Annotated in this window: 20 protein-coding genes; 4 read left to right on the top strand and 16 right to left on the bottom strand. The window is 71.4% G+C overall.

Annotation, left to right across the window (positions count from 1 at the left end; translation table 11 throughout):
- Together JAO81_RS31835 and JAO81_RS31830 are read right to left on the bottom strand one after the other, a co-directional pair.
- Nucleotides 1-182 (bottom strand): hypothetical protein (locus JAO81_RS31835; RefSeq protein WP_199551440.1); only part of this gene is annotated, 182 nt, incomplete at its 3' end.
- A gap of 20 nt (nucleotides 183-202) precedes the next feature.
- Complete coding sequence (locus JAO81_RS31830) at nucleotides 203-1,780, bottom strand: acyl-CoA carboxylase subunit beta (protein WP_199551436.1); 1,578 nt, start codon at nucleotides 1,778-1,780, stop codon at nucleotides 203-205.
- Nucleotides 1,781-2,094: 314 nt separating this feature from the next.
- Here JAO81_RS31830 and JAO81_RS31825 point away from each other — a divergent pair, with 314 nt between their 5' ends.
- The 3 genes from JAO81_RS31825 (at nucleotide 2,095) to JAO81_RS31815 (ending at nucleotide 5,111) form a co-directional block, all read left to right on the top strand.
- Complete coding sequence (locus JAO81_RS31825) at nucleotides 2,095-2,502, top strand: hypothetical protein (RefSeq protein WP_199551435.1); 408 nt, start codon at nucleotides 2,095-2,097, stop codon at nucleotides 2,500-2,502.
- Between the two features lie 157 nt (nucleotides 2,503-2,659).
- The gene (locus JAO81_RS31820; protein WP_307813929.1) at nucleotides 2,660-4,174 is read left to right on the top strand and encodes an FAD-dependent monooxygenase; all 1,515 of its coding nucleotides are present in this window, start codon (nucleotides 2,660-2,662) and stop codon (nucleotides 4,172-4,174) included.
- Between the two features lie 46 nt (nucleotides 4,175-4,220).
- Complete coding sequence (locus JAO81_RS31815; RefSeq protein WP_233416207.1) at nucleotides 4,221-5,111, top strand: thioesterase II family protein; 891 nt, start codon at nucleotides 4,221-4,223, stop codon at nucleotides 5,109-5,111.
- A gap of 261 nt (nucleotides 5,112-5,372) precedes the next feature.
- On the opposite strand, the gene JAO81_RS31810 is transcribed toward JAO81_RS31815, so the two are convergent.
- The 8 genes from JAO81_RS31810 to JAO81_RS31775 all read right to left on the bottom strand — a co-directional run bounded on the left by JAO81_RS31810 (nucleotide 5,373) and on the right by JAO81_RS31775 (nucleotide 29,543).
- Nucleotides 5,373-8,576: an AMP-binding protein gene (locus JAO81_RS31810; protein ID WP_307813926.1), complete on the bottom strand. Its 3,204-nt coding sequence runs from the start codon at nucleotides 8,574-8,576 to the stop codon at nucleotides 5,373-5,375.
- 190 nt (nucleotides 8,577-8,766) lie between these two features.
- Nucleotides 8,767-11,880: a type I polyketide synthase gene (locus JAO81_RS31805; RefSeq protein ID WP_199551437.1), complete on the bottom strand. Its 3,114-nt coding sequence runs from the start codon at nucleotides 11,878-11,880 to the stop codon at nucleotides 8,767-8,769.
- An 8-nt stretch (nucleotides 11,881-11,888) separates the two neighbouring features.
- The gene (locus tag JAO81_RS31800; protein WP_199551433.1) at nucleotides 11,889-18,482 is read right to left on the bottom strand and encodes a type I polyketide synthase; all 6,594 of its coding nucleotides are present in this window, start codon (nucleotides 18,480-18,482) and stop codon (nucleotides 11,889-11,891) included.
- 17 nt (nucleotides 18,483-18,499) lie between these two features.
- A complete protein-coding gene (locus tag JAO81_RS31795; protein ID WP_199551432.1) occupies nucleotides 18,500-24,052 on the bottom strand; it encodes a type I polyketide synthase in 5,553 nt (1,850 codons plus the stop codon).
- A gap of 39 nt (nucleotides 24,053-24,091) precedes the next feature.
- Nucleotides 24,092-27,238 carry a type I polyketide synthase gene (locus JAO81_RS31790; RefSeq protein ID WP_199551431.1) on the bottom strand — a complete coding sequence of 1,049 codons (3,147 nt, stop codon included), beginning with the start codon at nucleotides 27,236-27,238 and terminating at the stop codon, nucleotides 24,092-24,094.
- Between the two features lie 63 nt (nucleotides 27,239-27,301).
- Complete coding sequence (locus tag JAO81_RS31785) at nucleotides 27,302-28,036, bottom strand: thioesterase II family protein (protein ID WP_199551430.1); 735 nt, start codon at nucleotides 28,034-28,036, stop codon at nucleotides 27,302-27,304.
- Nucleotides 28,033-29,283 (bottom strand): cytochrome P450, encoded by a 1,251-nt coding sequence (locus tag JAO81_RS31780; protein ID WP_199551429.1) that lies wholly within the window; start codon nucleotides 29,281-29,283, stop codon nucleotides 28,033-28,035. The genes JAO81_RS31785 and JAO81_RS31780 overlap by 4 nt, the downstream gene beginning before the upstream one ends.
- The gene (locus JAO81_RS31775; RefSeq protein ID WP_199551428.1) at nucleotides 29,280-29,543 is read right to left on the bottom strand and encodes an acyl carrier protein; all 264 of its coding nucleotides are present in this window, start codon (nucleotides 29,541-29,543) and stop codon (nucleotides 29,280-29,282) included. The genes JAO81_RS31780 and JAO81_RS31775 overlap by 4 nt, the downstream gene beginning before the upstream one ends.
- Nucleotides 29,544-29,846: 303 nt before the next feature.
- Here JAO81_RS31775 and JAO81_RS31770 point away from each other — a divergent pair, with 303 nt between their 5' ends.
- Nucleotides 29,847-30,683, top strand: coding sequence for a putative nonproteinogenic amino acid hydroxylase (locus JAO81_RS31770; protein WP_199551427.1), 837 nt, complete (start codon nucleotides 29,847-29,849; stop codon nucleotides 30,681-30,683).
- A 36-nt stretch (nucleotides 30,684-30,719) separates the two neighbouring features.
- Here the strand turns inward: JAO81_RS31770 and JAO81_RS31765 are convergent, their stop codons facing one another.
- The 6 genes from JAO81_RS31765 to JAO81_RS31740 all read right to left on the bottom strand — a co-directional run bounded on the left by JAO81_RS31765 (nucleotide 30,720) and on the right by JAO81_RS31740 (nucleotide 45,418).
- The gene (locus JAO81_RS31765; RefSeq protein ID WP_199551426.1) at nucleotides 30,720-31,649 is read right to left on the bottom strand and encodes a phytanoyl-CoA dioxygenase family protein; all 930 of its coding nucleotides are present in this window, start codon (nucleotides 31,647-31,649) and stop codon (nucleotides 30,720-30,722) included.
- Nucleotides 31,650-31,979: 330 nt separating this feature from the next.
- Nucleotides 31,980-32,741, bottom strand: a complete 762-nt coding sequence (locus JAO81_RS31760; protein WP_199551425.1) for an ABC transporter permease — start codon at nucleotides 32,739-32,741, stop codon at nucleotides 31,980-31,982.
- Nucleotides 32,738-33,700 carry an ATP-binding cassette domain-containing protein gene (locus JAO81_RS31755; protein ID WP_199551424.1) on the bottom strand — a complete coding sequence of 321 codons (963 nt, stop codon included), beginning with the start codon at nucleotides 33,698-33,700 and terminating at the stop codon, nucleotides 32,738-32,740. The genes JAO81_RS31760 and JAO81_RS31755 overlap by 4 nt, the downstream gene beginning before the upstream one ends.
- A 198-nt stretch (nucleotides 33,701-33,898) precedes the next feature.
- Nucleotides 33,899-34,624 (bottom strand): thioesterase II family protein, encoded by a 726-nt coding sequence (locus JAO81_RS31750; RefSeq protein ID WP_199551423.1) that lies wholly within the window; start codon nucleotides 34,622-34,624, stop codon nucleotides 33,899-33,901.
- A 54-nt stretch (nucleotides 34,625-34,678) separates the two neighbouring features.
- Nucleotides 34,679-39,664, bottom strand: a complete 4,986-nt coding sequence (locus JAO81_RS43770; RefSeq protein ID WP_199551422.1) for a non-ribosomal peptide synthetase — start codon at nucleotides 39,662-39,664, stop codon at nucleotides 34,679-34,681.
- Between the two features lie 6 nt (nucleotides 39,665-39,670).
- Nucleotides 39,671-45,418, bottom strand: coding sequence for an amino acid adenylation domain-containing protein (locus JAO81_RS31740; RefSeq protein WP_374194378.1), 5,748 nt, complete (start codon nucleotides 45,416-45,418; stop codon nucleotides 39,671-39,673).
- Nucleotides 45,419-45,450 lie beyond the last annotated feature (32 nt).

Genomic DNA, 45,450 nt, shown 5'->3' with positions numbered 1-45,450 from the left:
TCACCCGTCAGCTGCATACCGTCACCCGAGTCACCCGCGAACCGGATGATCACCCGGTCCAGACGGCGGACTTCCTTGACGGACTGCTCGGTCTTGACGGACTGCTCGGTCTTGGCGGACTGCTCGGTCTTGGCGGACAGCTCTGTCGCTGTCGGTGCGGAGGCAAGGGTTTCCACGGACATACGCGTGTCGGCTCCTGTCGTCACTGGGGCTGGTTCCCGTGCTTGCGGGCAGGCTGCGTCACGTACTTGGTGCGCAGCACGGCGAGCGCGTCGATGAGCCGGACGCGGGTCTCCGCAGGGTCGATCACGTCATCCACCAGGCCGCGTTCGGCCGCGTAGTAGGGGTGCATGAGCCGGTCGCGGTACTCCTTGATGTGCTGTCGGCGAGCGGCATCGGGGTCGTCCGCGGCCGCGATCTCGCGCCGGAAGACCACACCCGCGGCGCCCTCGGCGCCCATCACCGCGATCTCGTTGCCGGGCCAGGCCAGCGAGATGTCCGAGCCGATGGAACGCGAGTCCATGACGATGTACGCACCGCCGTAGGCCTTGCGCAGGATCACCGAGACGCGGGGGACGGTGGCGTTGCAGTACGCGTAGAGCAGTTTCGCGCCGTGCCGGATGATCCCTCCGTGTTCCTGGTCGACGCCGGGCAGGAATCCCGGTACGTCCACCAGGGTCACCAGGGGAATGTTGAACGCATCGCAGAACTGCACGAACCGGGCTGCCTTCTCGCTGCCCTTGATGTCGAGGACACCGGCCAGGGCCACGGGCTGGTTGGCGACGATGCCGACGACATGACCGTCGAGGCGGGCCAGGGCGCACACCACGTTGGGGGCCCATGCCTCGTGCACCTCGAAGAACGAACCGAAGTCCACGCACTCCGCGATGACCGCGCGCATGTCGTACGCGCGCTTCTGCTCGGACGGCACCAGCTCGCGCAGCGCCGGGGTGAGACGGCCGGGCCGGTCGGCGCAAGGCTCCGCGGGAGGCTGCTCGCGATTGTTGGAAGGCAGGAAGGAGAGCAGATAACGCACGTCCGCGAGGCAGCTCGCCTCGTCGTCGTAGGCGAACGCGGCGACCCCGGACAGCGTGGTGTGGGCGTGGGCTCCGCCCAGTTCGTCATGGCTGATCTGCTCGCCGGTGACGGCTTCCACCACGTCGGGGCCGGTGATGAACATCTGGGCGGTGCCGCGCACCATGAAGACGAAGTCGGTGAGTGCGGGCGAGTAGGCGGCCCCGCCCGCGCAGGGACCCAGCATGACGCTGATCTGCGGAATGACCCCGGAGCTGCGGACGTTGCGCTGGAAAATCCCGCCGTAGCCGGCCAGGGCGGTCACGCCCTCCTGGATGCGGGCGCCTGCGCCGTCGCACAGCCCCACCAGCGGTGCGCCGGCCCGGGAGGCCATGTCCATGATCTTGTGGATCTTCTCGGCATGCGCCTCGCCGAGAGAGCCGCCGAAGATCCTGAAGTCATGGGCGTAGGCGAAGACGGGACGGCCGAACACCTCGCCCCAGCCGGTGACCACGCCATCGGTGTACGGGCGTCGGTCCTCCAGGCCGAAGCCGCTCGCCCGGTGTCTGCGCAGGCCCTCTACCTCGGTGAACTTTCCGTCGTCGAAGAGGAGTTGGAGTCGTTCGCGGGCGGTGAGCTTGCCTTTGGCGTGCTGCGTCCGGGTGGCCCGGTCACTCGGACCGCGCCGCATGGCGGCACGGACAGCCTCGAGTTCGTCGACCGTGCCACGCTGCTGCCCGACCGGAACGTCGTCCAGAGCGGTCATGGGAATGTCCCTTCCGGTCGTCGTGAAGACCGCATGGCGCATCGGCCTCGTGATGATCCGGCGGCCAGCTTCTGCCATGCGGCTAGAAGGCGGTTCGAGCTTTGGACGACAACGGCTCATGCCTCGACCGCCGCTCGAGCGGCGCACGAGTACGCGTCGAGACGCCCCTGGCAGGCTCGCCCGCGTGAGCTCCGGCGGGATCGGTGAAGAGCCTCACCGAGTCCTCGACCCGCCCGCCGGCCGCATGCCATCCCCCACGGGCACCCGGCGGGCCTCCCCGCCTGCCTGCGTGCCCGGCAAGACAAGGAGCCCTCATGTCCCCCACGCTCGACGACCAGGACAAGCTCGTGCTGCGCAACGCCGCGTACGGAGCGGTCACGCTGATGGCGGCCGCCGCCGGCGCCGACTCGCCCCACAAGGTGGCCACGCAGGGCAGCATCGCCCTGACGTCCGCGACCGGTCTGGTCGGTCATGTCCTGGCGGAGAAGAGCCAGGTCGGCGATCTGAGCGGCAAGTCGGCCGCCGAGATCGCGGACCGTGTCCTGCCCGCGCTGACACGGTCGATGGAACTGCTCAAGGAACAGGCCCCCGAGGAGGCCGAGAATTTCCGCGGCACCGTCCTGGTCGCTGTCGAGGCGTCCGCCCGTACCGGAAAGGGCGAACCGCAGCCCACGCTGACCGCGATGAGCCGGAAGATCACCCAAGCGCTGGACGCTGCCTGAGACCCGTCCCGCCGGGGGGACAGGACCCCCGTCGGCGGTTGCGGCCACCCCGGCGTGCGCCGGCCCGGCCGGGCACCTGAGTGCCTTGAACGACCGCTACCCGTGCGTGAACGTGAGCTGACGACGTGACAGGGCGAGTCGACTGAGAGGTAACGACGTGGGACGCACCGGCATGGACACGGATGTGATCGTCGCGGGCGCCGGGCCCACGGGCCTGATGCTCGCCTGCGAGCTGCGGCTCGCCGGCGTCGACGTGGTGGTGCTCGAGCGGCTGCCGCAGCGCTCGGGCGAGTCGCGGGCCGGCGGGATCCACTCCCGCACCCTGGAGATCCTCGACCAGCGCGGCATCGTGGACCGGTTCCTCGCGGAGGGTGATCTGCAGCCGGTCGGTCACTTCGCGGGCCTCTACCTCGACTTCGACGAGTCGGAGTCCCGCCACCCGTACCCGCTGATGATCCTGCAGTCCGACATCGAGCGGATCCTGGAGGAGTGGGCCGGCGAGCTCGGCGTACGCGTGCTGCGCTCGAGTGAGATATGCGCCCTCGCCCAGGACGAGGACAGCGTGAGCGTCGAGACGCGCAGCCCCGCGGCCACGGGTCCGACCCTCACGGCCCGCTATCTGGTGGGCTGCGACGGCGGCCGGAGCACCGTGCGCAAGCTGGCCGGGATCGGTTTCCCCGGCACCGATCCGACGATGACGGCGCTGATCGGCGACGTCGAGCTGCCCGAACTGCCCGAGGACTACGTGTGGGTGCGCCGCACCCACGCCGGCGACTACTCGGCGATCGCCTTCCAGCCCGGCTGGCACCGCGTGATCACCTCCGAGTTCGACCGGGTCGTGGACCGCGACGAACAGGTCACCTTCGAGCAGCTGCGCGAGTCGATGATCCGGGTCGCCGGCACCGACTTCGGGATGCGCAACCCCCGTTGGGTCTCCCGCTTCAACGACGCGGCGCGGCAGGCCGACCGTTACGTGGCCGGGCGGGTGCTCCTCGCGGGCGACGCGGCCCACATCCACTTCCCCGCCGGCGGGCAGGGCCTCAACATGGGCGTGCAGGACGCGGTCAACCTCGGCTGGAAACTGGCCGCGGTGGTGCGCGGACAGGCGCCGGCCACGCTCCTCGACAGCTACCACGCGGAGCGCCACCCCGTCGCGGAGCGCGTGCTCGCCAACACCCGGGCGCAGTCGGCGCTGGTGCGGCCGGGGCCGCAGACCGACGCGCTGCGCGAGGTGTTCGGCTCTCTGATCGTGTTCGACGACGTCAACCGGTACCTGCGCCATCTTCTGACGGCGCTCGACATCCGCTACCCGATCGACGGCGACCACCCGCTCGTGGGCCGCCGGGTCCCGGACGCCTGGCTCGACGACACCGAGGACGCGGAGCGCGTGTACGAGCTGCTGCACTCGGGGCGGCCCGTCCTGCTCGCTTTGCGGGACGACACCGAACTGGCCCTGGTCGCCAAGGGCTGGGCCGGCCGCGTCGACTTCGTCGAGGCACGCAGCGGACAGGACTTGTGGCACGTACCGGCTGTCGGCGACATCCCCCCGCCGACCGCGCTGCTCGTACGGCCGGACGGCCATGTCGCCTGGGCCGCCGAGGGCGCCGCGCCTGACCTGCCCGGGCTGCGCGACGCACTCACGACGTGGTGCGGGCCGGCCCTGCAGGGCTGAGCGGCATCGGGCGACGACGGGCGCGTACGGCGACAGCCGGCCCGCGATGACGGGCGCGTACGAGACGAGCCGGCTCGCGATAACGGGCGCGTACGAGACGAGCCGGCTCGCGATGACGGGCGCGTATGAGAAGAGCCGGCTCGCGATGACGGCCACCGACGAAGGGATACCGCACGTGAACAGCACGTGGTTTCGACGCTTCACCAAGTCAACGGGCGGCGGGCCACGGCTCGTGTGCTTCCCTCATGCCGGCGGCTCGGCCACGGCGTTCAAAGAACTGGCGCACCACCTGCCGTCCGCCTTCGATGTGCTGGCGGTGCAGTACCCGGGGCGCCAGGACCGCTTCCGCGAGGAGCCGTTCGCCGATCTCGGTCCGCTCGTGGCGGCACTGGCCGCGGAGTTGACCCGTGACCTGGCGGCCGATCCTGGCCGGCCCTACGCCTTCTTCGGTCACAGCATGGGCGCGCTCGTCGCCTTCGAGACCGCGCGGGTCCTCACGGCCGAACGCCGGCTGCCCGCCCCTGAGCACCTGTTCCTCTCGGGCCGGGGCGGGCCCGAGCACCACGACAGCGCGTACGAGCTGTTCGACGACCAGGACGTGCTGGACGATGTACGCCGCCTCGGCGGCACCGACCAGGCCATGCTCGAGGACCCCGATCTCCTCGAGCTGGTGCTGCCGGCCCTGCGGGCGGACTACCGCATGCTGGGTGCGTACGAGTGGGGCGGGGGCGAGCCGATCGGCGTGCCGGTGACTGCCCTGACCGGGGACTGCGACCCGATGACGACGGTCGAGGACGCCCGGACCTGGCAGCGGTACACGACCGGAGACTTCGCCCTCGAGGTCTTTCCCGGCGGCCACTTCTACCTCTTCGACCATCTGGAGAAGGTCGCCGCGGCGGTCACCGACGGGCTGCTCGCGGGGGCGCCCCCCGGCTGACGGCACCCGGCGCGCTTGGGGGATTTCGGGCGTACGAGAGCCCGGCGACCGCACTTTGTCGCCGGGCTCTGTGGTGTGTGCAGGGCGCCTCGGCCGCACTGCGTGAGGTGCGCCGACGTGCTCGACGGGGAAGCGCGGTGCCGACGGGGCACGCCGACGGTGCCGGTGCCGCCGTGCGTGGAGTCACATGCCGCCGTGCGTGGAGTCACGCGCCGCGAAGGCCGCGACCCCACGCCCCGATCCGGCAGGGGCCGGGCGCGGTCAGAGGACCGCGCCCTCCCTCGTGCGGCGGCGCAGGCTCGGCCTGCTGGACTGGCCGAGGTCCTTCCACATGTCCGACAGGCCGGTGATGGTACGCGCCGCGAACAGCCGCCGGATGGAGACCTCCTGGCCCAGTTCCGTCCGGATCAGGCCGACCAGCCGGATGGCCCGCAGCGAGTTGCCGCCGAGGTCGAAGAAGTCGTCGTCGATTCCGACCCGGTCCAACTCCAGTACGTCGGCGAAGGCTTCGGCCAGCTTGCGTTCCCGGTCGTTGCGCGGTGCACGGTAGGCGTCGTCGTCGAGCACGGGGGCGGGCAGCGCCGCCCGGTCGAGGCGTCCCGCCGCGGTGACCGGCAGCCGGTCCAAGAGCGTGAACACCGACGGCACCATGGACTCCGGCAGCCAGCCGGCGGCGAACCGGCGCAGTTCGTCGGCCGACTGCGGCGTGCCGGCCGCCGGGACGACATAGGCCACCAGGCGCTGCTGTCCCTGGCCGTCCTCCTTGACCACGACGGCGCACTGAGCGATGCCGCGGTGCTCGCTCAGCACTTCCTCGACCTCGGCGAGTTCGACACGTACGCCACGGACATCGGCGTGCGCGTCGGCGCGCGCCACGTACTCGAGGCGTCCGTCGCTGCCCCAGCGCACCCGGTCGCCTGTGCGGTACATGACCGAACCGGCCGGGCCGAACGGGCAGGCCACGAAGCGCTGCGCGGTCCTGACGGGTCGCCCCGGGTGGCCGCGCACCACGCCGGCACCGGCTACGTACAGTTCACCGGTCACACCGACGGGGCCCGGTCCCAGGCCGGGGCCGAGGACGTACAGGGCCGTGTTGACCATCGGGCGGCCGACCGTGCCGGCGTGGCGCACCGGCTCGTCCGCGGCGAGCCGGTGGCAGGCGGCGATCACGGTGGCCGCGGTCAGGCCGTGGCCGTGAACGATGGTCAGCTCGGGGCAGGCTTCCCTGACCTTGCGCAGCGCGGCCGCGGACACCCGGTCGCCGCCGGTCCACACCTCGCGCAGTCCGGCGAAGGACGCGGGTCGCTCGGCGGCGATCGTGGAGAACTGGGCGGCGGGCAGCCACAGTGCGGTGATGCCGTGTTCCTGGCGCGCTCGGTCGAGGCCGTCGCCGCCGAGTTCCCCGGCGGGCGCCAGGACGACGCGGCCGCCGCTGAGCAGCGGTGCCCAGAACTCGAAGGCGAGGGCGTCGGAGGTGTGCGGGGTATGCCACAGCACCGTGCCGCCGGCGGCCTCGCGCCAGTTGGCGTCCGCGACGAACCGCTCGAGATTGCGGTGGGTGACGCCGAAGGGTGCCGCCGTGGCAGCACTCGCGTCGCTCACCACGGCCACCAGAGTGTCCGGGTGCGGCGCGAGAAGAGCGCTGGGCCCGGCGTCCTGCGCGAGGAGGTCGGAGAGGACGAGCGCGGACGCCTCCAGACCGCCGCCCAGCCGAAGGGCCGTGTCCGCGTCGGTGAGCAGGGCGGACACCGGGGTCTCACCGAGCTGTTCGCTGATGCGCTCCGCGGGTGCCGACGCATCGACAGGAAGGTAGGACGCGCCCGACTTCACCACGCCAAGGAGCGCGACAGCAAGGTCCGCCGAGTGGGGCAGGGCCACCACCACGATGCGGTCGGGGCCGAGGCCCCGGCCGCTCAGCGCCTCGGCGACCCGGTCGGTCCGCTGGTCCAGTTCGCGATACGTCAGGGCCGCATCGCCATCGACCAGTGCGACGGCCTCGGGATGCTGCGCGACCTGCCGGGCGAACAGCTGTGGAACGGTCAGGCCCGCCGGCGGTGCCTCGGTGCCGCGCGAGACCGCGAGGACCTTCTCGCGCTCGGCGCCGCCCAGCAGGTCGAGCGCGCCGACCGGCCGGCCGGGGTCGGCGACCGCGGCGCGGATGCAGGCGATCAATTCCTCCCCGATGAAGCGCAGTTCGGCCCGGTGGTAGAGGCGGGAGGGCGCGTCGAGCCGGATGAACAGGTCGCTGTCGGGGCTGCCGTCGGTGTAGACGCCGATGGACAGTTCCTCGAAGGTGCCGGTCGTGGCGCCCGCGTAGCGCGCCGGGCTGTCGCCGAAGTGGAGCTGGTCCACGAACTCGACGACGTTGACGACGGCACCGTAACTGCCGCGGCCGCTCAGTGTGGTGCCGGCCGCCCGCTGGATGTCGGAGTAGTGGCAGGCTGTGTGGTCGAAGATCTCGTACGTCTCGTCCACGAGTGCCTCGGCCGTGCCGGCGAACGTGGCGTCCAGGCCGATACGGGCGCGCACCGGCACCACGTTCACCGCGAGCCCGGGGGTCCTGCTCGCCACGCCGACGCGGTTGCCGACGGCGAGCGACAGCAGGAACTCCGGGCGGTCGCAGCGGTGGCGCAGGTAAGCGGCGGTGGCCGCGGTCAGCAGCTGGGACATCCACAGGCCCAGGGACTGCGCGGTCTTCGTCCAGGCGTCGGCCTCGGCACGCGGCACGGTCAGTGTGCGGCTCACCATGCCGATGGTCTCGGCCACCTCCGACCACTGGTCGGCGGTGGAGAGCGGTTCGGACAGGTCGGCACGCTGGGCGTCGGACAGGGCGATGCGCGGGATCTGGGCGGGCGGCGGCGCGTCCTTGAGATAGTCGCGCCAGAACTCCGAGTCCTCTGCGAACTTCGCGGAGGCGAGGTACTGCGTGGCCTCGTTCGCGAACGACTCGGCGTCCCAGGGGTGTGCGAGCTCGGGTACGGCCTCGCCGCGGACGAGCGCCGTGTACACCTCGGCGAGACGCTTGGAGAGCAGACCGCCTGCGCCGAACCCGTCCGAGATCAGATGGTGGTAGGCGATGACGAGCAGTGAGCGGGTCCGGCCCAGCCTGACCACGCCGAGGCGGAACAGCAGGTCCTTCGTCAGGTCGAAGGGTTCCCGGACCAGGTCTGCCATGGCGTCGCGGGCCGCCTGCTCGGGGTCGGCCTCGGCGCTGATGTCGAGGAAGAAGGGCTGCCAGTCGCCGAGTTCGCGGGGAACAAGGCGCAAAGAGCCGTCCCTCTCGACGAAGTTGACGCGCAGCACCTCCGCCTCGCCCATCACGTGCAGGAGCGCGGACCGGATGAGCTCGGCGTTCAGCTCACCGTCCACGTCCCACATGGTCAGCGCGTGGTTCGGGGTGTCAGGAGCCATTTCCTGCGCCCGCCACATGCCTTTATGCGCAGACGACGCGCCGAACGAACGCACACGAATCAACCCCTCGACAGATAAGCCTGGTTGCGGGCGAATGAGCAGGGCCCCACTGCCATGGTCATGGGCGGTGAGGGGTCGTTCAACACACCTCGAGTTCCGGCGGGACACTGCGCCGGCGGGCTTGCGTTGTCCCGCCGGCGAGACATGGGGATGTCCCGCCGGCGAGACGACGAGCGGCGTGGAGCTAGGTGGCCGAGCAGGACACGATGTGCTCGGCGATCAGCCGCGGTGACGGATGGCGCAGCACCACGTTCGGCTTCAGTTTGATGCCGGTCGACGCGGCCAGGCGCTTGCTGAGCTCCACGGAGAGCATCGAGTCGAAGCCGAGCTCCTTGAACTCCTGGTCGGCGCCGACCAATTCGCTGCTGGAGTGGCCGAGGACGACGGCGACCTTCGTCAGGACGTGGTCGAGCGCCAGGGCCCGCGCGTCCTGGCCGGTCAGCGTGGCGATCCGCCGCGACAGGGGTACGACCTCCTGCACGGGTGGTTCCGGAGCGGATGCTTCCGCCTCCGGCAGGGGCGCCTGCGAGGAGCTGAGCCAGTAGCGGCGCCGCTGAAACGCGTAGGTGGGAAGGTCCACACGCCGTCGTTCTCCGAGCAGGGCCGTGAAGTCCACGGACGCGCCCGCGACATGGAGGGCCGACAGCGACGCGAGGAGGGACTCCGACGCGGCGTGGCCGCGCCGCGTCGAGGCCAGCACCAGCGCGCCCTGTGCGTTCTCCAGTGCGTTCTCGACGGTGTCCTGCACCGGCATGGTGAGCACGGGATGCGGGCTCATCTCGATGAACACCCGGTAGCCGTCCTCGGCCATCTGCCGTACGGAGGACTCGAACCGGACCCTCTCGCGCAGGTTGGTGTACCAGTACGCGCCGTCCAGCCCCGCGGTGTCGAAGAGCTCACCATGCAGGGTCGAGTAGAACGGCAGGCGCGAGGAGACCGGGGCCAGGTCGCCCACCGCGGCGAGCACGTCGTCGCGTACGCGGTCGACGTGCTGCGAGTGCGAGGCGTACTCGACCTTGATCCGCGAGGCCTGGGAGCCTTCGGCCTTCAGCGCGGCCACGAACTCGTCCAGGGCGTCGGGTTCCCCGGAGACCACCACGGAGCGTGGGCCGTTGACGACGGCGACGCTGATGCGGCCGCCGAACGGGGCCACCTTCGCCTCGACCACGTCGAGAGGCTCCGCGACCGATGCCATCGAGCCGTGGCCGATGAGTCCCGCCAGGGCTTGGCTGCGCCGCGCCACGACCTTGGCGGCCTCCCGCAGGGACAGTGCGCCGCAGACGTGGGCGGCCGCGATCTCACCCTGGCTGTGACCCACCACCGCGGACGGTTCGACACCGAAGGAGCGCCACAGGGCGGCCGTGGCCACCATCACCGAGAACAGCGTGGGCTGTACGACGTCGACCCGGTCCAGGCCCGGTGCGCCCGGCTCACCGCGGATCACGTCCAGCAAGGACCAGTCCACCCACTCGGCCAGGGCGGCCGCGCACTCGTCCAGGCTCTGCGCGAACACCGGGAAGGCGTCGTACAGTTCACGCCCCATTCCGGCCCACTGCGAGCCCTGGCCCGGGAACACGAAGGCCACCGGGCCGAGCTTGCCGGCCGCACCACGCACCACCGCGGCGGACTCCGCGCCCCGGCCGAGCGCTTGAAGACCGGCCGTCAGCTCGTCGCGCCCGCGGCCGAGAACCACCGCGCGGTGCTCGAACGTGGAGCGGCTCGTCACCAGCGAGTGGCCCACGTCGGCAACGTCGAGGCCGGGGTCGGCGGCGACGAGATCCGCCAGTTTCGCGGCCTGTTCCTGGACGGCCTTGGCACTTCTGCCGGACAGCACCCACGGCACCACGCCGCCGACGACGGCCGCCGGTTCGGTGTCGGGCTGCTCCTGGTGCGGGGCTTCCTCCAGGACGACGTGCGCGTTGGTACCGCTGACGCCGAACGAGGACACCGCGGCCCGGCGCGGGCCCTGTCCGCGGGGCCACTCACGGCCCTCGGTGAGGACCTCGACGGCGCCGCAGGACCAGTCGACGTGCCGCGAGACCTCGCCCACGTGCAGGGTCCTCGGCAGATAGCCGTGGCGCATGGCCATGACGGTCTTGATGACGCCGCCGACACCGGCCGCCGCCATCGTGTGGCCCAGGTTGGACTTCAAGGACCCGAGCCACGCCGGGCTGTCCTCGGCGCGGCCCTGTCCGTACGTCGCAAGGAGGGCGGTCGCCTCGATGGGGTCGCCGAGCTTGGTGCCGGTGCCGTGCGCCTCGACCAGGTCCACGTCAGCCGTCGTGAGTCCGGCGTCGGCGAGCGCCTTGCGGATCACCTTCTCCTGAGCGCGGCCGTTGGGTGCGGTCAGGCCGTTGCTGGCGCCGTCCTGGTTGACGGCCGAGCCGCGCACGACGGCGAGGACCGGATGGCCGTTGCGCCGGGCGTCCGAGAGCCGCTCCAGGAGCAGGACGCCCACCCCCTCCGCCCAACCGGTCCCGTCGGCCCCGTCGGCGAACGCCTTGCAGCGGCCGTCGGGCGACAGAGCGCGCTGGCGGGAGAACTCCACGAACATCGCGGGCGTCGCCATCACCAGTGCGCCGCCGGCCAGCGCCATCGAGCACTCCCCCGCGCGGAGCGCCTGCACCGCCTGGTGGAGGGCCACCAGCGACGAGGAACACGCCGTGTCCACCGACACCGCGGGCCCAGTCAGTCCGAGTTCGTACGCCACCCGGCCGGAGGCCACGCTCAGCGAGCTGCCGTACAGGAGGTAGCCCTCGAGGTCCTTGTCACCTCCTTCGAGGAAGCGCCAGCCGTACTCGGTCGAACTCACCCCGGTGAAGACGCCGATCTCGTCGCCGCGCACCTTCGCCGGGACGATGCCGGCGCGCTCGAAGACCTCCCAGGAGGTCTCCAGGAGCAGCCGGTGGTGCGGATCGACGGCCAGCGCCTCGCGCGGGCTGAGGTGGAAGAACTCCGCGTCGAAGCCCGCGACGTCGTCCAGGAAACCGCCCTGGCGGGTGTACGCGGTGCCCCGGGTGTCCGGGTCGGCGTCGTACACATCCCGCCAGCCGCGGTCGTCCGGGAAGTCGCTCATGACGTCGCGGCCTTCGCGCACCAGGTTCCACAGGTCCTCGGGCGAGGTCACGCCGCCGGGGTAGCGGCAGGCCATGGAGACGACGGCGATCGGTTCGTTGCGGCGGGCCGCCAGCTGCTCGTTCTCCTGCCGCAGGCGGTCGCGCTCCTCGAGCAAGGTGCGCAGGGCCCGCTGGATCCGGTCGTCGTTCCCGCCTGCCGTACGTCCGGCCGAGCCGGCCACGTCGCTCACTAGTTGTCCCCCAGAGCCAGTCCGACCAAGGAACCCAGGTCCAGGTCCGACAGTCCGTCCGCGAGAGCCGCCTCGGCCGGGGCGGCCTCGGCGGCGGATCCGACCGGGCCGGCCAGCGCGAGCACCCGGTCCAACAGGCCCGCGCTGCGCAGGCTTTGGACCGATACCGTGCTCAGCACCTCGCGCAGGTGCGCCTCGTCGGCCGCGTCCGCCGCGTCGTCGCCGGCGACCGGCTCGGCCGCAGGGCGCAGCAGACCCAAGAGGTGCGCGGCGAGTTCGCGCGGCGTCGGATAACTGAAGACGAGGGTGGAGGCCAGGCGCAGGCCGGTCGACGCGGCCAGCAGGTTGCAGAGTTCGACGGCGGTCAGCGAGTCGAATCCGAGCTGGGTGAACTGCTGGTCGACGTCGATACCCGCGCCGGAGGCATGACCGAGGACGACGGCGACCTGCTCGCTCATCCACTCCAGGAGCGCCTGGTCCGTCTCATCGGCCGGCAGGGAGGCCAGGCGTTCGGCGAGGCCCGCCGGCCGGGAGTCCTTGGGCGTCGACGGTTTGGCGCGCCGGGGGCGGTCGGACGCCGCCAAGTCCCTCAGCAGCGGCGGCAGTTCCCCGGTGGGCCTGTTCCTCAGGGGCATGAGGTCGACACGGGCCGGGACCGACACGGACCCGCCGCTCGCGCACGCCGCGTCGAACAGGGCCAGTGCGTCGGCGTTCGTCATCGGGGCGATGCCCATACGGCGCAGCCGCGACAGGTCGGCCTCCGCGAGTTCCTCGGCCATGCCTCCGCTCTCGGACCACCATCCCCAGGCGAGCGAGCGGGCGGGCAGCCCGTCGGCCCGGCGCTGGGCGGCCAGGGCGTCGAGGAAGGTGTTGGCGGCGGTGTAGGCCGCCTGGCCGCCGTTGCCGATCTGGCCCGCGTACGCGGAGAACTGGACGAACGCCGACAGGGCGTGCCCGCGCGTCAGTTCGTGCAGATGCAGGGCGCCGCCCGCCTTGGCCGCGAGCGCTTGGTCGATGCTGTGCGGGGTCAGCGTTTCGAGTGTTCCGTCGGCCAGCGCGCCGGCCGCGTGCACCACCGCGGTGAGCGGATGCCTGCCGGGCACAGAGGCCAGCAGCCGGGCCACAGCGTCGCGGTCCGCGACGTCGCAGGCCACGATCCGCACCTGCGCTCCCGCGGCCCTCAGATCGGCGGCGAGCTGGTCCGCCCCCTCGGCGGCGGGGCCGGAGCGGCTGGCCAACAGCAGGCTGCGTACGCCATGTTCGAGGACCAGGTGCCGGGCGACGATCGGGCCCACTCCCCCGGTGGCGCCGGTCACCAGTACGGTGCCACCGCCGAACCCGCCACCGATCTCGAGGACCAGCTTGCCGACATGGCGGCCCTGGCTCATCTCACGGAAGGTACGGCGGGCGTCACGGATGTCGGACACGGTCAGCGGGTTCAACTGCAGGCGGCCGTCGGCGAACAGCTCCAGGACGGCCCGGAACATCTCCTGCAGGGCGTCGGGGCCGGTCGCGTACAGGTCGAAGGCCTCGTAGCGGACGCCCGGGTGATCCGCGGCCACCTGCTCGGGGTCGCGGATATCGGTCTTGCCCATCTCGACGAAGTGCCCGCCTGCGGGCAGCAGCGTCAGCGAGGCATCGACGAACGTGTGGGCCAGGGAGTTGAGGACGACGTCCATGCCCCGTCCGCCGGTCGCGGCGCGGAACGTGTCGGCGAAGTCCAGATCGCGCGAGGACGCCAGGTGGCTCTCGTCGATGCCGAGCGCCTTGAGCGCAGGCCACTTGGCGGGGCTCGCGGTGGCGTACACCTCGGCTCCGAGGTGCTGGGCGATCCGTACGGCGGCCATGCCGACACCGCCTGCGGCCGCGTGGATGAGAACGCGTTGCCCCTTCTCGAGACCGGCCACCCGCACGAGTCCGTGGTACGCGGTGAGGAAGGTGCACGGCATGGACGCGGCCTGCGCGAAGCTCCACCCGTCGGGGACCGGCACGAGCATGCGGTGATCCGCGATCGCGGTGCGGCCGAACGCGCCGGAGAAGATGCCCGTGACGCGGTCGCCGGGGGCCAGGTGCGTCACGTCGTCGGCCACGTCGAGGACGATGCCGGCGCCTTCGCTGCCGAGCCCGGCGTCGATGGCGGTCTCGTCGATGAGGCCCAGCGCGATCGTCACGTCACGGAAGTTGAGACCTGCGGCCTGTACGGCGATACGCACCTGCCCGGTACTCAGGGGCGCCTCGACCTCGGGGCACTCCACCCACGTCAGGTTCTCCAGGGTGCCCCTGGTGGGGATGCCGAGCCGGTGGGCGCCGGACGCGGGGGGCTCGATGCGCTGCTCATCAGGGGCGGCCACGGCCAGCCGCGGCACGCTCACCTTGCCGGCGCGCAGGGCGAGTTGGGGTTCGTCGAGGGCGAGGGCGTCGGGCAGTCGCGCCCAGGAGTTCTCGGCGTCGTCGAGGTCGATGAGGCGAAAGCGGCCCGGGTGCTCGGTCTGGGCGCTGCGGAGCAGGCCCCAGACGGACGCGCCGGGCAGCGAGGTGAGACGTTCGCCCGCGCCGGTGTCCTGGGCGAGGCGGGTCAGCACCACCAAGGTGGTGTCGGCGAAGGCCGGTTGGGCGAGGAACTCCTGAGCGCGCTCGAGGACGTACGTGTCCGCGGCGGCGACTGCGGTGAGCACCTCGGTGCCGTCCGCTTCGGCTTTCGCCGTGGGCACGAGGTCGTCCAGGCACAGGACGAGGTGGCCGGGTGCGCCGTGGGGGCCCGCCCCGCCGAGGGACGCGTGGAGTGTGGCCCGTTCGCCGCCCGCGGCGAGGACCCGGGCGGCCAGGCCTTCAGCGGTGCCGAGGACGGCGAAGCTCCCGTCGAAGGCCGCGTCGCTCTCGTGCGGCCGCCATCGCACCTCGTACAGCGGCAGTGCCTGGCCGCCGCGCGCCGAGCGGACCTGCGCGGCGACGGCCGGCCGGAAGGTGAGGGCCGTGACGGTGGCGAGGTGAGTGCCGTGTTCGTCGGCTACCGCCAGGGAGATGCGGTCCTCGCCGGTGCGGCGCAGGCGCACCCGCACGGTCGTGGCTGCCGCGCGTCCGGCCGGCTCGACGCCGGACCAGGCGAACGGCATCCTGCCCTGTTCTCCGGTGACTTCGATGAACCCGCCGACGATCGCGGCGTGCAGGACGGTGTCGATAAGCGCCGGATGCAGGACGAACCCGTCGGCCGGGGCCCCGGCGTCGGGCGGGAGGGTGGCGAGGGCGAAGAGGTCGTCACCGTGGCGCCAGACCTCGCGCAGGCCGCGGAAGGCCGGGCCGTAGTCGAAGCCGGCGTCGAAGAGGTGGTCGTAGAGAGTGTCGAAGGCAAGCTGCTCGGCCCCGGCGGGCGGCCATGCGGTCAGGGCAGCGGAGTCGTCCCGGGTGTCGGGGTCGCCCGGTGCGAGGGTGCCGATGGCGTGGCGCAGCCAGCTGCCCGGTTCGTCGACGTCGGCGACGGCCGGGCGGGAGTACACGTCGAGGGCCCGGCGGCCGCGCTCGTCGGCGGCGCCCGCGACGACGCGGACCTGGACGTCGCCCGAGTCGGGCAGGATCAGCGGGACTTCGAGGGTGAGCTCCTCCAGGGCGGCGCAGCCCACGTGCCCGCCGGCCGACAGGGCCAGGTCCATCAGGGCGGTGGCGGGGACGACGGTCTCGTCGAACACGGTGTGGTCGGCGAGCCAGCCGTGGCTGCGCAGCGACCACAGTCCGGTGAGGACGGTCTCGCCGGTGCCGGGGTGCTCGACCAGGGCCCCGAGCAAGGGGTGTGCGGGATCGGCGAGGCCCGCGGAGGTGACATCCGCCGACTGCTGTTCCGCCAGGAAGTCCATCCAGTAGCGCCGGTGCTGGAAGGCGTAGGTGGGCAGATCGACTCGGCGCCGCTTGCCGAACACGGCGGCGAAGTCCACCGAGGCGCCCCGTACGTGCAGTTCGGCCAGGGCGCCGATCAGCGCCTGCCCGGCCGGTCGGTCGCGCCGGGCCGCGGGCAGCACCTCGGCGTCCGTGACGTCCTGTGCGGCGAAGGCGTCCTTGGTGAGGCCGGTGAGCGTGGCGCCCGGTCCCACCTCGACGAAGATGTTCGCTCCCAGGGCGCGGGCGCGCTCCACCGCGTCGTGGTAGCGCACGGGTTCGCGGACATGGCCGACCCAGTAGGCGGCGCGGGAGAGTTCCTGTGCCGTGACCTCGCGGCCCAGCCGGGTGGAGACGATGGGCACGGCCATCTCGCCCGGGGGCAAAGTGCCGAGCGCCGCCGCGAACTCGTCCAGGATCGGGTCCATGAGCGGGGAGTGGAAGGCGTGCTCGACCGGGAGCAGTTTTGCGGAGGTGCCCGCGTCGACGAGCCGGTCACGGATCGCGTGGACCTGCTCGCGCAGGCCCGAGACCACGACGGACTCGGGGCCGTTGACGGCTGCGAGTCCGACGCGGTCGAACTCGGCGAGCAGCGGGGCGATGCCGGACTCGCCAGTGCGTACGGCGAGCATCGCACCGGGTTCGGTGACGCTCTGCATGGTGCGTCCGCGGGCGGCCACGAGCCGGGTCGCGGTGTCCAGGTCGAGGACGCCGGATACATGGGCGGCGGCGATCTCACCGACGGAGTGGCCGACGAGCCGGGTGGGCTGCGGGCAGACGTGGGTGAGCAGTCGGTACAGGCTGACCTGCAGCGTGAACAGGGCCGCCTGCGCGATGTCGGTGCGCTCGCGGCCGGCCGGCGCGTCGGCGAGGAGGAGGTCGCGCAGCGCGAACGGCAGCTGAGTGTCGAAGCGGGCGCAGATCTCGTCGAGGCTGCGGGCGAAGACCGGGTAGGTGTCGTACAGCTCCCGGGCCGCGCCGGCCCAGGGCGAGCCCTGGCCGGGGAAGAGGAAGACCGTGCCGGTCGTTTCCGCCGCCGTGCCGCTCACCACGGCGGGGGTGTTGGTGCCGTCGGCGAGGGCGCTCAGCCCGCTGAGGAGTTCCTCGCGGTCACGGCCGACGACCACCGCGCGGTGTTCGAGAGCGCCGCGGCCCGCCGCCAGCGACCAGCCGGCGTCGGCGAGGTCCAGTTCCTTGTCGGCGGCGGCGAAATCGTGGAGCTTGGCGGCCTGGGCGCGCAGGGCGGTCACCGACCGCGCGGACAGCACCCACGGTGTCCAGGGCGCCACATCGGTTCCGCAGTACGGGGGTTCGTGCTCTTCGTCGGGCTCGGGCTCCGGCTCGGGTGCCTGCTCCAAGACGACGTGCGCGTTGGTGCCGCTGACACCGAAGGCCGACACTCCGGCCCGGCGGGGCCGGCCGTCCTGCGTGGCCCACACGCGGGGCTCGGTGAGCAGTTCGACCGCGCCGGCCGACCAGTCCACGTGGGTGGAGGGACGGTCCACGTGCAGCGTCTTCGGCAGGACGCCGTGCTCCATCGCCATGATCATCTTGATCAGTCCTGCGACGCCCGCCGCGGCCTGGGTGTGGCCGATGTTCGACTTGAGCGAGCCGAGCCACAGCGGGTCGGCGCTCTCGCGTTCCTGTCCGTAGGTGGCAAGGAGCGCACCGGCCTCGATGGGGTCACCCAGGGTCGTGCCGGTGCCGTGCGCCTCCACAGCGTCCACATCTCCCGGCTGCAGTCGGGCGTTGGCCAGGGCAGCCCTGATGACGCGCTGCTGCGCCGGACCGCTCGGCGCGGTCAGGCCGTTGGAGGCACCGTCCTGGTTGACGGCAGAGCCGCGGATGACCGCCCAGACCCTGCGGCCGTTGCGGCGCGCCTCGGAGAGCCGCTCCAGGACCAGCACGCCCACGCCCTCGGAGAACCCCGTGCCGTCGGCCGCGTCCGCGAACGCTTTGCACCGGCCGTCCTCGGACAGACCCCGCTGCTTGGACATCTCCCGGAACACCTGCGGCATCCCCACCACGGTGACGCCGCCGGCCAGCGCGAGGGAGCACTCCCCCTGCCGCAGCGATTGCACCGCCTGGTGCACCGCCACCAGCGAGGACGAGCACGCGGTGTCCGTCGACAGCGCGGGTCCCTCCAGGCCGAGTGCGTACGCGACCCGGCCGGAGGCCACGCTCAGGAGCGAGCCGATCTGCGCGTAGCCCGCGATGGACTCGGGTGTCTCGAAGTGATTGCCGTAGCCGAAGTAGGCCAGGCCCGCGAACACCCCGGTGGCACTGCCGCGCAGAGACTCGGGGTCGATGCCGGCACGCTCCAACGACTCCCACGACGTCTCCAGGAGCAAGCGCTGCTGGGGGTCCGCGGCGGCGGCCTCACGCGGATTGATCCCGAAGAAGTCGGCGTCGAAGTCGCCTGCGTCGTACAGGAATCCGCCCTTGCGCGTGGAGCAGGAGCCGGGCCGGTCGGGGTCGAAGAGGCCCTCGAGGTCCCAGCCGCGGTCGTCGGGGAAGTCCGACATGACGTCCGCGCCCTGGTGCACCAGGTCCCACAGCTCTTCCGGTGAGGTGACGCCGCCCGGGAAGCGGCAGGCGACACCCACGATCGCGATCGGCTCGGCAGCGGCGTCGGTCAGCTCCTGCAGGCGCTTGCGCGTCTCGAGCAGCTCGATCGAGGTCCGCTTGAGGTAGTCGAGAACTTCGGCGTTGTTGTCGTTGGTCATGGCTCTTCCGGTCTCCCCTAGCCGAGCTCTTTGTCGAGCAGCGCGAGCAGGTCTCCCGCTGAGGCCGAACTGATCTGGTCGGCGACCCCTTCCGGTGCGCCGGCGCCCGTCAACGAACGCACCCGGCCCTGCAGTTCGCCCAGCAGGGTCGAGACGGTGGCCTGCTCATCCCGGTCGAGCGAGCGGAAGGCCTCCTCGAGACGGCCGCCCAGGCCTTCGATCTCCTTGGCCAGGTGGGCAAGCGGTGACACCGGCTGCGGCGCCGTCTGCGGACCGATCGCCGCGCTCAGGAACTGGGCGATGGCGGCCGGGGTGGGGTGGTCGTACGCGAGGGTCGCGGGCAGCTTCAGACCGGTGACCGCCGAGAGCCCTTTGCGCAGCTCCAATGCCGTGAGCGAGTCGATGCCGAGCTTCTTGAACGACTCGCCGGGCGAGATCCGCGCGGCATCGGCATGCCCGAGCACGAGCGCGGTCTGGGTCCGTACGGCCCCCAGGAGCACCGCCTCGGCCTGGCTCGTGTCCAGCGACTTCAGCTGCTCGGCCAGTCCCCCGTCACCGCTCGGCCGTTGCGACGCGGCGCTGGTGTCCGCGACCGCACCTGCCAGGGTGCGCAGCAGCGGCGAGCTCAACTCGCCGAGCGACGACAGGTTCAGACGTACGGGAACCAGCTCCGGCTCAGCGGAGGCCAGCGCCGCGTCGAACAGTGCGAGGCCCTCCTGCGAAGCCATCGGCGACACGCCCTGGCGCAGCAGGCGCTCGAGGTCCTTGTCACCGAGGCCGGCGCTCATCTCGCTGCGCTCCGCCCAGAAGCCCCAGCACAGTGCCTGCCCGGCCAGGCCTTCGGCCCTGCGGGCCTGGGCGAGGCCGTTGAGGAAGGCGTTGGCAGCCGCGTAGTTGGCCTGCCCGGCGAGGCCGAGCACGCTCGCGACGGAGGAGAACAGGACGAACGCGGAGAGGTCCAGGTCCCGGGTCAGCTCGTGCAGATGCCAGGCGCCACGGACCTTGGGCGCGAGCACCGCGTCCACACGCTCCTGCGTCAGCGCCATGAGGACGCCGTCGTCGAGGACTCCCGCACAGTGGACGACCGCGCTCAGCGGATGGTCGGTGCTCACTGCGGCGAGCAGGTCGGCCACCGACTCACGGCTCGTCACATCGCAGGCCGCGAAGTCGACATGGGCACCGGCCTCGGTCAGTTCCGACCGCAACGCGGCCGCCCCCGGGGCATTGGCGCCGCGCCTGCCGGTCAGCAGCAGCCGCCGTACGCCGTGCTTGGCGACGAGGTGCCGGGCGAGCAGCGCACCCAGGCCTCCGGTGCCTCCGGTGATCAGCACGGTGCCCGAACCGAGGGGTGCGCCGTCGGCGGTTGCCGGACGGCCGGGGCCGTCGCTCACCGAGGCCAGTTGGGGCGTGCTGATCCGACCGGCCCGGATCTTGAGCTGGGCCTCACCGGTCGCGGCCGCGGCCGTGACCGCGGCGAGGGAGGCTTCCGCGCCGTCGAGGCCGACGAGGACGAGCCGGTGGGGGTTCCCGGTCTGGGCGCGGCGCACGAAGCCCCAGACCGCGGCGGCCGCCGGGTCGGGGTGCACCACCTGGTCGTCGGGGAAGGCGTCGCGGGTCACCACGACGAGCCGGGAGTCGGCGAAGCGCTCGTCGGCCACCCAGGTCTGCGTCCAGTGCAGCGCCTGGCGCACCGCGCGCTCGGTGGCAGCGATGACATCGGCGGGGTCGGTCGGGGCGACGGCGATGACGACGGAGCGGGGTACGTCCCCGCAGAGCACGGCGAGTTCGCCGAGATCGGGGTAGACGGCGCGGTCGGCTCCCAGGGCGGCGGTGACCGGATCGGTGCCGCCCACGATCGCGTAGGTGTCGTCGGCGGCGGCCGTGAGGGGCGTCCAGTCCAGACCGAACAGCGCGTCCTGGCTCTCGAAGCTCAGCTCGGTCAGCCGGGCGACGTCCGCCGGGCGCAGCTCGAGTCGGTCGACGGCGCCGATGAGGGTGCCGCCGGGGTCGGCGAGCGTGACGGACAGCGTGTCCTCGCCCGCCGGGGCGAGCCGCACGCGCAGTGCGGTCAAGGGTTGTCCGACGTTCAGGGTGAGGCCCTCGTACCGCTGTGGCAGCAGGCCCTCGGACTGCCCGGTGTCGGCTGATGTGCCGAGGCCCGCCGCGAGCACCGCCGCGTGCAGCAGTGCCGGATGCAGGGCGAAGGCACCCTGGGCCGCGCCGTCCTGGGGCAACTCCACCTCGGCGTACAGGGTGTCGCCCTGTCGCCAGGCGGCCTTGAGTCCGCGCAGGAGCGGGCCGTGGTCGAAGCCGAGGCGCGCGAGCCGGGCGTATTCGTCCGCCACGGGCAATTCCGTCGCGTCCGCGGGCGGCCAGACGGCGAGGCTGTCGGGTGCCGGAGCCTCGTCGGTGAGTGTGCCGGCGGCGTTGCGTGTCCATCCGCTCTCGCCGTCGCCGCGCGAGTACACGCCGAGCGTGCCGTCGCCGTCGGCCACGACGCGTAGTTCGCGCTCGCCACTGCGGCTGAGGACGAGGGGGGTGTGCAGGGTGAGTTCGCCGACGGCGGCGCGTCCGGTCTTGTGCGCCGCCCACGCCGCGAGTTCCGCGAGGACCGCGGCCGGGACCAGGACCGCGCCGTGCACCACCTGCTGGGCGAGCCACGGGTGACGTTCCAGGCCGAGGCGTGCGCTGCCCACGACGCTGGTGCGCCCGCCGTCGTCGGGCAGGTCGATCACGCTGTCGAGCAGCGGGTGGTCGGAGGTGCCGACGGCGGTGGTCTCCTCAGGGGTGTTCAGCCAGTACCGGCGACGCTGGAAGGCGTACGTCGGCAGGTCGACGCCGGTGTCGTCCATGCCCTCGAACGCCGCCTGCCAGGACACGTGGGCGCCGGCCGTGAAGGCTTCGGCCGCAGACGTGTACAGCCGCGCGAAGCCGCCCTCGTCGCGGCGCAGCGAGCCGACAGCGAAGCCGGTGGCGCCCTCGGTGGCGTCGAACATCTCCTGGACGGTCATCACGAGCAGCGGGTGCGGGCTGATCTCGATCACCGCGCTGTCGGGCTCCTGCTCGATCAGCCCCTGCATGGCGGTCGCGAACTGTACGGGCTCGCGCAGATTGCGGTACCAGTACGCGGAGTCGAGGGTCAGCGGGTCGATCTTCCTGCCGGTCACCGTCGAGACGATCGTCACCTGTGAGGGCTTGGGTGTGATGGTGCCGAGCTCGGCCTGGAGCCGACCGTCGAAACGGTCCATCAGCGGGGAGTGCGCGGGCACACTGACCTTGATCAGACGGGCCCGGGCGCCTTCGGCCTGAAGGGTTTCGACCAGTTCCTCGATCGCCTTCGTCTCGCCGGACACGGTCGTGGAGTTGGGGCCGTTCAGGGCGGCGATGCCGATCCGGCCCTGCCACTGGGCGAGGCGTTCACGGACGCGGTCCTCGGGCAGCAGGATGCCGGCCATGGTGCCCTGTCCGGCGACCTCGGTGGCGATCCGGGAGCGCAGGGCCACGATCTTCGCGGCGTCCTCGAGACTGAGGGCGCCCGCCACGTACGCGGCGGCGATCTCGCCCTGGGAGTGCCCGATCACCACGTCCGGGGTGACCCCCAGGGAGCGCCACACCTGCGCCAGGGACACCATCACGGCCCACAGGACAGGTTGGACGACGTCCACGTCCCCCAGGTCCGCGGCGTCGGGCCCGCCGCACACGGTGTCGATCAGCGACCAGGTCACATGAGGGGCGAGCGCGGCCTCGCACGCCCGCAACTGCTCGGCGAAGACCGGGGAGGTCTGCCACAGCTCGTTGCCCATCGCGACCCACTGGGCCCCCTGGCCGGGGAAGACGAACACCGTCTTGCCGACCGGTGCCGCCTGACCTCGGACCGTGCCGCCCGCTGCGCCCTGTTCATCGCCGGCGGCGACGGCGGCGAGTCGCTCCAGGAGTTCGGTACGGTCGGCGCCGATGACCACCTGGCGGTGCTCGAACAGCGACCGCCGGGTCACCAGCGCCCGGCCCACCGCCGCGGGGTCGAGGTCCGCCGCTCCGTGATGGGCGACGGCGTCGTGCAGCTTCTGCGCCTGGGCCCGCAGCGCGTCCTTCGAGCGCGCGGACAGCACCCACGGCACCACCGCGTGGGCAGGGGCCGGGAGTTGACCGCCGTGCGGGGCCTGGTCGGTCCCGGGCTCCTCGGGGGCCTGCTCCAGGATCAGGTGCGCGTTGGTGCCGCTGATACCGAAGGCGGAGATGCCCGCGCGCCGGGGCCGGTCCTCGGGCGTGGTCCACTCGCGGGCCTCGGTGAGCAGTTCCACCGCCCCGGCCGACCAGTCGACGTGCTCGGAGGGCCGGTCGACGTGCAGGGTCCTCGGCAGCACGCCGTGCCGTAGCGCCATGATCATCTTGATGGTGCCCGCGACGCCCGCAGCCGCCTGGGTGTGGCCGATGTTGGACTTCAACGAGCCCAGACGCAGCGGGCTTCGACCCTCGCGGCCCTGCCCGTAAGTGGCGAGCAGCGCCTCCGCCTCGAGCGGGTCACCGAGCCGGGTGCCGGTCCCGTGCGCCTCCACGACGTCCACATCGGTGACCGCGAGCGAGGCGTCGGCGAGCGCCGCGCGGATGACGCGCTGCTGTGCCAGCCCGTTCGGCGCGGTCAGGCCGTTGGAGGCGCCGTCCTGGTTGATGGCCGAGCCGCGGATGACCGCCCAGATACGGTGGCCGTTGCGCCGCGCGTCCGAGAGCCGCTCCAGGACCAGCACCCCCGCGCCCTCGGAGAACCCCGTGCCGTCGGCCGCGTCCGCGAAGGCCTTGCACCGGCCGTCCTCGGACAGACCCCGCTGGCGGGACATCTCCACGAGCATCCCCGGGGTGGGCAGCGTGGCCACGCCGCCGGCGAGCGCCAGCGTGGACTCCCCCGAGCGCAGGGACCGTACGGCCTGGTGGATGGCGACCAGGGAGGACGAGCACGCGGTGTCGGTGGAGACGGCCGGTCCGTGCAGACCCAGTGCGTAGGCCACACGGCCCGAGGCCACGCTGAGGTAGGTGCCGGTCATGCCGAAGCCTTCGGTCTCACCGGCTGCTCCGCCACCCATCCGCGGGCCGTAGTCGACGCCGTACAGGCCGGTGAACACCCCGGTCTGCGAGCCGCGCAGCGTGGCCGGGTCGATGCCCGCGCGCTCCAGCGCCTCCCACGTGGTCTCGAGCATCAGCCGCTGCTGCGGATCCATGGCGAGCGCCTCGCGCGGGCTGATGCCGAAGAACTCCGCGTCGAAGTCCGGCAGTTCGTACAGAAAGCCGCCGGTGCGCGTGTACGTCGTTCCGCGTGCCTGCGGATCCGGGTCGTACAGGGCGTCGAGATCCCAGCCGCGATCGGTCGGGAAGTCACCCATCGCGTCCACCTCTTGGGACACGAGCGACCACAGCTCCTCGGGAGAGGAGACCCCGCCGGGAAAGCGACACCCCACGCCCACGACGGCGATCGGCTCGCGCGCACCCTCCTCCAGCTCGCGTACCCGCTCGCGCAGCTCCTGCGCGTCGCCGACCGCACGCCGCAAGTAGGACCGGAGCTTGTCCACTTCCTCCACCAGGGGCCTCCCTCAACAGTTGCTTGGAAGAAAGAGCGGCTACACGTATCCGCCGTCGATCAGGGCGTACAGGTCGTCATCACTGCTGTCCGCCGGCACCGGGCCGGCCGTATCCGCCCAGGCCGGCACGGACTCGGGACGGTCCGGCTCGAGCCGCGACCACAGGTGGTCGGCGAGCTGCTGCGGCGTGGGGTAGGTGAACGCCACGGTGGCGGGCAGGCGTTGGGCGGCCGCCTCGCCCAGCCGGTTGCGCAGGTCGATGGCCATGGAGGAGTCGAAGCCGAGGGACTTGAACGTCTCCGCGGCCCGGGACTGGATCTGCGCACCGCTCAGCGCGGCGCCCCTGGTGGCAAGCAGCGCCGCCGTCTCGGTGCACACCAGTGCGCGCACCGCCTGGGCCGAGTCGAGGTCCACCGCGCGGACGCCGGCCGTGTCCGGCTGCCCTGCCGTGTCGTGCGCGGCGTCGGAGCTCGCGGACGCCGTGAGCCAGTGGCGCCGGTGCTGGAACGGGTACGTCGGCAGGGCGATCCGGCGCCGCCGCGCGGTGTTCGGAGCCGTCGCGGTGTTCGCCGCGTCCCAGTCCACCGGCACCCCGCGTACGTGCAGTGAGCCGAGCGACCTGAGGACCGTCCCCAGACCCCCGTCCTGCCGGTTGAGGGTGGAGACGACGGTGGGCGGGCTGGGCAGGGCGTCGGCGGCCTCCTCCATCCCGATCTGAAGCACAGGGTGCGGGCTCACTTCCACGTACACCCCGCCGCGTTCGCGCATGAGGTTCTCGATCACCTCGCCGAAGCGCACGGTCGAGCGCAGATTGGCGTACCAGTAGGAGGCGTCCAGAGCGCTGGTGTCCAACAGGCCCGTGGTGACCGTGGAGTGGAACTCCACCTCGGCCGTCCGGGGCGATATGCCCTCGGCGGCCTTCAGTACCTGATCGCGGACGAGTTCCACGTGGTGGGAGTGGGACGCGTAGTCGACCTTCAGCCGGCGCGCCCGGATCCCTGCGCCGTGCGCCGCGGTCTCGAACTCGTCCAGGGCCTGCGGGTCGCCGGATATCACCACGGACGCGGGTCCGTTGGCCACGGCCACGGAAAGCCGGCCCGCCCACCGGGACAGACGCTGCTCGACCCAGTGCTGCGACGCGGCTACGGCGCTCATCCCTCCCCGGCCGACCAGCGGTGCCAGGGCCTGGCTGCGCAGCGCGACGACACGCGCCGCGTCCTCCAAGCTCAGCGCACCGGCCGCGCACGCCGCGGCGATCTCGCCCTGCGAGTGCCCCACCACCGCATCGGGGACCACACCGAACGAGCGCCACAGGTGCGCCAGGGACACCATCATCGAGAACAGCGCGGGTTGGACCACACTGTCCCCGTCCTCGAGCGACGGCGCTGATGCGGCGCCGGTCACCAGGTCCACGAGCGACCAGTCCTGCCAGGGCTCAAGGGCGCGCGAGCACGCGTCGATCGAGCGGGCGAAGACCTCCGACTGCGCGTACAACTGCCGCCCCATGCCGGCCCATTGCGAGCCCTGGCCGGGGAAGACGAGGACGACCGGGCCCGCAGGTCCGGTGGCCGTACCGCGGATCACCCGGGCCCCGGAGTCGCCCGCGGCCAGGTCCGTCAGACCGGCCAGCGCCTCCTCGCGGTCGTCGGCGAGGACAACGGCCCGATGCTCGAAGAGCGTTCGCGTCGAAACCAGCGAAAGCGCCACGTCGGCCCGCGAAAGGGATCCGTCTGCGGCCACCCGGTCGCGCAGGCGTGCCGCCTGGGCGCGCAGGGCGCCTTCCGAGCGCGCGGACAGGGCCCATGCCGTGGGAGTGCCCGGCTGCTCCGTGCCGTCGTTCGGTGCGTTGTGCGGTGCCTCGTACGGGGCGGCGGCGTGCGTGGCCTCGTACGGCGTCGGGGCCTGTTCGAGGATGACGTGCGCATTGGTGCCGCCCATGCCGATGGAGGACACCCCCGCTCGGCGCGGCCGCTGCGCGGTGCCCGGCCAGGGGCGGGTGGCGCGCAGGACCTCGAAGTCGCGGTGGAAGTCCTCGACGGCGGGGTTGGCGGTGGTGAAGCCGGGAGTGGGGACGAGGTGGCCGTGCTCCACGCAGAGCGCGGCCTTGACGAAGCCGACGATGCCCGCGGCCGGCTCCAGGTGTCCGACGTTCGCCTTCACCGAGCCGACGGCCAGCGGGCGAGTGCGGCCGGAGGAGCCCGACACCTGGCGCAGGCCCGACAGTTCGGCCGGGTCGCCGAGCCGGGTGCCGGTGCCGTGGGCCTCGACATAGTCGACATCGTCGAAGTCGACGCCCGCCCGCTCGAGTGCGGAGCGGACGGCGGCGGCCTGTCCGGTGGGGCTGGGATCCGGCATCCGGGCGCTCGCACCGGCGCTGGCCACGCCCCAGCCGCGGATGAGCGCGTGGATGTGGTCGCCGTCGGCGAGGGCGAGATCGGCCCGCTTGAGCAGGACGAACGCCCCTCCCTCGCCCCGGGTGAAGCCGTTGGCCCGGGCGTCGAAGGGGTAACAGCGGCCGTCGGGCGACAGGGCGCCCAGATTCGCCAGGCCCGCACCGGCCTCGGGGTCCACGACCAGCTGCACACCGCCGGCGAGCGCCAGGTCGACCGCGCCGGATCGGATCCGCTCACAGGTCAGCGCAAGGGAGACGAGCGAGGAGGACTGGCCCGAGTCCGCGCTGAAACTCATCCCGCGGACGTCGAGGAGGTTCGATATGCGGTTGGCGATCAGCGCGCCGCTGGAGCCGAGCACGGCGTAGTGGTCGTCCTGGTCGCTGCCGGACAGCTTGCGCAACAGGTCGTAGCCGGAGGCCGAGGCACCGACCACCACGTCGACCTCGCGGCCGGCGAGGGTGTCCGCCGCGATGCGTGCGTTCTCGACCGCTTCCCAGGCGAGTTCGAGTCCGAGCCGCTGCACCGGGTCCATGGCGGCCGCTTCGGCGGCACCGATACCGAAGAACCCCGCGTCGAAGCCGTCGACGGAGTCGAAGAACGAGCCCGAGCCGAGCGTGGCCGCGTCCGGATGCCCGGCGTACCGGGAGTTCGCGTCGGCGCTCCGCTGCGCGGAGAACGTGCCGATGGTCGACTTCCCTTCGCGCAGCAGACGCCAGAAGCCGTCCGGGTCGTGCACGCCGGGAAAGCGGCACGACATCCCGATCACGGCGATATCGGTGGCTGCGCCACTCATGGCTCTTCCCTCCGGTTGTCTTCGGTCCACGGCTCGTACAGGCGGCGGGCAACTGCCGACGGGTCAGCGCCAGGCGGTGAGCAGGTCCCGCAGCTCCCCGGGCGCGTCCATGAAGTCGTAGTGGCCGCCGTCCAGGACACGGAACTCGACCGAGTCCGCGTATCCGCGCCACCCGTACAGGTCCTCGAGGTCCACGTCCGGGTCCTCGCGCCAGTGCACGACGACGACGGGGCAGTCCACCGTGGCGGGTTCGGTCCGCCGGTAGGCGCTCGCGGCCGCGGTGTCGCGCAGCAGCACCATGACGCCCAGGTCGAGCATGTCGGGGCGCGGCTCGACGCCCCGGCTGCGCACGAAGGAGCGGACCTCGGCGCGCAGTTCGGGCTCGCTCATGGAGAGCATCCGGTCGCGGGCCGCGTCGTGCGGGGCCGGCTGCCCGGACACGAAGAGGACCTCGGGCGTCGGCAGTCCGCGTGCGGCGAGACGGAGCACGGTCTCGTACGCGGGCACCGCGCCCGCGCAGTGCGCGAAGAACGCATAGGGGCGGTCCAGCCACGGAGTGAGCGGGGCGACGAGCGCGTCGGCGAGATTCTCGTACGTGCCGTAATGCGGGTGGCCGAGCCGGTTCTCCCGGCCGGGGAACTGCACCGGGCAGATCTCGATCCCGTCGAGCTCGGCCGGCCAGGCGCTGAACGCCGAGGCGCCCGCGCCGGAGAAGGGGAAGCAGAACATGCGGGCCGGGTGGTCGGTGCCCGGCGGGCGCACGAACCACGGCGACGTGGTGGTGATACCGGTGGTCATGGCGTCCGCCGATCCTGGGCGACGATGGGCAGATGGGTCATCCCCGCGATGAAGTACGAGCGCAAGTGCTCCGGGTCGCCGGCCAGTTCGAGCGAGGCGAACCGCTGGAGCAGTTCCTCGAAGAAGATCCGCAGGGTCATCCGGGCCAGGGGCGCGCCGATGCAGAAGTGCGGTCCGTAGCCGAACGCCACCTGGCGTTTGGCGTTGGGCCGTGTGATGTCGAACGTGTGCGGGTCGGTGAACTGGGCGGCGTCGCGGTTGGCCGATCCGATCCATGCGACGACGGCGCCGCGGGCCGGGATGACTCCCCCGTCGAGCTCGACGTCGTCCACCGCGTACCGCATGAAGTTGCAGGCGGCCGACGTCCAGCGCAGCCCTTCCTCTACCAGGTTCGGTATCAGCGAGTGGTCCGCCTGGGCCTTCTCGAACTGCTCGGGCCGCTCGATCAGTGCCTGCACGGTGCCCGAAACGGTGTGCGGGGTCGTCACGTTGGCGCCGAGCAGGATGCTGTAGCCGTCGAGGGCGATCTCCTCGTCGGTCAGCGGCTCGCCGCCGGGCCGTACGCTCATGAGGTGGTGCAGCAGGCTGTCGTCCTCGCCGCCCGTGGCCCTGCGCGATCTCGCCCAGTCCCGTACGTAGTTGACCAGCTCGTGGTGGGAGATGGCCAGCGTCGCCGCCTCGTGGGCCACCAGGAAGTGCCGGTCCGAGGGCGCCGTCACCATCGCGGTGAGGTTGACCAGCTCCTCCCAGTCCTTGGCCGGGATGCCGAGCAGCGGTCCGGTGACCATCGCGGGCAGCAGCAGGGCGCGCTCCGCGAGGTCGTAGGGCTCGCCGTCGAGGGCCGGCTCCAGGAAGCGCACGATCGTCGCGCGGATCGACTCCTCCCACGATCGCACCGCGCGAGCGGTGAGCTTGGAGCCGAGCGGCCGGCGAACCTCGGTGTGCCGTGGCGGGTCGGTGGACGTCATCAGCACGCCGGCCGCCTCGTCGTCGGTCCCGAGGTGAGTGGGGACCGTGCCGCGCTCCGACGTGAACTCGCGGTGGTCGCCGAGCACCCGGCACACGTCCTCGTAGCGGGTCACCGACCAGAACTCCCGGCCATCGGGCAGAACTTGGTGGTGCACGGGCGCCTTGTCCCGCATGACTTCCCAGATCCGGTGCGGATCACCCGACGTGTACAGGTCCAGATCGAAGAGGTTGACCGTGTCGAGGTCGACTTCGCCCGCGGGCCCCGGCGTCAGCCTCACGTCGCCGACCGCCCCTGCTCGATCAGTTCGGCGACCCGGCTCGGGGTCTGGGCCAGGTAGAAGTCGCGCACGGACAGCTGGACTCCGTAGTCCTCGGCCACCCGGTCGATGATCTTTATTCCGGTCATTGAGTTGCCGCCCAGCGCGAAGAAGTCGTCCTCGGGGCCCACTTCGCGGCCGGTGAAGAACTCGGCCCACAGCTGGGCCACTTCGTCGACGAGCGATGCCTGCGCACTCGATACCGTCACCTGTCGTTCCATTTCCAGCCTTTCCCTTCCTCTGCCGAACGGGAATTCCGCACATGCCGTCCCGTCGGCGGGACATATCCGTGAATTGACCCGGGGTACTGATGGAATCGAGGCTCGGGGCCGTCGCGACGCCAACGTAGATGCCGCGGAAAAGGCCGGGCAAGCAAAGACGTCACGCACCCCTCGCCGGACAGCCTTTGTCCCGCCGACGGGACAGCATTCGACGCCTACGACGGTACGGTCGGGGCGGCCGGCCGGGAGTAACTCCCAGCGGTTTTCGGCGTGTCAGAAGATCCTGTGGTGGAGGGGAATTACATGCTCAAGTCTCAGCGACTTGCGGTGCTGCCCATCGACTCGTACGACCTGGACGAGGAACTGGCCCTCGTGGACCGCCACGAATACGGCGGTCAGTACGACGTCTTCACCTTCGGCTCATGGTCGTCGCACGTGCTGGCCAACGCCAGCGGCGCCGAGTCCGACGTCACGTTCCGCCCGCACGAGGGCACGCTGGCGCTCACCGAACTGGGCGAGCAGCTGCCGAACATCATGACCCTGGTGACCACGCACTTCCCCCTGGAACGGCTGCAGTGGGTGCGCATCTTCGCGCTGCACGAAGGGATCATCGCCCCGCACGTGGACTTCCTGGAGTGGGCGAAGCCCGGCCTGCGGGTGCAGGTTCCGCTGCGCACCAGCGAGGAGTCCCTGCACTCCGAGAACGACACGCTGTACCACATCCGCCGCGGCGAGGTGTGGAAGATCCACTCGACCGATCCGCACTCGGCACGCAGCACCAGCTCGCAGGCGCGCCTGTCGCTGTGCCTCGATTTCAGCGACGAGGACGTTCCGCTGGAGATCAACGGCGCGGTCCCCGCGACCCGGCAGGTGCGCATCATGGAGCCGCCCGAGCCCAGCGACGCCGAGCTGGAGGAGCTCATCGCCTCCGGTGAGACGTTCACGGCGCAGAACCTGCACGCGCGCTTCCGCCCCTTCGCCGAGCTCCACTTCGAGCGCAAGGCGCACGCCACCGCGGCGTTCGACTGGTTCCTCCGGGCCGCGCGGCGCTCCGGCGACGAGGACCTGGTCGCCAAGGCGCAGGCGTTCCGTACGTACTGCATCGAGAAGCGAGCCGAGGACGAGGCCTTCGTCTGGTAGCACCGTCTGCCGCAAGAACCGCCGAGGGGCGGGGTGTCAGCGGCTGGTGGTGCCCTCGCGCAGCCGGTCCATCATGTGCCGGGTGCTCTCGATCGGGCTCTCGGCGGGCGCCGCCTTCGAGCGCGACGGCAGCGCCGCGTTCAGCTGTGCGACGCGGTCGTCCCACTCGTCCTGGCCGGCGAACGGGATCGTCTCGCCCTCCTGGTAGGCCGGGAACGGCCGGTAGCTGTTGACGCCGCTGCGATCGGATCCGCGTACCAGGAGCGGGTCCAGGTAGACCCGGTCGCCGTGGATGCGCGTGGCCGTGGAGATGTAGCCCATGTCGAGGCCGCAGCGGCGCTTGGCGGAGGTGTTCGGCTCCGAGCAGTGCAGCAGGTTGGGGTGGTGGATCGACACGTCGCCCGGCTCCAGTTCGATGGCGACGACGCCGCGCTCCTCGGACCACTGGCGCACGATCTCGTCACGGGCGGAGGAGAAGAGCATGTTGTCGGTGTCGGTGCGGGAGGTCGGCGTGTGCAGCGGCAGCACATGGCTGCCGGGGATCATGCGCAGGCAGCCGTTCTCCGTGGTGGACTCGTCGACGGCCAGCCACACCGTGAGCGCGTCCATCGGGCTGAGCGGCCAGTACGCGCCGTCCTGGTGCCAGAGCACCGGCTGTCCGTCGTAGGGGGGCTTGCAGATGTAGTGGGCGGTGAACGAGGCCACGTCGGGCCCGAGGAAGAACTCCGCGATGTCCACGAGCCGACGGTCGGAGACGACGCGGGCCCAGAAGGCGTCGTTGCGGATCAGCGGGTGATGGAAGTGCTCGGGTCGCAGGTCCGGGTACTTCTGCGTGAGCCACTCGACGTGTGTCTGCAGCTCCTCGATGAGTTCCTTCGGTATGACGTTGCGAATGATGGAGAAGCCCTGCTCTGCGTATTCCCTCGCTGCCTTCTCGAGGACGCTTTCGCTCACGGCTGTGGTCATGCGTCAGATCCTTTGCAGGTTTCGGTGGCCCGTTACCGGAAGGAATGAATCGGCCGGATCACGCGGATCAGAGAAATCGGCGCGGCAACGCGCCTGATACGCGGGAGACTTCAGGGCGGCGGAGAACTTCTGTCCCGACCGTGCCGCCAAGCTCCTGGCATCTCCATTCTCTGCCGCAACACATTGAACGTGTCAACGCCCGCAGGCCCGACGCCGGTGTGTGGTCGAATACGGCGAGTTCACGGTTTGCAACAACTTCCCGTGGTCAGTGCCGTCGGATGTGCGCATTCCGCTGTCCCGTTGACAAGACATGCGATGACAGGACAGCGGTCAGGCGCGCTTCTTGAAGGTGGAGACCGCCCAGACGTAGCCGACGACAGCGAAGCCGACGCACCAGGCGACGGCCACGACGGCGTCACCGCCGGACACGTTGCCGGCGAGCAGGCCGCGCAGCGTCTCGATGATGGGAGTGAAGGGCTGGTACTCGGCGAACTGCCGCACGCCGGCGCCCATCGAGTCCGCGGGCACGAACGCACTGCTCAGGAACGGCAGCATGATCAGCGGTACGGTGCCGAGTCCGGCCGTTTCCACGGACTTGGCCGCCAGGCCCATCGCGACGGTGAGCCAGCCCGCGCCGAAGCTGAGCAGAACGAGCAGCCCGATGGCGCCGAGCCACTCGACGGCGCCGGCCTTCGGGTCGAAGCCCATGAGGAAGGCGACGCCGATGAGGGCCGCCTCGGCCGCGAGGCAGCGCACCGTGGTCACCACGACATGCCCGGTCAGGACGGAGCCGCGGGAGACGTCCATGGTCTTGAACCGGTTGATGATGCCCTTGGTCATATCGTCGTTGACGGCTGTCGCCGTGGCCCCGAGGCCGTAGCTGACGGCCATCACCAGCAGACCCGGCGTCGCGTAGTCGATGTAGTCGACGCCGACGCTGAACGCGCCGCCGAAGACCTTGACGAACATGAGCATGATCACGATGGGGAACAGGACCGCGTTGAACACGGTGGTGGGGTTGCGCAGGGTGTGCTTCATGTTGCGGCGCAGCATGATCGCGGAGTCGGCCAGAGGTGCCGTGGCAGTGCTCATCGCGCGATCGCCTCCTTGTCCGTGCGCTGGGCGACGACGCCGGCGGTGTCCCCGGTCAGCGCGAGGAACACATCGTCGAGGTCAGGCGAGTGCACGGAGAACTCCTGTGCGTTGAGGGCGTGTTCGTCGAGCCGGTCGAGCAGGGCCCGCAGCGACCTCGACTGGCCGTCGCTGGGCACCCGCAGGGCCAGCTCCTCCTCGTCGGGGGTGCCGGCGGGCAGGATGCGCGCCGCCGCGTCGAGTTCCTGCTGGTCGGCGAAGCGGAGGCGGACATGGGTGCCCGGGATCTGCCGCTTCAGCTCATCGGCCGTGCCCTGGGCCACGAGACGGCCCTGGTTGAGGACCACGATCCGGTCGGCGAGCTGGTCGGCCTCTTCCAGGTACTGCGTGGTGAGGAAGATGGTCGTGCCCTCGGCCACCAGGTCGCGGACGATGCCCCACATGGTGCGCCGGCTGCGCGGGTCGAGGCCCGTCGTCGGCTCGTCCAGGAAGATGATCTTCGGAGCGCCCACCAGGGTCATCGCCAGATCGAGTTTGCGGCGCATGCCGCCGGAGTACGTGACGGCCATCTTGTCCGCCGACTCCTCGAGGTCGAAGCGCTCGAGGAGGGACTTGACGACCTGGTCACCGGAGCGCACTCGCTTCAGGTCCGCCATCAGCTGCAGATTCTCACGGCCGGACAGCAGATCGTCCACCGCGGCGAACTGGCCGGTCACACCGATGGAGGCGCGCACTTGCTTCGTCGCCTTCGCCACGTCGTGCCCGGCGACGCGCACCGTGCCGGCGTCGGCGGTCAGCAGCGTCGTCAGGATGTTCACCGTGGTCGTCTTGCCCGCACCGTTGGGGCCGAGCATGGAGAAGATGGACCCCGCCGCGACCTCGAAGTCGATGCCGTCCAGCACGACTTTGTCGCCGTACGCTTTGCGCAGCCCTGAGACTGCAATCGCGGAACTCGTCATACCGCCACTATTCCGGGCCGTTCTGACAGGGCGCTGCCACGGGCCTGACACGGCTGTGGAGCCTTCTCAGCTGCAATCACGCGAATCGATGCCCTTGGCACGCGACGTCGGTGCGAGGTGTGTCCGGCAAAGCATCGGACCGTCCGGGAGGAGGGGTTGTCACCCGTCCCGGACGGTCCGATGGGTCCCTGGCCGGCTCTAGACAGTCTGTGCCGCGATCACGTCCAGGATCTGCTCGCCGTGGTCGACGAGGTACATGTGGTCGCCCGGGAACTCCACGTAGGTGAACGTGCCGGTCGTCGCGTCCTTCCACTGCCGGGCTTCCTCGGCGGTGACGAGACCGTCGTGGTCGCCGCGCAGCGAGACGACCGGCACCGTCACCGGGTCGTCGGTGCTCGGCACGTAGGCCTCGTGCATCGTGCAGTCGGCGTGCAGCGCGGGCAGGATCAGTTCGCGCATCTCCGGGTGGTCGAGGGCTTCGTGCCGGAAGCCCGCGAACTCCTCGACCCTGGCAAGGAATTCGTCCCCGCTCAGGCCCGCCGCCCGCCGTTCGCGCTGGGTCCAGGGCCCGGGCGAGCCGCTGACGACCAGACGCTCGACGGGCACGCCCCGCCGGCCGAGCAGATGCGCCAGCTCATAGGCGAGTACGGCGCCGAGGCTGTGGCCGAACAGGATGGTCCTGGTGCCCTCACCGAGTTCGGCGACGACACGGTCGATCTCCGCCTTGGCCGCCTCGACGACACTGCCGTAAGGCTCCTCGAGCAGCCGCTTCTCCCGGCCGGGCAGGTCCACCGTCGCCACGCGCCAGCGCCCTGCGGCCAGCTCACGCCACGGGTGGAAGAACGATGGACCCGCTCCGGCGAACGGGACGCACAGCAGCGCGATCTCGTTCCCCTGGTCCGCGGACGTGCCGGTCTCACTCATTGCGGTCGACCCCCAACTCTGCTCGTTGCTTCGGATTCCTGGTCGCCGCGCCGGTCACTGGGCCAGCTTGCGCGCGATGACCTGCATGATCTGGCCTGCGGGCTTGGGCATGTGCAGGTCGTGGTGCGAGGCGTCGACGTCGTACTCCTCGATGGAGCCTTCGATGTGCGGCCGCCAGTCGGGCCCGTAGGAGGTCAGTCCGTCGACCTTGTCCACGGTCGCGTTGAAGTACAGGAGGTCTCCGCGGTAGACCGGCGAGTCGAAGTCGCCCATCTTCTGCAGGTTGTTGGACCCCACGCGCGACATGTTCACCAGGAAGCTGTCCATGTTGCCGGTGTTCATGAACTGGCCGAAGACCTCTTCGACGTCCTCCCGGTAGAGCTCGGGGGTCCGGTCGGCCACCTGGTTGAACCCGTTGTCGGGGTCGGGGCTGGCCGGCTGGGCGTCGAGGACTGCCAGGATGTCGACCCGGTGGCCGAGCTGGTCGAGCCGCACCGCGATGGCCTGCGCGATGGGCGCCCCGTAGGACCATCCGACGAGGTTGTACGGGCCCTCCGGCTGGACCTTGAGGATCTGCTCGAGGTAGTCGTCGACCATCTCCTGCACCGAACCGGCCACCGGGTCCTTGCCGTTGGAACCCCGGGACTGCAGGGCGTAGCAAGGCCGGTCCGGCGTCCATGGGGCGAAGGTGAAGTACGCCCAGCCGAGGCCGCCGCCGCCGTGCACGAACCACACCGGCGGCTTGCCGGTGCCGGGGTCGCGGTTGAGCGGCAGGACGACACCGAAGGAGTCGTCGTGCTCGCCGGGGATGGAGCCGATGAGCAGCAGCGCGGCCAGCTCGGCGACGGTCGGGTACTGGATGATGGTCCGCAGTGGCATATCGACGCCGAAGTGCTTGCGGATACGGGCGCCCAGCCGGGTCGCGAGCAGGGAGTGCCCGCCGAGGGCGAAGAAGTCGTCGTCAATGCCGACGCGTTCCAGGCCGAGCAGATCGGCGAAGAAGCCGCAGAGCTCTTCCTCGTGCGAGTTGCGCGGCTCTCCGCTGCTGACGGTGGTGGTGTGCTCGGACGGCAGCGCGTTGCGGTCGATCTTGCCGGATGCGGTGAGCGGCAGCCGGGACAGCGGGACGACCGCGGCCGGGACCATGTAGTCGGGCAGGCGTCCGCGCAGGAAGTCAGGGAGTTCGGCGAGCAGCGGCGCCAAGGCTGTGGCCAGGGCCGGGGCATTGGCCCGGGTCCGGCCGACGGTGTCCCCGGGTACGTAGGTGCCGGTGACCAGGCCGGTGGTGCGGCCCTGGGGCAGCAGCACCGCGTCGAAGGCGTGTGGGTGCGCGCCGGACCAGGTGAGCACCGCGTCCAGGCCTTGCTGCGCGGCCCACGAGGCGATCTCCTGCGGGTCGCCCGGCGTCCCGGGCAGGGTGTCCTCGTGCACGACCGCGGCGAACGTGGCCGTGGCTGCCTCCTCCACGAGGCGGGCGTTGGGGATGCCCGTCACGCGCAGCGGTCCGCCCGCCCTGCGCACGGCGGCGGACCATCCGGTGCGGTCCTCGCCCCACGGCGTCGTAGGCACGGCGGACAGATCGAGTGCGGCGGCCGGCTCCTGGTGCAGGACGACCTCGTAGCGGTGCCGGGTGAGTGCGTTGTGCACCGCTCCCGCCTTCAACCGGATGTCGACGGCCGCTCCGTGCTCGGCGGCCCAGTCGGTGAACCACTGTGGGGCGACGAACAGTTCGCGTTCGGCGAGCAGCGTCTGCTCCACCGAGGCCCGCAGCTCCTCGTGCGAGGCGTACGGCTGTTCGGCGCGGGCCTCGGCGGCGGCCAGGATGCGCTGGGTGGCGGCGTTGCGCACATCGCCGACGATCAGCCGGCCGCTCGGCGCGAGCAGAGAAAGGACGCCGGTGAGGACCCGGTCCAGATAGTCCGTGCCGGGGAAGAACTGCGTCACCGAGTTGAGGACCACGGTGTCGAACGCGCCGCTGGGCAGGCCGAGAATGTCGTCCGCCGCCTGGACGCTCAGGTGGACGCGGTCGCCGTGGCCGGCTTCCTCCACCTGCTCGGTGAGCCGCTCCACGACGGACTCGGAGACGTCGGTGGCCCAGTACTCCTCGACCTCGCCGACGACCTTGGACATCAGCAGTCCCGAGCCCACGCCGATCTCCAGGACGCGCCGCGGTGCGAAGCGCAGCACCTGCGCGGCCGCCGCGTCGCGCCACTGCTCGACGTCCTCGCCGGTCAGCGGCTGTCCGGTGTACACCGCCTCCTTGAACTGCTGGAGGTCCTCGCCGAACGGCACATGCGCGGTGTCGTGCCAGGCGTCGTCGAACGTCTCGCGCCACACGGCCAGTTGACCGGCGGTGTCGGCCGTGACGGCATCCGGGTCGGGAGCCACATAGGCGACGAGGCGCTGGTCACCCTTCTGGTCCTCGCGTACGGCGACAGCCGCTTGCGCCACCCCGGGATGCGAGGTCAACGCCTGCTCGATCTCGCCGAGTTCGATACGGAAGCCGCGGACCTTGACCTGGAAGTCGGTCCGGCCGAGGTACTCGACCTGGCCGTCCTTGGTCCACTTCACCAGGTCGCCGGTGCGGTACATGCGCGCGCCCGGTTCGCCGTACGGGTTGGCCACGAAGCGGCCCGCGGTGAGTCCGGTCTGTCCGAGGTAGCCACGGGCCAGCTGGACACCGGCGAGGTACAACTCCCCCGCCACACCGGGTGCGACGGGACGCAGCGCCGAGTCGAGCACGTACACCTGGGTGTTCCAGACGGGAGCGCCGATCGGCACCCGGTCCTCACCGGGGATGTGCTCCCAGGCGGTGACCTCGACTGCCGCTTCGGTCGGCCCGTACAGGTTGTTCACCGAGCATCCAGGAAGCAATTCACTGACCCGATTGGCGAGTTGAGGCGGGAAGGCCTCCCCCGCGACCTCGATCCACCGCAAGCTGGTGCAGGCACCGGCGGTGGGCTCGGTCACGAAGGCCTCGAGCAGCGACGGTACGAAGTCCGCGCCCGTCACACCCTCGCGCTGGATCAACTCCGCGAGATATGCCGGATCCCGGCGCCCGTCCGGACGGGCGATGACGATCGCGGCGCCCACTTGCAGCGGCGCGAAGATCTCCGGCACCGACACGTCGAAACTCGCCGTCGTGCTCAGCAGCACCCGGTCCTCTGCACCGACCGAGAAGTGGGCGAGCCCCCACGCCAACCGGTTCATGATCGCCCGGTGCGCCACCGGCACACCCTTCGGACCACCCGTCGAACCCGACGTGAAGATCGCGTACGCCGCATTGTCCGGCGACAACTCCCGTACGGGATTGGTCTCCGCACACGTGGACACGTCCGGGAGGTCGGCGTCGAGTACCAGCAGCGGCTGAGCGCTGGCGAGCACGTGCCGTACCCGGTCCTCCGGCAGCTCCGGGTCGATCGGCACGTACGCGGCACCCGCCTTGACCACCGCATAGATCGCCACCAGCAGATCCACCGACCGCGGAATCTTCACCGCCACCAGCGACTCGGGCCCCGCACCCTGCTCGATCAGCCAATGCGCCAGCCGGTTCGCCCGCCGGTTGAACTCCCCGTACGACAACCGCTCCCGCTCACCCACCAACGCGAGCGCATCCGGCGTCCGCGCCACCTGCGCCTCGAACGCCGACGGCAACGTGCCGGCCTCCACCGGCCGCGCGGTGTCATTCACCCCCCGCACCAGCCAGTCGCGCTCCTGCTCCGCCAGCACCTCGATCGAGCTGATCGGAGCATCAGGGGCGGCGACCACCTGACGCAGGACGCGCGCGAAGCGGGCGCCGATGGCCTCGGCGGTGGCGCGGTCGAAGAGCTGGGTCGCGTACATGAGGTCGCCGCGCAGCGCCCCGTCGCCGTCCACGGCCATGCCGATGAACAGGTCGGTCAGCGAGGTCTGGGTGAGGTACTGCTCGAACTCGACCTTGAGGTCGGGCAGTTGGACGGAGTGCTTCTCGAAGCTCTGCCAGGCGAACATCACCTGGAACAGCGGCTGGTACGCGGTGGAGCGCTCGGGGTTGATCAGTTCGACCAGGGTCTCGAACGGCACGTCCTGGTGCTCGTAGGCGGCCAGCGCCTTGTCCCGTACCTGCGGCAGCAGCGCGGCGAAGGAGGGGTTGCCGGAGAGGTCGACGCGCAGCACCTGGGTGTTGACGAAGAGGCCGACCAGGTCGGCGAGGCCCTCGTCGGTGCGTCCGGCGATCGGTCCGCCGATCGTGAGGTCGTCCCCGCCGCCCAGCTTGCTCAGGAGTACGCCGAGCGCGGCCTGCAGGACCATCGCCATGGTCATGCCGCGTTCGTCGGCCAGCTTCTGCAGTCCGGCCGTGACTTCCGGCTCCACCGTGAGGGAGATCGAGCCTCCCTGTGTGGAGCGCTGGGCGGGCCGTGGCCGGTCAAGGGGAAGGTTCAACGGCTGCGGTACGCCGGTCAGTTCCTTGCGCCAGTACTCGGCCTGCGCGGCGGCGAGCGAGCCGGGCGTGGTCACGTCGCCGAGCAGTTCGCGCTGCCACAGCGCGTAGTCCTTGTACGTCACCGGCAGCGGCTCGTACGTGGGAGCGCGGCCGTCCCGCCGGGCGGTGTACGCGGTGATCAGGTCCCGGGACAGCGGCCCGCCGGAGACACCGTCGGAGGCGATGTGCTGGATGAGCAGCACGAGGACATGCTCCTCGGGCGCGAGGCGGAACAGGCGGGCCTTGAGCGGGGTCTCGGCCGCCAGGTCGAAACGGTGCGCGATGAACGCGTCGACGGCGCCGCCCAGTTCACCGTCGTCAACGTCGACGACCGGCAGCGGGACCTCGGCCTCGGCGGCCGGCAGGATCTTCGCGTACGGCTCGTCGTTGTCGTCGGTCAGGAACAGCGTGCGCAGGGTCTCGTGGCGGGCGACCACATCGTGCAGGGCCGCGGCGAGTGCGTCCCGGTCCAGTGGCCCGGTCAGCCGGAACGCCGGTGAGATGTTGTAGGTCTCGGCCCCGCCTTCCAGCTGGTGGGTGAGCCACATGCGGCGTTGCGCGAACGAAAGCGGAATCACTGGTCTTTACTCCTCGGTGATCATCCGGCGCAGGGCGGGGCGGACGGGTACGGCCGATTCCTGCGACCACGCCGCGAGCTCGGCCACCGTGGGCAGGTCGAAGATCTTGCGGATGGGTATCTCCATGCCGAGCTCCGCGCGGGCGCGGGTGATCAGCCGCGTGGCGAGCAGGGAGTGTCCGCCGAGCTCGAAGAAGCCGTCGTCGACACCGACCTGCTCCAGGCCCAGGATGTCGGCGAAGAGCTTTGCCAAGGACTCCTCGCGCGGGGTGCTCGGCGCCCGGTAGGGCGTGCCGGTGGTGAGGTCCGGGGCGGGCAGGGCCTTGAGGTCCAGCTTTCCGTTGGGCGACAGAGGCAGCCGCTCCAGCGGTACGTAAGCGGCCGGAACCATGTACTCCGGCAGCCGGTCGGCCAGGTGCTCCTGGATCTCGGCCGCGTCCGGGACTGTGGCGCCCTCGGCGGGGACGAGGTAGGCCGCCAGGAAGGGGGCCTTGTCGTCGGGGTGCTGGGTGACGACGGCGACCTGCGCGATCTGCGGATGCGTGGTCAGGGCCGCCTCGACCTCGGCGGGTTCGACGCGGTAGCCGCGGATCTTCACCTGGGTGTCGATACGGCCGAGGTGGAGGAGTTCCCCGTCCCGGGTCAGGCGGGCGAGGTCGCCGGTCCGGTACATCCGTGAGCCGGGCGGCCCGTAGGGGTCGGGTACGAAGTGGTCGGCGGTCAGGCGGGCCTGGCGGTGGTAGCCGCGGCCGGCCCCGGCCAGATACAGCTCGCCGGGGGTGTCGGGAGGCAGCAGCCCCAGACCGGGACCGAGGATGTAGGCCCGTACGCCGGGGAAGGGGGCGCCGATGGGCACGCCGTCGCGGTAGGCCTCCTGCGGGTGGAGCAGGTGGGCGGTGGCGTAGAACGTCTCGCTGGGGCCGTAGCTGTTGATGACGCGGGCCTTGGGCCAGCGGCTGCGCACCCGTTCGGCGAGGACCGGGGTGAGCACCTCGCCGGAGATGTTCAGGGCTGTCGGGTCGATGCGGTCGGCGAGCTGGTCGACGAGTTCGGCGAAGGCGGAGGGCACCGAGCAGATGACGTCGACGTCCCAGTTGTCGCGCTCGGCCAGTTCCAGGACGTCGCGCACGATCTCGGCCGTGCCGCCGGTGGTGAGAGCGGCGAACGTTTCGAAGGTGGCGACGTCGAACCCGAACGAGGCGGCGACCAGGATGCGCAGGCCGTCCTGTGCGCCGGCCTGTTCGACCATGGTGTCCACGGCGTTGACGACGGTGGCCTGGGTGACGCCCACGCCCTTGGGGACGCCGGTGGATCCCGAGGTGTAGATGACGTAGGCGAGGTTGTCGGGACCGGCCTTCGGCCGCTGCGCGGCGCCCTCGGCGGTGGCGTGCAGGTCCACCTCGTCGAGCAGGCGGACCGGGATGTCCGTCTCGGGCACCAGGCGGCTGGTCTCGGCGTCGGCCAGGATCAGGTGGGGCCGGGCGGTGGGCAGCACATAGGGCAGGCGTGCGGCGGCGTAGGCGGGGTCGACGGGCAGATACGCTCCGCCGGCCTTGAGTACACCGAGCAGCGCCACGACCACGTCCACGCCGCGTGGCAGGACCACGCTCACCACGGTCTCCGGGCCCACTCCCCGCTCGGCGAGATCCGCGGCGAGCGCTTCGGCGCGGGCGTCGAGTTCGGCGTAGGTGAGGGAGGTGCCGCCGCAGACGACGGCGACCCGGTCCGGGGTGCGCGCCACCTGCGCCTCGACGAGTTCGGTGAGGGTGACGTGCCGGGCCCGGGCGGCGGCTTCGTCGTACCGGGCCAGCATCCGGTCGCGTTCGCCCGGCTCCAGGGAGTCGATCTGCGCGACCAACAGGTCCGGGTTGGTGGCCAATTGACGCAGGAAGCTCACGAGCCGGGCCGCGTGCAGTTCGACCGTGGCCCGGTCGAGGACGGACGGGGCGTACTGGATGACGAGCTGCAGGTGCGGGTCGGCCGCCGCGGTCAGGCACAGCGGGTAGTGGTTGCCGGCGAAAGGCCGCATGCCGGTGAAGGTGATGCCGTCGGCGGCGTCGCTGGCGGCGCCGATGCCTTCCCGGTCGACCGGATACGACTCGAAGACGACCAGGGTGTCGAAGAGGGAGCGCACCCCGGCGGCCTGCTGGATCTCGGCGAGCCCGTAGTAGTGGTGGTCGGCCAGGGCGGCCTGGCGGCTCTGCAGCCGGCCCAGGAAGTCGGCGACGGTCTCGCCTGGCTCGTAGGTGGCGCGTACCGGCAGGGTGTTGATGAACATTCCGACCATCGTCTCGACGTCCGCGACGGCGGGCGGGCGGCCGGAGACAGTGGCGCCGAACACCACGTCCTGGCGGCCGGTGAGCTGGCCGAGCAGCAACGCCCAGGCGCCCTGCACCAGAGTGTTGACGGTCACGCCCAACTCGCTTGCGCGGCGCACGAGTTCGTGGGCCTGCTCGATCGGGAGCGGGGCCTCGACCTGGTCGCGCAACCCGTTGTCGGTGTCCGGGGACTCGGCGGCGAGCAGCGCCGGCTCCTCGATTCCGTCGAGGTCCTGTGCCCACGCCCGAGCGGCCTCGTCCTGGTCCTGGCGGGTGAGCCAGGACAGGAACTCGCCGTAGTCGCGGGTGGGCGGCAGGGCGCTCAGGTCGCCGTCGGACGCGTAGAGCAGCAGCAGGTCCCGCATGAGCAGGGGCGTGGACCAGCCGTCGTAGAGCGCGTGGTGGGCGGTCAGGACGAGTTCGGGGCGGTCCGGGTCGAGTACGGCGAGGGCGAGCCGCATCAGCGGCGGTCGCTCCGCGTCGAAGTAGGTCCTCTGGTCGTCCTTCAGGAAGCTTTCGAACCGCTCGGTGCGCTCCGGCTCCTCGACGGCGCTCAGGTCGAGGTACTGCCACGGCAACGTGACGTTCTGCGGGATCACTTGGACGAGCGCGCCGTCGGCCGGGTCGACGAACGCGGCGCGCAGCGCGGGGTAGCGGTCGAGCAGGGCCTGTGCGGCGCGGTGCATCCGCTCGGGGTCGACCCGTCCGGACAGGTGGAAGACCAGCTGGATGTGGTACGGGTCGAAGTCCGCGCCCGCCAGCTTCGCCTGGAACAGGATCCCGGACTGGGCGGGGGTGGTGGGCCAGATCTCGGTGAGCTTGCCGAAGCGTTCCTGCCAGGCGTCGATCTCGCCTTGGCCGACCGAGACGAGCGGCGCGTCGCTGGGGGTGAGGCCACCGGCCTCGGGCCTGCTGGCATGGCGTGCGAGGGCGGTGAGGGCCTGGACCCACAACTCGGCGAGTTCGGTGACCTCTTGACGGGTGAGGACGCCGGTGGGGAAGCCGAAGTAGGCGGTCAGCTCCTCCCCCGCACCGGTGTCGGTGGCAACTGCGTTGATCTCCAGCGCGGACAGCACCGGCATGTCCGCGTCCGGTGCGGCGATCAGGTCCTGATGGCTGGTGTCCGGGGCCCAGCCCAGGCCGCGCAGCTCCTCCGGGATGTCGGCGGCGGAGGCCTTGCCCAGATAGTTGAAACCGATCTGCGGACGGGCGAGACCGGCGAGCTGCCGGCCCGTCGTCACGTTCAGATGCCGCAGCAGGCCGTAGCCGAGGCCGTTGTCGGGGATCGCCCGCAGCTGTTCCTTGACCGCCTTCACCGCCTGACCGGCCGCGGCGCCGCCGGCAAAAGCGTCGGTGAGGTCGATGCCGGTCACGTCCAGGCGCACCGGGTACATGGCGGTGAACCAGCCGATGGTGGAGGACAGGTCCGCGCCGGGGATCAGGTGCTCTTCGCGGCCGTGGCCTTCCAGGCGGAGCAGCGTGGAGGCGGCGTCATTGCCGCGGTCGGCGCGCCAGCGGGCCAGCGCGAGGGCCAGACCGGCGAGCAGGCCGTCGTCGACACCACCGCGGAAGACCGCGGGGACCTTGTTCAGGAGCGGACCGGTCACCTCGGCGGGGACCTGGATGCGGACGGTGTCCACAGTCGCCGTCACGTCGAGCGCCGGGTCCACCTCCCGTGCACCCAGCGCGGGTTCATCGCCCGCGAGGACCTCCTGCCACACCGGAAGTTCCGCGACGCGCTGCTCGGTGGCGGCCTGCTCGGCCAGCGCGTGCAGCCAGCGGCGCAGTGACGTACCGGTGAGGGACTGTTGTTCATCTGTCTCGGTGCCGCTTACGGCCTGCTTCCATGCGTCGACCAGGTCCGGCAGCAGGATGCGCCAGGAGACACCGTCGACGACCAAGTGGTGCAGCACGATCAGGAGCCGGTCCGGCTGTCCGTCCTCGGCTGCGGTGAAGCGTACGAACTGCGCCATCACGCCCGCGTCGGGCTCAAGGCGGTCGGCGGCCGCGTCCAGCTCCCGCTGCACTTCGTCGGCCGCGTACGGCACGTCACGCAGCAGCTCGTCAGCACGCAGGCTGCCCGGCGGCAGCATCCACAGGCCCGGGTTGACCCGGTCCAGCTTCGAGCGCAGCGCGTCATGCCGGTCGAGGACGGCTTGCAGGGTCGCGACCAAGGTCGGCCGGTCCAGGTCTGCGGGCAGGGTCAGCAGTGCGGACATGCAGAACCGGCCGATCCCGCCGCCCAGTTGCAGGATGTGCGCGGCGGTCGGCGGCAAGGGGGCCCAGCCGACACCGCGGCCCGGCAGCTCGGCAAGGACCACCCGTTCCTCGTCCGCCCGCTCGGCGACGAGCTCGGCGAGACGGAGCACGGTGCGCTGCTCGAAGATCTCGCGGGTCGTGACCGTGACACCGCGGGACTTCGCGCGGGCGACGACCTGGATGGAGCGGATGCTGTCGCCGCCGCCGGCGAAGAAGTCGTCGTCGATGCCGATCTCGGCGGCCCCGAGGACATCCGCGTAGACCTCGGCGAGGATGCGTTCGGTGTCGTTGCGCGGAGCGCGGTACTCGCCCCCGGTGAACTCCGGCACCGGCAGAGCCGCCCGGTCCAGTTTGCCGTTCGCCGTGAGCGGCAGCCGGTCCAGGGTGATCAGCTGGGCGGGCACCATGTACTGGGGCAGTCGTTTGGCCGCGAAGCGCCGCAGGTCCGCCACGGTCGCGCCGGCGTTGATGTCCGTTGCGCCGTCCCCGGCGGCCGCCTGCGCCACGTAGCCGACGAGCCGCTTGGTACCGGTGGAGTCCTCGACGACGGCGACCACGGCCCGGCTGACGGCGGGATGCTGGGCCAGCACCGCCTCGATCTCGGTCGGCTCCACCCGGATGCCGTTCACCTTGACCTGGTTGTCCGCGCGGCCCTCGTAGACGAGCTGGCCGTCGGCGTCCCAGCGGGCCAGGTCGCCGGTGCGGTACATCCGCGTGCCGGGCGGTCCGAACGGGCTGGCCACGAAACGTTCGGCCGTGGCCGCGCTGTTGCCGTGGTAACCGCGTGCCACCAGACCGGCCACATACAGTTCGCCGACCACGCCCGGCGGCAGCGGAGCCAGCTCCGGGCCGAGGACATGGGCCCGCATGTTCGCCAGCGGCGTGCCCACCGGCACGGCTCCGGTGCCGGTCCAGTCGTGCGGCGCCGTGAACGTGGAGGCATAGAAGCTCTCGGTCTGCCCGTAGGCGTTCATCACGCGAGTGCCGGGCAGTTCCTTGCGCACCCTGCGGACCAGGTCCGAGGAGAGCGCTTCGCCCGCGAAGACCACAGTGTCCACGTCGAGTTGGCGGCCCTGGGTGCCGATCTGGTCCAGGAGTGCGGTGAACACCGCGGGAACCGCACTGATCGTGGTGCCCGACCAGCTGTCCCGCTCGGCGAGTTCGAGGACGTCCCGCACGATCTCGACGGTGGCGCCCGAGGTCAGGGCGG

Origin of the sequence: Streptomyces sp. N35 (genome assembly GCF_016464295.1) — a bacterium.
Lineage (GTDB): Bacteria > Actinomycetota > Actinomycetes > Streptomycetales > Streptomycetaceae > Streptomyces.
The sequence above is the reverse complement of the archived record's forward strand: the minus strand, read 5'-3'. Positions and strand labels throughout refer to the sequence as shown.

What these genes read in the sequence shown, in the direction of transcription:
- JAO81_RS31830 (WP_199551436.1), bottom strand. Translation starts at nt 1,780, where the DNA reads ATGACCGCTCTGGACGACGTTCCGGTCGGGCAGCAGCGTGGCACGGTC.
- JAO81_RS31825 (WP_199551435.1), top strand. Translation starts at nt 2,095, where the DNA reads ATGTCCCCCACGCTCGACGACCAGGACAAGCTCGTGCTGCGCAACGCC.
- JAO81_RS31815 (WP_233416207.1), top strand. Translation starts at nt 4,221, where the DNA reads ATGACGGGCGCGTACGAGACGAGCCGGCTCGCGATAACGGGCGCGTAC.
- JAO81_RS31800 (WP_199551433.1), bottom strand. Translation starts at nt 18,482, where the DNA reads ATGACCAACGACAACAACGCCGAAGTTCTCGACTACCTCAAGCGGACC.
- JAO81_RS31790 (WP_199551431.1), bottom strand. Translation starts at nt 27,238, where the DNA reads ATGAGTGGCGCAGCCACCGATATCGCCGTGATCGGGATGTCGTGCCGC.
- JAO81_RS31785 (WP_199551430.1), bottom strand. Translation starts at nt 28,036, where the DNA reads ATGACCACCGGTATCACCACCACGTCGCCGTGGTTCGTGCGCCCGCCG.
- JAO81_RS31775 (WP_199551428.1), bottom strand. Translation starts at nt 29,543, where the DNA reads ATGGAACGACAGGTGACGGTATCGAGTGCGCAGGCATCGCTCGTCGAC.
- JAO81_RS31770 (WP_199551427.1), top strand. Translation starts at nt 29,847, where the DNA reads ATGCTCAAGTCTCAGCGACTTGCGGTGCTGCCCATCGACTCGTACGAC.
- JAO81_RS31765 (WP_199551426.1), bottom strand. Translation starts at nt 31,649, where the DNA reads ATGACCACAGCCGTGAGCGAAAGCGTCCTCGAGAAGGCAGCGAGGGAA.
- JAO81_RS31760 (WP_199551425.1), bottom strand. Translation starts at nt 32,741, where the DNA reads ATGAGCACTGCCACGGCACCTCTGGCCGACTCCGCGATCATGCTGCGC.
- JAO81_RS31755 (WP_199551424.1), bottom strand. Translation starts at nt 33,700, where the DNA reads ATGACGAGTTCCGCGATTGCAGTCTCAGGGCTGCGCAAAGCGTACGGC.
- JAO81_RS31750 (WP_199551423.1), bottom strand. Translation starts at nt 34,624, where the DNA reads ATGAGTGAGACCGGCACGTCCGCGGACCAGGGGAACGAGATCGCGCTG.